Source organism: Streptomyces sp. NPDC005878 (genome assembly GCF_040629815.1).
Lineage (GTDB): Bacteria > Actinomycetota > Actinomycetes > Streptomycetales > Streptomycetaceae > Streptomyces.
Window position 1 is genome coordinate 277,340 of sequence record NZ_JBEXWK010000001.1, and the last position, 56,967, is coordinate 334,306.

Consider the following 56,967-nt stretch of genomic DNA (forward strand, 5'->3'; position numbering starts at 1 on the left):
GGTCCCGGACGGGCGGTCCCGGAGGGGCGGTCCCGGAGGGACGACGGAACCCGCGGGCGCCCCCACGGCCCTGGCGAGAATCCGTTGGAGGCTGGCACTTCCGCCACTTCTCCGGCGCCCGGGCACGTCATAACGTCGGCCGGGGCTTTCGTCCGGAAGCCCGCCCGCCCGTACGAAAGCGCTCCCCCGTGACGAAGTTCCTGCTCACCGTGCACATCCTGGCCGCGATCCTCGCCGTCGGACCGGTCGCCGTGGCCGCCAGCATGTTCCCGCCCACCGCCCGGCGGGCCCTCGCCGCGCCCGGCGACGCGCAGGCGCTGGCGTCGGTGCGGCTGCTGTACCGGATCTGCCGGGTCTACGCCGTCGTGGGCGTCGCGGTGCCCGTCTTCGGCTTCGCCACGGCCAGTGACATGCACATCCTCGGCGACACCTGGCTGATCGTCTCCATCGTCCTGACGACGCTCGCGGCGGGCGCGCTCATCGCGCTCGTCCTGCCCCGCCAGGACGCGATACTCACCGGGCTCGACACCGCCGCCGCCGAGGCGCGGACCGCGCCCGCGAGCACCGCCGAGGAGCGGCGCACCGTCCAACTGGCCATGTACACGGGGGTGTTCAACCTCCTGTGGGCGGCGGTGACCGTCCTCATGGTCCTGCGGCCCGGATCCACCACCGGAGGCTGACGGCCGCGCCGGGGCGCGAGGGACCGTTTCCGGCCGCCCCGGTGCGCCCCGACGGCACGCCCCCGTCCCGTGAGGCAGGCTGGAAGGCGACTCACCCTCGGCGAAGGAGGACCCAGTGGCTCTGAAACCCGGCGACGGCGGCGCGGTGGAGATCAGCCCGACCGGTTGGGTGGCCGAACAGGCCCGGCTGTACGAGGAGTCGGGCGGCACCAGGGGAACGACCCTGCACGGCGCCCCGTGCCTGCTCCTGGACTACGTCGGCCGGCGCACCGGCACCGTACGTCGCACCGTGCTGATCTACGGGCGCGACGGCGACGACTATCTGATCGTGGCCTCCAAGGGCGGGTCCGACGAGCACCCGCTCTGGTACCTCAACCTCCGGGAGGAGCCGGACGTCAGCGTCCGGATCGGCACCGAGCGGTTCCCCGCCCGCGCCGAGACCCTCTCCCCCGAGGACAAGGCACGGGTGTGGCCGCATCTGGTGGAGGTGTTCCCGCCGTACGCGGACTACCAGAAGAGGACCGAGCGGGACATCCCCGTCGTCCGTCTGCGCCACACCGGCCACTGACGACCGCGCGGACCAGGTGGTACGGCGCGGCGCCCCGTGCCGTACCCCGTACGCGGCGTCAGTCCTCCAGCGAGATGGCCTGCACCGGGCAGGCGCGGGCCGCCTCGCGGACCATGGGGTCGCCCCCGCCGTCCGCGCGCCCCGGCAGCAACGCGCTGAACCCGTCGTCGTCCTGGGTGAACACCCCCGGCGCCGTCAGGGCGCACTGCCCCGAGCCGATGCAGACGTCGTCCTTGATGCTGATCCTCATGAGCCCACTCCACTACCAAGTGACGGGGAGTTCCAGCATCCCCTGGAGGGTGTCGCCCGGTTTGAACGGGATCCGGCCGGCGGGCGCCGCCAGCCGCAGCCCCGGCAGCCGCGCGAGGAGGGCGCCCAGGGCGATCTCCATCTCGGCCCGTGCCAGGTTCTGCCCCAGGCACTGGTGGATGCCGAAGCCGAAGCCCACGTGGTGGCGGGCCGGGCGGTGCCAGTCGAGGGTGTCGGCGTCCGGGTAGACCGAGCCGTCCCGGTTGATCATGGAGGTGGCGAGCACGACGCCCTCGCCCGCGCGGATCACGCTCCCGGCCACCTCGATGTCCTCGGTGGCCACCCGCGGGATGCCGTCGGCGATGGAGAGGAACCGCATCAGCTCCTCGACCGCGGCCGGCATCAGCGAGGGGTCCGCCCTCAGCTCCGCCAGCCGCTCGGGGTGTTCGAGCAGCGTGAAGGTCCCCAGCGACAGCATGTTCGCGGTGGTCTCGTGCCCGGCGACGAGCAGCAGCACGGCCATCCTGACCAGTTCGGTGCGGTCCATGCCGCCGGTGCGCATCTGGTCCTCGACCAGCTCGTCGAGCAGCCCGTCACCCGGCTCGCGGACCTTCCGGTCGATCAGCTCGCCCAAGTAGGCGTCCAGCCGGTCGCGGGCGTCCTGGGTGTCGGCCGGGGCCGGACCACGCAGCAGCCGCCGGGACTGCTCCTCGAAGAAGTCGTGGTCGTCGTAGGGGACGCCGAGCAGCGCGCAGATCACCATGGACGGCACCGGCAGCGCGAACGCGGTGACCAGGTCGGCCGGCGGCCCCTTCTCGACCAGGGCGTCCAGGAGCCCGTCCACGGTCGCGCGGATCATCGGCCGCAGGGCGGCGGTGCGTTTGAGGGTGAAACCGGGGACGACCTTGCGGCGCTGGGTGTGGTGCTCGGGGTCGTCCACGCCGAGGAGTTCGGTACGGCGTTCGTTGAGCGCGGCGAACCGCTCGGTGGCGACGGGGAAGTCCGGGCGGAGCCGGTCGGAGGAGAGCCGCGGGTCGGCGAGCAGCGCCCTAGCCTCGGCGTGGCCGGTCACGAACCACGCGGCGCGGCCGTCGAAGAGCCGCACCCGGGAGAGCGGACCGGCCTGGCGCAGCGGCTCGTACGCGGTGGGCGGGTGGTAGGGGCAGGTGCGGTCCTGGGGGAAGGAGACGGTTCCGGTCATGGGTGAACCTCGCAAGCGAAGAGTCCGTCTTGCCGATCTCCACTACATGCCCAAGGCAGCTAAATGGTCTACGCGCAGTTCGGCCGAATCACCCGCCCACCGCGATCCGGCCGGTTTCCGCCCGGTCCGGCCCTCGCGCCCCGTGCTCACGTGAGAGTCTGGGCGGCACGAGCGCACACGGAAGAGGGGTCCCGTATGGCGGACACGGCCCGGGAACTGGTGGAGCGGATCACGGCGGAGCTCGCCCCCGCGAAGGACGCCAACCGGCTGGTGCCCCGGATCGCGGACGGCTCGGCCACGATCCACACGCTGGGCGCGCTGGCTCTGGAACAGCGCCATGTCATCGGCTCCGACCTGCGCGCCTTCACCTTCCTCGCCGAACGCTCGGCGGACGCGGACAACCCGGCGTGCGCGGAGTTCTTCGCCTCGCTCGCCACCGGCGAACGGATCGCCCTGGAACGGCTCGGCGCGTACGAGAGCGCCTGCGGGCTCGACGCGGACAGCGTCGCGCGGTACGAGCCGCTGGCCGGCTGCCAGGCGTATCCGGCTCAGGTGGCCTGGCTGGCGCTGAACGGTGAACCGCCCTCGGTCGCCCTGGCGCTGACCGCCAACTTCGCGGCGTGGGGCGGCTACTGTGCCACCGTGGCCGAGGCGCTGCGCGTCCGCTACGGCTTCTCCGACGAGGCGTGCGGTTTCTTCGACTTCTTCGCCGAGCCGGCGCCCGACCTGGAACGCCGGGCCCTGGCCGCGGTCGCCTCGGGGGTGCGCTCCGGGGCCGAGGCGGTGTCGGCGCGCCGCTACGGCCGTCTGCTCCAGACGTACGAGGCGATGTTCTGGAACACGCTGGCCGACCGGTGAGCGCGCGGAGCGCCGTCCGCGCCCGCTGAAGCGGTCCCGCGCGCGTCCGGCCCTCACCGGCTCCGGGCCCCGCCCTGCTCACCCCCTGAGCGTGACCCGCGCCACCGGTCCCACCTGCCGGAATGCCCTCCGGTACCGTTTGGTTGTGCCGTACACGGTCCGGCGGGAGGAGCCCGGCGGGCCCGTCGCGGAGAACGGGAACGATCCATGGGCGAGTTGATCCTCATCCGGCACGGCGAGACGGCGTGGACCCTGACGGGGCAGCACACCAGCCACACCGACCTGCCGCTCACCGAGCACGGCGAGGCCCAGGCCCGCGCGGTGGCGCCGCTGCTCGCCGGGCACCGGATCGGGCTCACCCTGGTCAGCCCGGCGGCCCGGGCCCGGCGCACCGCCGAACTCGCCGGCCTCACCGCCGCGCGGGTGCGGCCGGACCTGCGCGAGTGGGAGTACGGCGGGTACGAGGGCGTCACCACGCCCGAGATCCAGCGCGAGCGCCCGGACTGGAACCTGTGGACGGACGGGGTCGCCCCCGGGCCCGCCGCGCACCCGGGCGAGAGCGCCGAGCAGGTCGGCGAACGGGCCGACCGGGTGCTCGCGGAGGCCATGGCCGCCCTGGGGGACGCGGACAGCGGGAGCGATGTCGCCCTCGTCGCCCACTCGCACTTCCTGCGCGTCCTGACGGCCCGCTACCTCGGGCTGCCCGCCACCTCCGGGGCGCTGTTCCTGCTCGGCACCGGAGCCGTGTCGCGGCTGGGGACCGAGCACGGACGGCCGGTGCTCACGGCGTGGAACACGACTCCCCCGCGGCACGTGCCCGAGGCCTCGGGATGAGCCGTCCGCTCCCCGCCGCCAGGGCCAGCTCCGCGAGCGCCTCGGGGGCGCCGAGCTGACCCCGGATCCCGGGAAAGGCGTTGACGTCCACGATGAGCGGACCGCCGTCCGCGTCGACGATGTCGACCCCGTACACGTCCAGGTCGTACACCTCCCCCACCCGCAGCGCCAGCGCGGCCCAGCCCGGCGGCAGCGCGTCCAGCGGCAGCGGGCGGGTGGGGCCGCGGCCCCCGGGCGCGAGCTCGGAGCGGCGCAGCGCGGCGAAGACCCGGTCGCCGACCACCCACAGCTTGTGGTCCCAGCCGCTGTTGGCGGCGAACTCCTGCACCACCACCGGCTCCGCGCCCCACTCCTCGGCCAGCGCCCGCAGGCCCGCGCTGTCGTCGGCGCGGGCCACCAGGTCGTGGCGGCGGCTGTGCCGGCTCTTCACCACCAGCGGATAGCCGAGGTCCAAGTCGTCCGGCAGCGGGGCGAGCGCGGCGAAGGTGCGGGACGCGGCGAACGGCAGCCCGGCCCGGACGGCGCGGTCCGCCATCGCCGCGCGGTCCTGGACGAGGGCCGTCGCGGACGCGGAGTTCAGCATGGCGGCCCCGCGCGCCTCCAGCTCCCTGGCGAGCGCGAGGGCCCGGGGCGTACGGGACTTGAGCAGGTAGACGTCCGCGACGCGGTCCGGGGGCGCCGAGGCCGGGTCGACCGCCTCGACCACGTGCTCGCGGGCGAGCAGGGCGGTGGTGGCGGCGAGCAGCGGATGGCCGGGCTCGGGGGTGAGCAGACCGATCCTCATACGGCCGCCCCGGGCTGCTCGGGGATGACGGCGGCCGGGAAGACGTCCGGGGCGTCGGCGCGGCCGGTGCGGGCAAGTTCCAGCACGGCCCGCGCCACCCGCGCCGCCGCCTGGGGGACCTGGCGGAAGCTGGGGAAGTCGTTCACGTCGACCACCACCGGCCCGTCGGGGCCGAGGAGCACGTCCACGCCGTACAGGTCCAGGCCGTAGACCGCGCCGACCCGGGCGACGGTCGCGGCCACCTCGGCGGGGAGCGCCACCCGCCGCTCGCGGACCGCGTGGTCGGGGTGGAGCGGGGAGCGGCGCTCGGTGGCGTACAGCTCGCCGCCCACGCAGTACACCTTCAGGTCCACGCCCGCGTTGGGCACGTACGGCTGGGCCACCAGCATGCCCTGGCCCGCCAGTTCCTCCGTCATCGCGGCGAGCCGGTCCGGTGAGGGGACCAGGCACACTCCGCGCCCGGCGCTGCCGTCGGCGGGCTTGACCACCAGCGGGAACTCGGACTCGGGTATCTCCGCGAGGAGTCCGGGGACGGCCGCCGCGTACGTCGTCGGCATCGGCAGGCCCCGGCTGCGGCCGATCGCCGCCGCGAGCGCCTTGTCCCGCACGCCCCGGATCGACCGGGCGTCGTTGACGGTGGTCAGGCCCACCGCGGCGGCGGCCTCCAGGAGCGTGAGCCCCGGGCCGCCGGACACCGTCTTGAGCACCCAGGCGTCATGGCTGCCCGCGCTGACCGCCTCGGACATCCGCAGCAGGGAGCCGCCGGGACGCAGGACGTCCACCCGATGGCCCCAGGCGACGAGTTGGCGGATCACCTCCACCGGCATGCCGTCGTGGCGGTAGTGCTCCTCCACCAGAAAGCAGAGCCTCATCGACCTTCCCCTGTAACCCCCCGGACGTCCGCCGATCCCATCTGTCCGGCGAGCTGTGACGACACAGGATGTCATGAACGGGCAGGAACCTCGCTCCCCGCCCCGGAACGGGTTCCGGCGCAGGTCAGCGCGGTCCCCGGAGAAGGCGGCGCGCGCGCCCGCCGCTCACGCTCCCGTCACGGGCCGCGACGGGCGCCCGACCCCCCTCGTGGGCGCACTGGCTGACCGGCGGTCGCGCGCCGCCCGGCCGTGCGCCCCGGCCCGATCACCCTCGTCCCGGCGGAACTCGGCGTGTGGGGGCGGGTCACGGCCGTGCCGCCGGGCGCGGTCGCGCCGCGGTGCGCCGTCCTCGGAGGGGGCGCGGGAGCGCCCTGGGCGCCCTTTCCCCTCCGCATCGGTGCTGTACTGGTGGTTTGAGGCGCGCGCATCCGTGGTTCACCGGTTCGGCGGCGCGTGCGCTGATCGCCCACGGAAGGCCGCAGGCATATGCCAGAAGCACCACCGTATCGAGTGTTGCCAAATCCCTTACGGGGCCTCGCTCCCTGTGCAACAGTCGTTACCGGTCCATCCTTCCGACTTGCAGTGCCGCGCCTGTATCGGAGTACGTCATGCCGTCCCATCTGTTCGCGGACCGTCCCAGCCCGCAACCGCCGGAGCGGGAAACGGTCGACGCGCTGATCTCACAGACCCGCCGGCTCCGCGGCGGAGTGGACGCCGTACGGCGGGACGCGGTCGTGGACGACGACGCGCACGGCCGCTGGCAGCGCGCCCTGTGCGATCTGGCGGTCCACCACCTCGACGACCTCGGCACGCACTTGGACCAGCTGAAGGAGGGCCTGCCCGAGCCCGCGCCGGAGGAGGCCGTCGAGGAGGAGCCGGTGCCCGGCTCCGAACCCGACCCGCTGCCGGGCTCCCTGCTCAGCCGGGTGGGCAGCGCCGAGTGGAACCTGCTCACGGACGCGGTGGACTGGTCCGACGAGCTCTTCCAGATCTTCGGACGGGACCCCGGGAGCGGGGCGATGTCGCTCGACGAACTGCCGTCGATGGTCTTCGCCGAGGACCAGGCGCTGCTGACGGCCATGGTGACGGACTGCCTGGTCGACGGGAAGCCGATCGACGGCGAGTTCCGGATCGTGCGCACCGACGGACGGGTGCGCACCCTGCACATGATGGGCGAGCCGGTCCTCGACGCCGACGGCTGCACCGCGTCGATGTGGGCCGTGCTGCGCGACGTCAGCGAGCTGCGGCGCAGCCAGCGCGCCGTCCGGGAGTCGCGCGACTCGCTGGCCCGCGAGCGGCACATCGCCAGGACCGAGCACCGTCTCGCGGTCGAGCTCCAGGAAGCCGTCCTGCCGCCCTGGCGCGGCTCGCTGCGGCTGCCCCAGGGCAACCCGGCGGCGCTCGACGTCGCGGCGCACTATCTGCCGTCCGCCACCAGCGCGCTCATCGGCGGCGACTGGTACGACGCGCTGGAACTGCCCGACGGCAGGTCTTTACTGACCGTCGGAGACCTCACCGGCCACGGCGTGACCGCCACCGGCGCCATGGCGATGCTCCTCGGCGCGCTGCGCGGCATGGCGGTCGCGGGCATCCGCCCCGGCGACCTCATGGGCCACCTCAACCAGCTCCTCGACCACTCCGTCCAGCCGGCCCTGGGCAGCGCCGTCTGCTGCCAGTACGACCCGGCCACCCGCGTCCTCTCCTGGGCACAGGCAGGACACCCCGCCCCGCTGCTGTTCCGCGGCGGGACGGGGTGCGCGCTGACGTCCCCGGACGGGGTGCTCCTCGGAGCGACGTCAGGAGCCGGGTACGGACAGGCCGAGGTGCAGCTGAGGCCCGGCGATCTGCTGGTCCTGCACACCGACGGGCTGACCCGGCGGGGCACCTCGGACGAGCCGGGGTGCCGCAGGCTGCTGGAGCTCGCCCCCCGCCTCGACACGATCCGCACCGCGCAGGACGGGGTACGCATGGTGGTCGAGGAGTTCGGCGAGACGGACCGCGAGGACGACGCCTGCGTACTGGTGGCACGCATCGGGTCGTAACCGCCCCGGCGGCAGAGGTCGGTCGAGGGCGATACGGATCGAGTGGACGGTCGGTGGGACGAGGGCGGGTCCGGAGGTCCGGGCCCGCCCTTTACAGGTCCATGCTCCCGCTCCGGCGCGTCGGCGCCTTCGGCAGGGCCAGCTGGATCTCCTCGCGCAGGTCCTGGATCTTCTGGAATCCGGAGTACTGCCCGGTGAGCCGGTACATCTCGCGCAGCCGGTCCCAGGTGCGGTGGGAGGAGGTCTCCCCCATCGACACCAGGGCCAGCCGGGCGTAGCGGTCCGCCTGTTCGGGGTCGTCGGCGATGAAGCACGCCGAGGCGAGGGAGATGTAGTCGAAGATCTTCGAGCGCTGGCGCCCGTTGACCCGGAGTTCGAGCGCCTGTTTCGCATGGCGGGCGGCGATGTTCGCGGCACTCGGGTCGTGCTCGGCGAGCGTACGGAACGCCAGGGCCTGCATGCCGTGCATGTCCGCCTCGTCGAACATCTGCATCCAGCTGGGCGGGGGGACGTCGCCCCGGTCCGAGACGAAGAGCTCCTCGGCCTCGCCGAGGGTGCGCCGCATCGCCTGGCCCTGCCCCATCGACGCCTGCGCCCAGGCCTCGATGGTGTGCAGCATGGCCCGGGTGCGCGGCAGGGTCTCGTCGCCGGAACCGGATTTGGCGAGCTTCATGAGGTCGAGCGCGTCGTCGGGACGGCCCAGATGGACCATCTGACGGGCCGCGCGGGAGAGGGCTTCGCCGGCGCGCGGACGGTCGCCGCCCTCGCGGGCCGCGTGCGCGGCGATGACGAAGTACTTCTGGGCGGTGGGTTCGAGGCCGATGTCGTGGGACATCCAGCCGGCCAGGACGGCCAGGTTGGCGGCGACGCCCCACAGGCGCCGCTGGAGATGGTCGGGGTGACGGTAGGCGAGCATGCCGCCCACCTCGTTGAGCTGACCCACCACGGCCTTGCGCTGAAGTCCACCGCCCCGGGACGCGTCCCAGGCGCGGAAGACCTCCACCGAGCGCTCCAGCGCGCCGATCTCCTGCGACCCGATCGGGGCGGCCTCGTAGCGGTCGTACCCGGCGGGGTCGGCGTGCAGGGGATCGTCGAAACGGGGGGCGTCGGCCGCGAGTACGGGGTCGGTGTGCAGCCAGTCGTGCATGGCGCTGCTGAGTGTGGAGCCTGCGGCGAGCGCGGCTCCCGCACCCACCAGACCGCGTCGGTTGAGCATGAGGTCCATTCCCGTGAATTCGGTGAGGACCGCCGCCGTCCGTTCAGGCGCCCACGGAAGGCCGTCGGGGTTGTTCCTGGGTCCGACGTCCCGCCGCTTCCCGGTGCGCCCTTGCCGGTCGAAACCGAGGTCCTCGATGGTCACGACACGGCCGAGCCGCTCGGTGAACAGCGCCGCCAGCACCCTCGGCACCGGATCGCGCGGGGATTCCCCCATGTCGATCCACCGCCGCACCCGGGAGGTGTCGGTGGCCAGCTGGGGGTGGCCCATCGCCGCCGCCTGCCGGTTCACCAGCCTCGCGAGTTCGCCCTTGGACCAGCCGGCGAGGCCGAAGAGGTCGTTCAGGCGAGTGTTGGGTTGTCCGTTCACTTCAAGCCCCCAGGTTCTCGGCTGAGTTGACAGTAACCCCCTGTCAGATGCGGTGGGACTATTCGCCAGGGTTCGCCAGGGTGCGCCAGATGGTGTGCCACCCGCGGTCGGGTGTCAGGTAAGAAGGCGCCACCCCGCCCCGGCAGGCGGACCCCATTCCCCAGGGTGGGATCGGGCCACCGGGCCGGGCTGGCCAGCAACTCGTCGGCGCACGAAGGGATCTGTCTCGCCCATGTACACAGCATCGTCCTCCGTGTCAGCCCCGCCCCGGCCGCACCGCCACCTGGTGACGGGCGGCGGACCCTACCTCGACCCCACGCACGCCGCTCCGGCGGCGCTCGGCGCCGGCCGGACCGCGCGCCGCCCCGGGGCGGGCGTCCAAGCGCTCAGCGGGAGGATCGACTTGTCGGGCCCGCAGGGCGCGCAGCTGCGGATGGCCATCGCGTCCGTGCACCGCATCTGCCCGGAGTTCAACCCGGTGCAGGTCCTGCGGCGCAGCGGCCGGTCCGTGCTGCTGGTCGGCACCACCGGCCGGGCCACGGCGGTCGCCAAGTGTCTCCTGGACCACTCGCCCGCCTGGGCCGAGCGGTTCCGGCACGAAATAGCTGCTTACCGCGCGTTCGTCCGGCACCGCCCACCCGTGCGAGTGCCCCGACTGATCGCCGCGGACCCGGACAACTGCACCCTGGTCATCGAGCGGATGCCCGGCCGGGCGGCGGCCCTGGCCCGGCACCCGGTCGAGGCGCCGCCCCGGGCCGACATCCGGGCCGCCCTCGGGGCGATCCGCCGGGTCAACGACTGGCGGCCGCCGGCCGAGATGTTCACCCGGCCGCTGGAGTACGCGCCACGGATCGCCCGCTACCACGAGCTCGGGCTCTTCACCGACCGGGATCTGAGCGACCTCCAGAAGCTGCTGCACGGCCTGGCCCACGCCGGCCGCCCGGTCACCTGGCAGTTCGCGCACGGTGAGGCGCTGCTGACGAACATCCTGCTGTCGCCCGCGGGCCCGGTGCTCGTCGACTGGGAGCACGCCGGCTGGTATCTGCCGGGGTACGACCTGGCGACGCTGTGGGCGGTGCTCGGGGACGCTCCGGCGGCCCGGCGCCAGATCAGCCAGGCGGCGCAGGCCGCGGGCCCGGCCGCGCGGGACGCCTTCCTGGTGAACCTGATGCTCGTACTGACCCGGGAGATCCGGACGTACGAGACGGCCGTACAGCGCGCCATGCGCGATGCGACGCCCTCGGGCACCGCCTCGCCGCAGCAGCCGGGTGTGCCCTCGGCCGGAGAGCAGCAGCGGTTGCTGCTGCGCAGGCTGCACGACGACTGCGCGATGGCGCGTCGGGCCGTGCGTGCGGCGGTCGGGACCCGCTGACCGCCGCGTGAGGGACCCCTCCGGCGGCCTGCTCCGCCGGAGGGGTCCGGGAAAGGGGCGCGCCGCGCTCCCGGTGCCGACACACCGGGCGCGCGGCGCGTCGCCGTGTGCGAACGCCCTCCCTCAGCGCACCCGCACGACGTCCACGTCGGCGGCCCGCACCACGGCGACGCGGTGGCCGATCTGGACGGTGACGTACTTCGCCGTGCCGGGGAAGTACGTGTGGTCGTACGGGAGCGAGGAGTCGATCGTCGGCGCGTAGAAGTAGCCGCTGGGCGCCTCGCCGCCGCCGGGGTAGGACTGGCCCGCCTTGATGGTGTACGGGAGCGGGGCGCCCACGCGCGGGGCGGTGAAGCCGGCCGGGTAGTCGGCCCTGTCGGGGTAGGCAACGCCATACACCGGCACCTGTGCCACTCCGGGTTTGGGCCGGACGACCTGGCCGGCCGTCGGGGTGGTGGTGCGGGTGTGCCCGGGCGTCCGGAGCCAGGCCTTCTGGCCGTACCACCAGATCGCCGTCCAGCCGGGTCTGCGCTCGGCCACCACGGCCCGCTGGGTGGCGCTGATCTTGCTGCCCCAGTCGTTGACGCAGTTGGTGCCGGGCCGGCCGGGCGGATGCAGGCCGGGGTCCGGGAACAGGGGCGCGGTCGTGGACGGCTCGGTGTACAGGGGGACGGCGCTGCTGCCCTGGAGAGGCAGGTCGGTGTTCTTCTCGCAGTCGCGGAAGACCTGCTGGTTGGCGGTGAACGCGGGGCTGATGGTGACCAGTTGGCTGCCGGGGCGGGCGGTGGGATGGGTGGGGGCGCCGAGCACGGCCATGAAGCGGTTCCAGTCCCAGTACGGGCCCGGATCCCAGTGCATGTTCTTGGTGCCCGCGGCCGTGGTGGGCGGCACGTTCTCGTGGCCGATGATGTGCTGACGGTCGAGGGGGATGTCGTACTTGGCGGCGAGGTAGCGCACCAGCGCGGCCGTGGAGCGGTACATCTGCGGGGTGTACCAGGTGGCGCCCTCGACGGCGACGCCCTCCTGCTCGATGCCGATGGAGTGCGTGTTGACGTACCAGTTCCCGGCCTGCCAGGCGACGTCCTTGGTCTTCACCATCTGAGCCACATGGCCGTCCGAGGAGCGCACCACGTAGTGGGCGGAGACGGCCCGCCGGGGATCCTGGAAGATCCGGATCGTACCGGCGTAGTCCTCTTCGGTGTCGTGCAGGACGATGTACTTGACCGGGTTGGTGGACGGCCGGTCGGCGATGTCGTAGTTCCCGTACGCCTGTTTGTTGGCCGGGTCGCCGTTCTGCTGGTAGGCCGCCGGAACCCAGTCGCAGGACAGGACGCGCGGGCACTCGGTGGCGGGCTGCTTGGCTCCGGCGGGTGACGCGGGGGCGAGGAGGGCGAGGCCGAAGGCCCCGGTGGCGGTCAGTGCGAGCGCGAGCCTGGTCCTGTGAGGGGATGTCATGGCGGCCCTTCCTGCGGGGAGTTCACCTGGGGTGCGGTGCGCGCACACTGTGTGACCCCGGGTGAGGGCGCGTCAAGAGAGCTGCGGGAAGGGTGTGCCGTGTCAGTGGAGGAGACCAGTGGCAGGCCGCTGACCTGCCACTGGCGCCCTCAGCCCTGCTGGAAGAGCTCGGCCGGGAGCGGCTTGAGGAGTGCGTACAGGTCGTCGGTGATCGGCCGGTCCCAGCTGGCGATGGTGACGAGCACGTTGTCGCTGCGGTCGAACTGGACGCAGGAGACACGGCTCTCGGAGAGCTTGAGGCGCCGCACGATGAGCAGGTTGTCGCCCTGCATCACCGGGATGTCCTCGGAGTCGACGACCTCGACGGGCTCGTCGTTCTCCAGCGCCAGCAGGAGCTGGGCGACCTCGAAGGGCACCTGGCCCTCGTCGAGCTCCCGGGCCGGGGAGCCCTCGGGCAGGTTGCCGATGACCATCGCGGGGCCCCGGCCGCCGAACAGGTCGTAGCGCAGGAAGACGCCCTGGCAGCTTCCGTCGGGCGCGGGCAGCAGCCCGGCCCCGAGGTTTCCGGGCCAGTCGCCCGGGTCCATGGCCAGGACATCGAAGTCCGGGCCCGCGGGAGTGGCGGAGCTGCGGCGGCGGAGGAACGACATGCCGCCATGGTACGTGGCCGGGGCACCGCGACGGGCCCCGGCCCACGTGCGGCCGGTCAGTGCGGCGGAGTCCCGGGGCCCGGGTCCGTCCCGGTGTGCCGCAGGAGCTCCGGCAGTCCCGCCCGGTCGGTACCGAGCTTGCGGAAGACGCCCGAGAGCAGCAGTTCCACGCCCCGCTCCCGCAGGCCCAGCTCCTCGGCGATGCGGGTGTTGTCCCAGCCCCGCGCCGCCCGGTCGGCGGCCGTCTTCTCCTGGGCGGTCAGCGAGTCCGTGCCCACCGCACGCAGCCGCAGCGGGCGCAGCCCCGAGGCGGCCAGTTCGTCGCGGGCCCGGGCCGCCAGCGCGTCGGCGCCGCAGCTCGTCGCGTTCTCCATGCCCCGGACGAGCAGCTCCGAGGCGTCCTGGGGCAGGCCTGCGCGGCTGAGCGCGGTGCCGTGGTCGACCAGCGCGCGGGCCAGCTCGTACGCGGACGGCGAGCGCTCCAGGTACTGCACGGCTTCCGCGAGGAGCTTGAGGCTCTTCGCGCCGGTGGCGACCTTGGCGGCCGAGTGCAGGGCCCGGCCGATGGCGCCGGCCGTACCGAAGCGGCGGGCCAGCTCCACGCCCTCGTCGGCGATCTTCTGGGCCTCCGCCGGGTCCGCCTGGGCCAGGGCCTCGGCGAGCAGCGGGCGCCAGGGGCACCACGCCGGGTTCCGCATGCCCCTGCGGTCCAGGCGCCGGCCGACCGCGCGCAGCCGCTGCTCGGCGTCGCTGCGCAGACCCCGGGCGAGCAGCAGCTCGCTGTAGACGGTCTCGGAGTCGGGGTAGACCACGGCATTGGGGACGACCTGGCCGTAGTTGTAGCGGTCGGAGAGCTCCTGCGCCTCGTCCACCCGGCCCCTGGCCAGCAGGATCTCCATGAGGATGCCGAGGGCGAACCACTGGGCGGGGATGCGCTGGCCGACCCGGTCGGCGATCCGCAGGCCGCCGTGGACCAGGTCCTCGGCCTCGGCGAGCCGGCCGCGGCAGAACCGGATGTAGCCGAGCAGGGTGAGCCCGAAGGAGAGGTGGGCGCCGCGCCAGCCCCGGTTCTCGCACTCCGCGATGCCCCGGCTGAACAGTTCGTCCGCGCGGCCCGGCTGGTCGCAGTACATGAAGGTCAGCGCGACCATCACGGGGACCTCGAAGCCCCACTCCTCGTCGGTCCAGGAGAGCCCGTCGCCGAGCGCCTCCTCGGCGTAGGCCAGCGCGGTGGCGGCGGGCTCGCCGCGGACCATGGCGTCCCAGGCGCGCAGCCCCAGGATGTAGCGCTCGGCCATGCCCCGGGTGGTGAGGTGGTCGGCGAGGCGGGCGAGCCTGCGCGAGCGGGCGGCGGAGTCCTCCTCGTCGGCGCGGAAGGCGTTCCACTTGAAACCCTCGGCCTGCATGCGCAGCCGGGTGCGCGGGTTGCTGGAGTTCCTGGCCTCGACGGCGACCAGCTCGGCCGCCTCGCCCATCCGGTCGGTGTGGGCGAGCGCCTGGGCGAGGCGGCAGGTGATGGCCTCGCGCAGGGCGGGGTCGAGCTCCGGCTCCTCCAAAGCGGCCTGGAGGTGGTTGACGGTGGTGGCCGGTTCGTTCAGGAGGGCGGAGCAGCCGAGCTCGAACAGCACCTCGGCCCGGTCCTCCAGGGAGGGCGGTTCGCGCAGGGCGCGGGCCAGACAGCGCCGGGCGGCCTCGGGTGCGCCGGCCCGCATGCACTCGCGCGCCGCGGCCCTGAGCTGCTGCACCGCCCAGCGGTCGTCCTCCGGATGCATCTCCAGGAGGTGGCGGGCGGCCACCGTGGGTCCGAGGCCCGCCTCGGTGACGCGGACCGCGGCCTGGCCGTGCATCGCCACCCGCATCGCGGGCGGGATGGCGCGGTAGACGGCGGTGCCGACCAGCGGGTGGAAGAAGTCGAGCCGGTCGGTGTCGCCGGTGCGCTCGGCCAGGATGCGGGCCTCGCGCAGCCGCTGGATCGCGTCCACCGACTCCTCGGCGCCGAGGCCGCCCACGCTGCTCGCCATCTGCGGGTCGACGGAGGTGCCCAGGATGGCGACGGCCCAGGCCAGTCTGACCGGCGAGGGGCCGAGCCGCTCCAGGCGCTCGACGAGTCCGCTGCCGCGGGCGGAGGAGGCGAGTTCGCGCAGCTCGGCGGCGTTGGCGTAGTGCGGTTTGATGTTCCGCTCGTGGATCTTGGCGATGAGCTCGACGGCCTCGAAGGGGTTGCCTCCGGTGAGCGCCCAGCACTCGCGGGAGAAGAGGTCGTCGGCGCCGTTCTGCAGGACGTCGTGGACGAGCCTGCCCACGCCGTGCGGGGAGAGCGGGGCCAGGGTCACCGGCCGGGAGCCGTGCCGTTCGGCGAGCCTGCGGAACTCCACGGCCTGCGCGGGCAGTTCCTCGGGCCGGTACGCCGTCACGATCAGGATCGGCAGTTCGGCGGCGCGCAGGGCGAACGAGCTCAGCCAGCTCAGGGACTCGTCGTCCGCCCAGTGCGCGTCGTCGACGATGAGCACGACGGGCGTGTGCTGGACGGCGAACCGGGTGACCAGCCAGTCGAGGCCGTCGCGCACGCCCTGCGGGTCGGGCGAGCCGCCGCCCGGGACGGCGACCAGGCCGACCGCGGGCGCCACGATGTCGTACCAGGTCCCGAGTATCCGGCGGTGTTCACTCTCGCCGGTCGCGGCCAGTACGGGCTGCACCAGCTGGCGCACCACGTGGAAGGCCACGCCCTGCTCCTGTTCGCCGCCGCGGGCCGTCAGCAGGGTGCAGCCGCGTGCGACGGCCTCCCTGCGGATCTCGGCGATCAGACTCGTCTTGCCGAGTCCGGCCCCTCCCGCGATCGCGAGCAGCCCGCCGCTCGGCGCGGTCGTATCCCCTTCGGCTCCGGTGCCGCACAGGTCGTCCAGCATGCTTTCGAGAAGCAGGAGTTCGTTCTCCCGCTCGAACAGTCGCCTGCGCGCACCACTGGTCCGCCGGCCTTTCGAGTCCGCCACAACCGTCCCCTTTTGCCAGTAGGGCCGAGCCTACGCTTTCGGACACGCACCGTGACACCGATGTGACTGTCTTGCAAATCCGGCTTGACTAACTGGCTTGGATCTGCTGGGGCGTTGGCCCGCTTTCGGGGGCGCGAAGCACCGGCCCACACGCCGCTTGTGCGGTTCCGGCCACGGGCGCACTATGAGTTTTCCGGACAGCAGCTCCGCCCAAGGCTGCTCACTCCCTTCGGCGTTCAGGAGGCGGAGCGATGGCGTCCCCATCAGGCTCACAGCTGTCGGACGACCGCACGGGGCTGGTGGACATCCCGTTCCCCGCCCGCTGCCATCCGCGCCACGGGCTGGCGCGTCAGCACACGCTGGACTGGCTTCACCGGTTCGGGATGCTCTCGGGCCAGAAGGCCACGGACGAGTACGACGCGATGGGGCTCGAACGCCTGATGGCGTACTTCTATCCGGACGCCGACGACGCCGATCTCGCGCTGGCGACCGACCTCAACGCCTGGTTCTTCGTCTTCGACGACCAGTTCGACGGGCCGATCGGCCGGCAGCCCGACGCGGTGGCCCGGCAGATCGACATCATGCTGCGCACGATGAGCGAGCGGGGTCCCGCCCCGGGCGATCCCACCAGCCATCTCGCGGGCACGCTGGCGGAGTTGTGGAAGCGGCTGAGCGACGGCACCCCGTTGCTGTGGCAGAACCGCTTCCGCGAGCACTGGCGGGACTATCTGACGGCCTATCACTGGGAGGCCGTCAACCGCACCCGTACCGGGCTGCCGTCGCTGCCGGGGTTTCTGCGCGGGCGCCGGGACTCCATAGGCGTGCAGCCCTGTCTGGATCTCGTCGAGCGGTGCGGCCGCTACACGCTCCCCGACGAGCTGCACCGGGGCAGCCCGCTGGCCGAGATGCGCTGGATCACCGCCGATGTGGTGATCTTCGTCAACGACATCGTCTCCGCGGACAAGGAGCTGGCCGCCGGGGACGTCAACAACAGCGTGATCATCCTGCACCGGGGGTCCGGCCTCTCGGTGGACCGGGCCGCGCGCGAGGTCGCCCGGATGGCCAACTCCCGGGTGGAGCGCTTCCAGACGCTCGCGGCCGAGCTCTCGGACACCCTCGCGGGCACCGGCGTCTCGGACCAGCTGCGCGCCCAGGTCGACGACTATGTGGCGGGGATGCGGGCGCTGATGAGCGGCAACCTGGCGTGGTCGCGCACGACGGCCCGGTACAACAGAGCGGGCGTCGAGGCGGCGGGCCGGGGGCAGCGGCCCTGGGCGCACCTCTTCGAGGAGGCGGACGCGCTGGACGCCTGAGAGCCGTGCGGCCGTCGGTGCCCCCGGTGGCGGGCGTCCCGGGCGCGGGTGCCGCAGGACGGCCCGCGCCCACTGCTGGTTACGGGTGCTCCTTGAGGAAATGCCGCACACCGGGGCGGGGGCAGGCACGCGGCCCAGGGCGACCACGGGGGCGGCGGGACGGCTTCGCGGGTCCCTCGGCGGGCGCCGCTCCCGCCCGGCGCGTGGACCGGGCGGGAGCGCGGCGGGCCGCGACCGGGCCGGTGGCCCCGTCCGGCCGGTGCCTCAGGTGAGGTCGAACTCGCCGTCGCGCGCGTTGAGTACGAAGGCGCGCCACTCGGCCGGGCTGAAGATCAGCGAGGGGCTGCCGGGGCGGCCCCCGTTGCGCATCGCGATGAACCCCTCCACGAACGCGATCTGGACGTCTCCCGTCCCCTGGCTGCTCGACCTCCAGTCGGCCTTGCTGAGATCGAGATCCGGCTTGTCCCAGCCCACTAGGGTCTGCTGGGTGGTGCTCTCGGCCACGTCCTGCTCCTCCCGGTTCCCTGTCGTCCGGGCCAGACTAGCGAGCGCGTCCGGTCCCGGACAGGCCACGGAAGGAGTACCGCGCCCCGCCCGCGACGACGGGCCCGGGACGCCCCGGTGCACGGCAGGCCGCCCCTACCTGTCGGGCGGTTCGGAGCCGACCAGCCACATCGCGAAGAACTGCGAGCCGCCGCCGTAGGCGTGCCCGAGCGCCCGGCGCGCCCCCTCCACCTGGTGCTCACCGGCCCGGCCCCGCACCTGGAGGGCCGCCTCGGCGAAGCGGATCATGCCGGAGGCGCCGATGGGGTTGGTGGAGAGCACGCCGCCCGAGGGGTTGACCGGCAGGTCCCCGTCGAGTTCGGTGACGCCCGACTCGGTGAGCTTCCAGCCCTCCCCCTCGGCCGCGAAGCCCAAATTCTCCAGCCACATCGGCTCGTACCAGGAGAACGGCACGTACATCTCCACGGCGTCGATCTCGCGGCGCGGGTCGGAGATCCTGGCCTGCCGGTAGACGTCGGCGGCGCAGTCCTTGCCCGCGCGCGGGGAGACGAAGTCCTTGCCCGCGAAGAGCGTCGGCTCGCTGCGCATCGCCCCGCCGTGCACCCAGGCGGCCGGATGGGGTGAACGGGCCGCGCCCGCGCGGTCGGTGAGGACCATCGCGCACGCCCCGTCCGAGGAGGGGCAGGTCTCGGAGTAGCGGATGGGGTCCCAGAGCATCGGGGACGCCTGCACCTTCTCCAGGGTGATGTCCCGCTCGTGCAGATGCGCGTACGGGTTCAGGAGCGCGTTGCGCCGGTCCTTGTACGCGACGAGCGAGCCCACGGTGTCGGGGGCGCCGGAGCGCCGCATGTACGCGCGGACGTGCGGCGCGAAGAAACCGCCGGCCCCGGCGAGCAGCGGCTGCTGGAAGGGGACGGGCAGGGACAGGCCCCACATGGCGTTGGACTCGGACTGCTTCTCGAAGGCGAGGGTCAGGACGGTGCCGTGGACGCGCGCGGCCACCAGGTTCGCGGCGACCAGCGCGGTGGAGCCGCCGACCGAGCCGGCGGTGTGCACGCGCAGCAGGGGCTTGCCGACCGCGCCGAGCGCGTCGGCGAGGTACAGCTCCGGCATCATCACGCCCTCGAAGAAGTCCGGGGCCTTGCCGATGACGACCGCGTCGATGTCGGCCCACCCCATCTGCGCGTCGTCGAGGGCGCGCTGGGCCGCCTCGCGGACCAGGCCCGCGATCGAGACGTCGTGGCGGGCGGCGACGTGCTTGGTCTGGCCGATCCCGACAACGGCCACGGGTTCCCTGCTCACGACGGCTCCCCCTCCAGTACGGCGACGAGGTTCTGCTGGAGGCACGGCCCCGAGGTGGCGTGGGCCAGCGCCCGGTGGGACTCGCCCCGGTGGATCCCGGCGGCGGCCTCCCCGATCCGGATCAGTCCGGCGGCCATCACGGGGTTGGCGGCCAGCGCGCCCCCGGACGGGTTGACCCGTACGCCGTGGTCCAGCCGCAGCGCCTTGCGCAGGACGACCTCCTGCGAGCTGAAGGGCGCGTGCAGCTCTGCGGTGTCCACGGGCCGTTCGAAGGCTCCGGCGCGCTCGGCCGCGAGCCGGGCGGAGGGCGAGTCGGTGAGGTCGCGCACGCCCAGGGCGTGGGCCTCGACGCGGTGGTCCATGCCCCGGATCCAGGCGGGCCGTGCGCACAGCCGGCGTGCGAGGTCGCCCGCCGCGAGGATCACGGCGGCGGCCCCGTCCCCGACCGGCGGGCAGTCGCCGGTGCGCAGGGGCCGTACGAGGTAGTCGCCCTGCGGGCGTGCACCGCGCACCTGGGCGTGGGGGTTGGCGGTGGCGGATTCCCGGCTGCGGGTGGCGATCACGGCGAGGGCGCGCTCGTCGGTGTCGCCCGCGTCGATGAGGGCCTGGGCCTGGAGCGCGGCCAGCGCGACGGAGTCGGGCCACAGGGGCGCCAGGTAGTACGGGTCGAGCTGGCGGGTCAGGACGTCGCGGAGCTCGCCGGGCGAGGACTTGCCGTAGGAGTAGACGAGCGCGGTGTCGGCCTCGCCGGTGAGGATCTTCACCCAGGCCTCGTAGAGCGCCCAGGCGCCGTCCATCTCCACGTGCGACTCGGCGATGGGCGGCCAGGCGCCGACGCCGTCCAGGGCCATGGTGAAGGAGAACGCGCGCCCCGCGAGGTAGTCGCAGGAGCCGGAACAGGTGAAGCCGATGTCGCCGGTGCGCAGTCCGGTACTCGCCAGCACCTGATGCAGCACCGGCATCAGCATCTCGACCTCGGAGAGCTCGTCGGTGCGGCGCCGGTGGTCGCTCTGCGCGAAGGCGACGACGGCCACATCCCGTGCGGGGCCCATCAGATCAGCTCCTTGTAGGAGTCGTAGTCGGCGTCGGGTTCGCCGGTGGGGCGGTAGTGGTCGGGGTGGCGGCCGCCCTCGCTCCACACCGGTTCGACCCGCAGCCCCATCCGCACCTGGTCGTAGGGGATGCCGCCGATCCGGCCGTGCAGGGCGAGGTCGGCGCCGTCCAGGGCGATGTGCGCGTAGACGTAGGGCACCTCGATGTCGAGGTTCCGGGCCTTGATGTTGACGATGCAGTACGTGGTGACGGTGCCGGCCGGGCCCACCTCCACGCGCTCCTCGGTGGCGACCCCGCAGGTGGGGCAGGCTCCGCGCGGCGGCACGTACACCTTGCGGCAGGAGGGGCAGCGCTCGCCGACGGTCCTGCGCTCGGCCAGTGCCTCGATGTACGCGGTCTGGGCGCGGCCCGGGCTGTAGGTGTAGTCGAGCCGGGCCGGGGCGACGATCCCGGTGACCGGGTCCGCGAACCGCCCGTCGTGCGGGCGCGGCTCCCCCGTCGCCTCGCCGTCGTACGGTTCGAAGCACGCGATGTCCGTGATGGCGCCCGCGCGCTCCCCGGCCCACCGCACGCGGACCCGCATCCCGGTCCGCACGGCCTCGGGGCCCGGCGCGTCCAGGGCGTGCAGGAGGGCGGTGTCGGCGCCGTCGAGCCGAACCAGGACCCAGGCGAAGGGGTGGGACAGGGGCTGGCCCCGGCGCGGGGCGGGGTTCCAGGCCCAGGTGGTGACGGTGCCGGTGGGGGCGACTTCGACGAGGTCGCGCAGTTCCTCGGCGGTGACCGGGTCGTATTCGACGGGTGGCACGAGCGTCCTGCCGTCGGAGGTCGTCACCCCGAGGACGGTCCGCTCGCGCAGCCCGGTGAGGAAGGCGCTCTGTACGGGGCCCAGGGAGCGAGTGAACGGGAACTCGACCACCAGGGGGGCGCTGAGGACTTCGGGCATCGTCGGTCTCCTTCTCGGGCGCGCGGCACGGGTGCGCGCTCAGGCGCGCCGGTAGACGGGCGGACGCTTCTCGGCGAAGGCGCGGGCGCCCTCCTTGGCGTCGGCGGTGTCGAAGACCGGCCAGCCGCGCTTCAGTTCGGCGGCGAGGCCGTCGCTCTCGGTCATCTCGGCGCTCTCGTACACCGAGGCCTTGACGGCTTCGACGGCGAGCGGGCCGCAGGCGTTGATCTGCTCCGCGATCTCCAGGGCCCGGGCGAGGGCCGTGCCGTCCGGGACGACATGGCCGATCAGGCCGATGGCGGCGGCTTCGCGCGCGGCGTACGGGCGGCCGGTGAGCAGCATCTCCAGGGCGTGGGTGCGCGGGATCTGGCGCTGGAGGCGGACGGTCGAGCCGCCGATCGGAAACAGGCCGCGCCGGACCTCGAAGAGCCCGAAGGTGGCGCTCTCGCCCGCCACGCGGATGTCGGTGCCCTGGAGGATCTCGGTGCCGCCCGCCACACAGGGGCCCTCGACGGCCGCGATCACGGGTTTGCGGGGGCGGTGGTGGCGCAGCATCGCCTTCCAGTGCAGATCCGGGTCGGCCTTGAGGCGGTCGCGGTGCTCCTCGCCCTCCATCCCCTTGCCCGCGAGGGCCTTGAGGTCCATGCCCGCGCAGAACGCGCCGCCGGCGCCGGTGAGGACGACCGAGCGGATCGCGTCGTCGGCGTCGGCTTCCAGCCAGCCGTCGTGGAGGCCGACCAGCATCGACAGCGAGAGCGCGTTCCTGGCCTCGGGCCGGTTGAGCGTGAGTACGAGTGTGGCGCCCTCGCGCCGCACGGTGAGGTGTTCGGTGCCACCCATGGACCTGCCTCCCGTCGTCGGACTGGAACAGGTTGCAGGAGCCGGGGGCGCAGTTCAATAGTTTTCTGACAGGCAGTCAGATTCTTTCGCCGGGGCCCCTTCCCACTTGTGGCGGGCTCTGCTCTGATGACGGCCACACGGATGGCGCCGGCGTCAGGAGGAGCGGTGGAGTACAACCTTGCCGACCTGTTCGAGTCGGTCGTCGACGTGGTCCCCGACCGCGAGGCGCTGGTCCACCTCGACCACCCCGGCACGGGCGCCGAGCGCCGGCTGACCTACCGTCACCTGGACGCCGCCGCCAACCGGATCGCCCACCACCTCATCGACAGCGGCCTCCGGCCGGGCGAACACCTGGGCCTGCATCTGTACAACGGCGTCGAGTACCTCCAGACCGTACTCGGCTGCCTCAAGGCGCGAATCGTCCCGGTCAACGTCAACTACCGCTATGTCGAAGAGGAGTTGTCCTACCTCTACCGGGACGCGGATCTGGCGGCGCTGGTCTTCGACGCGGAGTTCACCGGGCGCGTGGCGGGCGCGCTGCCGCACGCCGGGAGGCTGCGCCATCTCGTACGGGTGGGGGAGCCGCCCGAGGGCGCGCCCGCGCTGGACGCGGTGCCGTTCACCGAGGCGGAGGCGGCCGGGTCAGAGGAGCGGGGGTTCGCGCCCCGCTCCCCCGACGACCTCTTCATCATCTACACCGGCGGCACCACCGGCATGCCCAAGGGCGTGATGTGGCGCCAGGAGGACCTGTTCTTCTCCGGGCTCGGCGGCGGCGCGCCGACGGGCGAGCCGGTCTCCCGCCCCGAGGAACTGGCCGAACGGGTCGCCGCGGGCGGTGAGGGCATCACCTTCTTCCCCACTCCCCCGCTGATGCACGGCACCTCCACCCTCACCGCGTTCATCGGCTTCCACTTCGGCCAGCGGGTGGTGATCCACCGCAAGTTCGTGGCCGAGGAGGTCCTGCGGACGATCGAGAAGGAGAGGGTCACCAGTGTGTCGCTGGTGGGGGACGCGATGCTGCGCCCGCTCATCGACGCGCTGAACGGCCCGCTGAAGGGCATCGACTGCTCGTCCCTGTTCAGCGTCTCGTCCTCCGGCGCGATCATGTCGGAGACGGTCCGCGCCCAGTTCAGCGCGCTGGTGCCGAACGCGATGCTGCTCAACAACTTCGGCTCCTCCGAATCCGGCTTCAACGGCACCGCCACCGACGACTCCGGCCCCGACAGGGGCTTCAGGCTGCGCGTCAACTCCCGTACGGCGGTGGTCGACCCGGCCACCCACGAGCCGGTGAAGCCCGCAGAGCCCGGCCGGCTCGCCCAGCGCGGCCATGTGCCGCTCGGCTACTACAACGACCCGGCGAAGACCGCCGAGACGTTCTTCCAGCGGGACGGGGAGCGCTGGGTGCTCCTCGGCGACATGGCCACGGTCGACGAGGACGGCATCGTCACGGTCCTCGGACGCGGCTCGCAGTGCATCAACACCGGCGGCGAGAAGGTGTATCCGGAGGAGGTCGAGCAGGCGCTCAAGTCCCATCCGGACGTGTACGACGCACTGGTGGCGGGCGTTCCGGACGCCACCTGGGGCAACCATGTCGCGGCGGTGGTGCAGGTGCGCGAAGGCGCCGAGGCGCCGACGCTCGACGCCATCCAGCGCCACTGCCGGACCCGGCTGGCCGGGTACAAGGTGCCGCGCCGGCTGGTCATCGCCCCGAGCATCCAGCGCTCGCCCAGCGGCAAGGCGGACTACCGGTGGGCGCGGGCGGTGGCGGCGGAGTCGGCGGGCTGACGCTCCGGGGCCGCCCGCCAGGAGCCGGCCGTCAGATGCCGAACTCCCGCAGTGCCGCCAGGAATGCGGCGGGCTGCCCGGCGTGGACCGAGTGGCCCGCCTCCAGAGTGACGAGCCGGGCACCGGGGATGAGGGCGGCCAGCTCGGCGATCGCCTTCTGGTCGATGTGGCTGTCCGGGCCGCCCGCGACGATCAGCGTCGGTGTGGCCAAGGACGCGCAACCCGCGCGCCAGGCCGGATCCGGCTCGTTGAGCTGGGCGTCCACGTCGGTGACGACCGGCCAGTCGAAGGAGAGCTCCCCGTCGGGCCGGTCCATGACCCCGCGCGGCGGATCGAGGGGGGTCAGTGGCGGGCACTCCTCCAGGACGAGCCGCCCGACCAGCTCGGGCGCCCCGATCGCGAGCAGGAGGGCCGCCGCGCCGCCCATGGAGTGGGCCACCACATCGGCGCCTGCCAGGCCGAGCGCGTCGACGAAGCCGCGCAGGTCGTCGCGGAACCCCTCGAACGAGTAGCGGCCGGGCCAGTCACTGAGGCCGTGGCCGCTCAGGTCGAGCGCGTACACCCGGCGCGTGGCGGCCAGGGCCTCGGCGATCCCGCTCCAGTCGGCGCCGGTGCCGCCCCGTCCGTGGACGAGGAGGACCGGCGGCGCGGACTCCTCGCCCAGGACCCGGTAGGCGAGACGGACGCCGGATGCCGTGCGCACGCTGCGCACCTCCGGCTCCAGGAAGGCCGCGAGCGTCCGTACGAAGTCGCCGGGCGCGTCCAGCCACGGGAAGTGCCCGGCGCCCGGCAGCACGGTGACCTCGCCCCGGGGAAAGAGGGCGGCGAACTCGGCGGCCCGCTCGGGGGTGGGGGTGGCGTCGTACGCCCCCGCGAGGACCAGCACGGGCGCGTCCACGGCGGCGAGCGCGGCGGTGGTGGCGGACGGGTCGAAGACCCCGTCCTGGTAGTAAAGGCCGGCCGCCGCGTGGTTGGTCCGGGTGTCCTCGGCCGCCGCGTGGGCGCGCGCGGCCTCGTCCCACCGCCCGTACATGAACGGCTGGACGGCGGTCCACACCTCGCGTGCGTCGCGCCCGCCCCGGATCTCCTCCAGTGCGGCGCGGCCCTCCTCGTACCAGCTCTCGCCCGCGCGCAGCGCCGCAGCGGCCTGCCAGTCGTCGGCCGTGATCTCCAGACCGACGGCCCGGACGCCGGGGGTGACCAGCACGAGTGAGCCGACGCGCCGCGGGTGGGCCGCCGCGTAGAGGGTGGCGAGGTTGCCGGAGGCCGAGTGGGCGAGGAGGTCGACGCGCTCCAGGCCGAGGTGCTCGCGCAGCGCCTCGACGTCGTCGGTCATCCGGTCGCAGCGGTACGAGGAGGGGTCGCGCGGCGCTGCCGAGTCGCCCGTTCCGCGCAGGTCGAGCAGCACCAGCCGCCGGTGGGCGGACAGGCCGCCCAGGTCCCCCAGACAGGCGGAGGCCCGTAGGGCGCCGCCGGGCAGACAGATCAGCGGCTGACCCGTCCCCACCAGGTGGTAGGCGAGCTCGGTTCCGTCGTACGCGGTGAACTTCGGCATGCGGGCGATCCTCACAGCCGGCGGCGAGCGGGCCAAGGCGGTTTCGCCCACAGCGCGAAAGGCGCGGTACGGGCGCGTTGTCCACAGGCCTTGACGGTGCGGTCCGGTGGCTGGATTACTGAACCCGAGCAGATCTACCGAATGATCGGTCGGCAGATTTGGCGGAGTGACGACCGGCTAGGACAGGAGCGGCCCATGGAACCCCTGCTGGACGCGGCGGAACGGCTGAGCCGGCCGGAGCTGGAGGCGCTCCAGCTCCACCGGCTGAGGGCGTCGCTGAGCCATGCGTACGAGAACGTGGGCTTCTACCGGGAGGCGTTCGACAAGGCGGGGATACGGCCCGAGGACTGCCGTTCGCTCGCCGACCTCGCCCGCTTCCCCTTCACCACCAAGGCGGACCTGCGCGACCACTACCCGTTCGGGATGTTCGCCGTCCCCGAGTCCGAGATCCGCCGCGTCCACGCCTCCAGCGGCACCACCGGCCGCCCGACCGTCGTCGGCTACACCGAGCGCGATCTGGACATCTGGGCGGACGTGGTGGCCCGCTCCATCCGCGCGGCGGGCGGACGCCCGGGCCACAAGGTGCATGTGGCGTACGGCTACGGGCTGTTCACGGGCGGCCTGGGCGCGCACTACGGGGCGGAGCGGCTCGGCTGCACGGTGATCCCCGCCTCCGGCGGTATGACGGCCCGCCAGGTCCAGCTGATCCAGGACTTCCGCCCCGAGATCATCATGGTCACCCCGTCGTACATGCTGACCCTCCTGGACGAGTTCGAACGGCAGGGCGTCGACCCCCGCACGACCTCGCTGAAGGTAGGGATCTTCGGCGCCGAGCCGTGGACGGAGGAGATGCGCCGCGAGATCGAGGAGCGCTTCGCCCTCGACGCGGTCGACATCTACGGGCTGTCGGAGGTGATGGGGCCCGGGGTGGCGCAGGAGTGCGTGGAGACCAAGGACGGGCCGCACATCTGGGAGGACCACTTCTATCCGGAGATCGTCGACCCGCTCACCGGCGAGGTGCTGCCCGAGGGCGAGCGCGGCGAGCTGGTCTTCACCTCGCTCACCAAGGAGGCCATGCCGGTGATCCGCTACCGGACGCGGGATCTGACCCGCCTGCTGCCGGGCTCGGCCCGGGTGTTCCGGCGGATGGAGAAGGTGACCGGCCGCAGCGACGACCTGGTGATCCTGCGCGGGGTGAACCTCTTCCCCACCCAGATCGAGGAGATCGTGCTGCGCACCCCCGGCCTCGCCCCGCACTTCCAGCTGCGGCTGACCAAGGAGGGCCGTCTGGACGCGCTGACGGTACGGGTGGAGGCGCGGGCCGGCACCGCGCCCGGGCAGCGCGAGGCGGCCGCGCGGTCGGTCGTGACGGCGGTGAAGGAGGGCATCGGGGTCTCGGTGGAGGTGGAGGTCGTCGACCCCGACACGATCGAGCGGTCGCTGGGCAAGTTCCGACGGATCGTGGATCTGCGCGGGGCCGGCGGGGCGGGCTGAGGCGGGGGGGTGCGGGGGGGGCTGGGGCCGGCCGGGCTGTTGACAGGCGTGCGCCGGGCTGACTGAGTGGCTGGCGGCACTTCGTGTGTCATGGGCAACCCCCCGTGTCACCCCCCGAGTTGGGAGGAACGTTGGCTCTCCGCGCCCGCACCGCCGCCCGTACCCATGCCCGCATCGCCGCACGCACCGACGACGGCGCCGACACCGGCCGAGGCACCACCCGTACGCGCACCCGCCCCTCCCGTCCAGGCACGCACACCCGCACCCGCACCCGGATCCGGCGCCTCGCGCTGGCCGGTGTCGCGCTGCTCACCGCCTCGGCCTCGCTGTCCCCGACCGCCTCGGCCGCGCCCGGCGACCGCGAGCACCACCCCTCCGGCGGCGGCCTGTCCGCCGTCATCCGCTATACCGAGTACGGCATCCCGCACATCCTCGCCGACGACTACGCGGGCCTCGGCTTCGGCACCGGCTACGCCCAGGCGGCCGACCAGGTGTGCACCCTCGCCGACGGGTTCGTCACGCTGCGCGGGGAGCGGTCGAAGTGGTTCGGCCCCGACGCGACCCCCGACGGCTCGCTCTCGGCCGCCACCAAGAACCTCTCCAGTGACCTGTACTTCACCTCTGTACGCGACTCCCGCACGGTCGAGAGACTGCTGGCCACGCCCGCGCCCGCCGGGCCGAGCCGGCGGTCGGTGGAGCTGATGCGCGGCTGGGCGGCGGGCTACAACGCCTGGCTGAAGCAGCACCGCGTCACCGACCCAGCGTGCGCGGGCGCGCCCTGGGTGCGCCCGGTGAGTGTCACCGAGGTGGCCGCGCGCGGCTTCGCGATATCCGTGCTGGGCGGCCAGGGACGCGTCACCAACGCCCTCACCGCCGCCCAGCCGCCCGCCGCCTCGCCCGCGTCCGCCGCGCCCGCGCCCGACCCCGGCGAGGCGGCGAAGGCCGCCCAGCGTCTGTTCGCCGCCGATCAGGCCGACATGGGCTCCAACGCCGTCGCCTTCAGCGGGGCCGCCACCGCCGACGGGCGCGGTCTGCTCCTGGGCAACCCGCACTATCCGTGGCACGGGGGCCGCCGGTTCTGGCAGATGCAGCAGACCATCCCCGGCGAGCTGAACGTGTCCGGCGCGGCGCTGCTGGGCACCGCGACCATGAGCATCGGCTTCAACGACCGGGTCGCCTGGAGCCACACCGTCGCCACCGGCGTCACCCTCAACCTCCACCAGCTCACCCTCGACCCGGCCGACCCCACCGCGTACCTCGTGGACGGCCGCTCCGAGCGCATGACCCGGCGGACCGTGACGGTCGCCGTCAAGGGCGGCGCCCCGGTCACGCGCACACAGTGGTGGACGCGGTACGGACCGGTGGTGACCGGCCTCGGTCCGACGGTGCCGCTGCCCTGGACCAGGGCCACGGCGTTCGCGCTGAACGACCCCAACTCCCTCAATCTGCGCGCCTCCGACACCGCGCTGGGCTTCTCCCGGGCGCGGAGCACGGACGACGTCCTCGCGTCGCTGCGCCACACCCAGGGCCTGCCCTGGGTGAACACGGTCGCCGCCGACGCGCACGGGCACTCCCTGTTCACCCAGTCGCAGGTGCTGCCCCGGATCACCGACGACCTGGCCGGGCGCTGCTCCACCCCGCTGGGCAAGGCCCTCTATCCGGCCTCGGGCGTCGCCGTCCTCGACGGTTCGCGCGGCGACTGCGCCCTCGGCTCGGACCCGGACGCGGTCCAGCCCGGGGTCTTCGGGCCCGCCCGGATGCCGGTGCTCAAGGACACCGCGTATGTGGAGAACTCCAACGACAGCGCCTGGCTGACCAACGCCGGTCATCCGCTGACCGGTTACGAGCGGATCTTCGGCAACGTCGCCACCCCGCGTTCGCTGCGCACCCGTGGGGCCGTCGAGGACGTCGCGGCCATGGCCGCCAAGGGGCGGCTGACCGTCGCCGACCTCCAGCGGCAGCAGTTCGCCGACCGGGCGCCCGCCGGGACCCTGGCGGCGGCCGACACCGCCAAGGCGTGCGCCGCGCTGCCCGGCGGGACCGCGACGGACAGCGCCGGCCGGAGCGTCGACGTGTCCGGGGCGTGTGCGGTGCTGGCCCGCTGGGACCGTACGGTCGACGCCCGCAGCCGGGGCGCGCTGCTCTTCGACCGCTACTGGCGCGGACTGACGGCCACGGTGCCGGCGGCCCAACTGTGGAAGGTGCCGTTCTCCGCCGCCGACCCGGTGCACACGCCGAACACCCTCGACACCGCCTCGCCCGGTGTCGCCCGGGCGCTCGCCGACGCGGTCGGTGAACTGCGCGCGGCGGGCATCCCGCTCGACTCGGCGCTGGGCGACCGCCAGTACGTGGTACGGAACGGCGAGCGGCTTCCCGTCCCGGGCGGGACGGAGGCGCTCGGTGTCTGGAACAAGGTCGAGGGCGTGTGGGACCCGGCGCGCGGCTACACCGAGGTGTCGACCGGGTCGAGCCACATCCAGGCGGTCGGCTGGGACGGCGGGCGCTGCCCCGTCGCCCGCACCCTGCTGACGTACTCCCAGTCGGAGAACGTCCGCTCGCCCCACTACAGCGACCAGACGCGGCTCTACTCGCGCCAGCGCTGGGTCACCTCGCGCTACTGCGAGCGCGACATCCTCTCCTCGCCCGCCCTGCGGGTCGTCCGGGTGCGCGAGCACCGCTGACGGCCGCGCGGCCCGCCCCGTCACGGGCGGGCCGCGCCGGAAGGTCAGGCCGGGACGTGGCCGAGCTTGTCGGGGTTGAGCACGACGTAGATCCCGTGGACCCGGCCGTCGCGGAGGTCGAGCGAGGTGAGCTGGGAGCGGTCGCCGAGCGAGGTGAACAGGGCGGGGGCGCCGTTGACGTCGACCAGGCGGGTGGCGCTGACGGTGTAGCGCTTCAGCAGACCCGACACGAAGGCCAGCACCTTGGCGCGGCCGATGACGGGGCGCAGGGCGGCGCGCACCCTTCCGCCGCCGTCGTTCCAGGCCACGACGTCCTCGCTGAGCAGGTCGGCCAGCCCTTCGAGGTCGCCCTGCCGGGCCGCCTCCAGGAACCGCGTGAAGAGCCGCACATGGTCCTCCTCGGCCGACCGGAAGCGCTCGCGCCCGTCCGCCAGGTGCTGTCCGCTCCGGTGGAAGAGCTGGCGGCAGTAGGCGGCGCTCAGCCCGAGGATGTCGGCGATCTCGTCGTACGGCAGCTCGAACGCCTCGCGCAGCACGAACACGGCCCGCTCGGGCGGGGACAGCCGCTCCATCAGGTGGACGGTGGCGAAGGCGACCGTGTCGCGCAGCTCGGCGGAGTCCATCGGCCCGAGCGCGTCGGTGGCGACCGCTTCGGGCAGCCAGGGCCCGGTGTAGGACTCACGGGTCACCCGTGCCGAGCGCAGCTGGTCGAGGGCGAGCCGCGAGACCATCGTCACCAGGAAGGCGCGCGGCACCCTGATCCCGTCGCGGTCGGTGCCCAACCAGCGCACACAGGCGTCCTGGACGACGTCCTCGGCGTCCCACATGGAGCCGAGGAAGCGGTAGGCGAGCCCGAGCAGCATCGGCCGGTGCCGTTCGAACTCGGCCGCGCCGCTCCCTTCCACCGCCGCCGCGTCCTGGTGTCCGGCGTGTTCCCGGTGTTCCCCCGGTGCTGCCATACCGTCGCCCTCTTCCCCGTTCGCGCTGTTCACGGCCGTGTGCGTCACTTCACCGCGGCCGGGGCGCCATTCAACTCGACCGCCATGCCGGTCCGCCACGAGGTGTGGCGCGGTCGCCAGTCCAGGGCGAGGCGGGCGCGCGCGTTGTCGGCGCCGCGCAGCCGGGTCAGGTACGCCACGCCCCAGCCGCCGACGGCGAGGCGGGCCAGGAAGGCGGGCAGCCGCCTCGGCGCCGGGGCGCCCAGGATCCGCGCGACCTCCGGCACCCACTCGCTCATCGGGGCCGGGTCGTTGTCGACGATGTTCAGGAGGCCGGTGGCGTTCTTGTCCAGGGCCGCGACCACGGCGGTGGCCGCGTCGTGGACGTGGGTGAAGGAGAAGGTGGCGGAGCCGCCGCCCACCAGCGGCAGCCGCCGGTCCCGGATGTCGCGGACGAACTGCCCGTCGGTGTCGAACGCCGTGCCGGGGCCGTACAGATGGCCGAAGCGCAGCACGAGTCCGCGCGCCTCGCCGGTCCGCCGCTCCAGCTCCCGCAGGGCGTCGAGGGAGTGGCGGAACGGCTTGGGCGGATTGCGCCACAGCGGGGTGTCCTCTCCCGCGAGGCCGTCGCCGTCCGGGTCGTAGGCGAAGGCGACGCCCTGGCTGATGATGCGGCGCGCGCCCGCGCGCTGGGCCGCCTCGATCAGGTTGCGGGTGCCCTCCGCGCGCAGCCGGTCGGTGAGGGCGAACTGGCGCGCCATACGGCGGGGATCGAGCCGGGGCGGAATGGCGGTGAGCAGGTGCACGACCGCGTCCGGGGCCGCCTCGCGCACGGCCCGGTCCAGGGCCGCCGCGTCGAGGGCGTCGGCCAGGACGGTCCGCGCGCCCGTCCCCTCCAGGACGGCGGACCGCCCGGCCGAGCGGGACAGGGCGGTCACGTCGTGGCCCACCGAGGTGAGCAGCGGGACCAGGGCCCGGCCGATGACTCCGGTGGCGCCGGCGACGAGTACACGCATGGGGGTCCCTCCCGATGTCGGTCCCGTGGCACCGGTCCTCGGCCCCACGGGAGTTTCGGCATCAGGACGGGTGAGCCCTGGCGCGCGTGACAGTCGCCGGATATGACGTGGGCCATACGCGGCCTCGGGGCGGGCCCTCCCGGTCCCGTCGGCCCCGGACCCGCCGCGGACGGACGCGCCGGCCCCGCGCCCCGGGCACCGCGCGGGTCACATCGCCCGTTCGTGCCCCTCCCAGTACGGTTCGCGCAGCCGCCGTTTGTAGAGCTTGCCGTTGGGGTCGCGCGGCATGGCCGCGATGAAGTCGACGGACCTCGGGCGTTTGTAGCCCGCGAGCCGCTCCCCGCAGTGGGCGAGGATGTCGGCGGCGAGGGCGTCCCCCGGCCCGTGGCCCGGGGCGGCCTCCACGACGGCCTTGACCTCCTCGCCCCAGTCCGTGTGCGGGATGCCGAACACGGCGGCGTCGGCGACGGCGGGGTGGGTGAGGAGCGCGGCCTCGATCTCGGCCGGGTAGATGTTGACCCCGCCCGAGATGATCATGTCGATCTTTCGGTCGCGCAGGAACAGATAACCGTCCTCGTCGAGGTAGCCGAGGTCGCCCACGGTGAAGAAGTCCCCGACGCGGTTCTTCCGCGTCTTGTTCTCGTCCTTGTGGTAGCTGAAGCCGCCCGTCGACATCTTCATGTAGACGGTGCCCAGCTGGCCCGGGGGCAGCCGCTCGCCGTCGTCGTCGAAGACCGCGAGTTCGCTGATGGGCCACGCCCTGCCGACCGTGCCCGGCTTCTTCAGCCAGTCCCCGGCGGTGGCGAACGCCCCGCCGCCCTCGCTCGCCGCGTAGTACTCCTCCACGCAGCTCCCCCACCACTCGATCATCGCCCGCTTCACGTGGTCGGGGCAGGGGGCCGCGCCGTGGATGGCGTGCCGCAGCGAGCTCACGTCGTACCGCGCCCTGACCTCCTCGGGCAGCGCGAGCAGCCGGTGGAACTGGGTCGGCACCATGTGGGTGTGCGTGCAGCGGTACGTGTCGATCAGGCGCAGCATCTCCTCGGGCGTCCACTTGTCCATCAGGACCAGCGGATGCCCGATGTGCAGGGACGCGCCCGCGAACTGGAGCACGGCCGTGTGGTAGAGCGGCGAGCAGACCAGGTGGACGTTGCCGTCGAACGGTTTGATGCCGAAGATGCCGAGGAAGCCGCCCAGATGGGACTCCTCGGGGAGCTTGCCGGAGAGCGGGCGCCGGATGCCGCGCGGGCGGCCGGTGGTGCCCGAGGTGTAGTTCATGACCCAGCCCAGGGTGCGGCCCTCGGGCGCGGACGCGCTCTGTCCGTCGAGGAGGTCGGCGTACGGGCGGAATCCGGCCACCTCGCCTACCGCGTACCGGTGGGCGGCGGGCAGCTTCGCCTCGTCGGCGGCGGAGGTCGCCGCGTCCGCGAACCGCTCGTGGGCGACGAGCACCTTGGCGCCGGAGTCCGCGACGATCCAGGCGATCTCGGGGCCGACCAGGTGGTGGTTGACGGGGACGAGGTAGAACCCGGCCTGGGAGGCGGCCAGATACGCGGTGAGGAACTCGACCCCGTTGGGCAGCACCACGGCGAACGCGTCGCCCTGTTCGAGTCCGGCCGCGCGCAGCCCGTGCACCAGTTGGTTGGCGGCGGCGTGCAGCCGCCCCGCCGTCCAGCGCTCACCGTCGGGAGCCGTGAGCACCACCCGGCCGGGGTCGGCCGCGGCCTGCGCCCAGAACCCGTTGGGCGGCTGCCGGGAGTCGGTCATGCCCCGCTCCTTCCCGCGATGCGGCTGATACGGTCCACGGCCTGCTCGAAGCCGCGGGTGAGGTCGTCGAAGACCTCCTGGACGCTGCGTTCGGAGGTCATCCGGCCGACGATCTGGCCGACCGGGGTGCCGAGCAGGGGGACGGCCTCGTACTTCTGGATCCGCGACAGTGCCTCGGCGACCAGCAGCCCCTGGAGGGGCATGGGCAGGGTGCCGGGGCCGCTCGGGTCGTCCCAGGCGTCGGTCCACTCGGTGCGCAGCTGGCGGGCGGGCTTGCCGGTGAGGGCGCGCGAGCGGACGGTGTCGCCGGAGCCCGCCGCGAGGAGTTTGCGGGTGAGGGCGCGCGAGTGCAGATCGGCCTCGGTGGTGGTGAGCCAGAGGGAGCCCAGCCAGACGCCCTTGGCGCCCAGCGCCAGCCCGGCGGCCACCTGGGCGCCGCTGCCGATGCCTCCGGCGGCGAGAACGGGCAACGGGCCGACCGCCTCGACGACTTCGGGCACGAGCACCATCGAGGCGATCTCGCCGGTGTGGCCGCCCGCTTCGTAGCCCTGGGCGACGACGATGTCGATGCCCGCCTCGGCGTGGTGGCGGGCGTGCTTGGCGCTGCCGGCGAGCGCGGCGACCGGGACGCCGCCCGCGTGGGCCCGCTCCACCACGTCGGCGGGCGGGGAGCCGAGCGCGTTGGCGAGCAGCTTGATCGGGTAGTCGAAGGCGACGTCGAGCTGGTCGCGGGCGACCTGCTCCATCCATCCGGTGATGCGCCAGCCGGACGCCTCGCCGTCGGCGAGTTCGGGGACGCCGTGCTTGGCGAGCGTCTCGCGCACGAACTGCCGGTGGCCTTCGGGGATCATGGCCTCGACGTCGGCCTCGGTGACCCCTTCCACCTTCCGCGCGGGCATCACGACGTCGAGGCCGTAGGGCAGTCCTCCGGTGTGCTCCTGCATCCAGTCGAGGTCGCGCGCGAGGTCGTCGGGGGCGGTGTAGCGGACCGCGCCGAGCACGCCGAACCCGCCCGCCCGGGTGATGGCGGCGGCCACCGCCGGGAACGGGGTGAAGCCGAAGATGGCGTGCTCCACTCCCAGTCTTCTGCTCAGCTCCGTCTGCATGGGGCGCAGGATGCCGCAGCCCGGACGGAGAGGGAAGAGATTTTCTGATGCTGCGTCAGTTTCTTTGCCGGGCGTGGTCGCACGGGCTCCGGCCGGCGCCCGGCCCGGGGTGATCGCGTCCTGACGCGGCTACCGCCCGAGGACCGCCATCGCCGCGTTGTGGCCCGGGATGCCGCTGACCCCGCCGCCCCTGACCGCGCCCGCCCCGCACAGCAGGACGTTGGGGTGCGCGCTCTCCACGCCCCAGCGCCCGGCGGACTCCTCCGCGTACGGGAAGGCGAGCGGGCGGTGGAAGATGTGGCCGCCGGGCAGCCGCAGCTCGCGCTCCAGGTCCAGCGGGGTCTTCGCCTCGATGCAGGGCCGCCCCTCGGCGTCGGTGGCCAGGCAGTCGGCGAGCGGCTCGGCCAGGTGCGCGTCCACCTGGGCGAGCGTCGCCTCCAGCAGCGCCTCGCGCGCCTTGTCGTTCTCCCGCGCGAACAGCCGCGCCGGGGTGTGCAGTCCGAACAGCGTCAGCGTGTGGTGGCCGCGCGCCGCGAGGTCGGGGCCGAGGATGGAGGGGTCGGTGAGCGAGTGGCAGTAGATCTCGCTGGGCGGTGCGGCGGGCAACTCACCGGCCGCCGCCTGGGCGTACGCGGCGGCCAGGGCCCCGTACCCCTCGCCGATGTGGAAGGTGCCGGCGAACGCCTCGCGCGGGTCGACCGTCGTGTCCTTGAGCCGGGGCAGCCGGGTGAGCAGCATGTTCACCTTGAGCTGGGCGCCCTCGGCGGGCTCCGGGGCCGGGCCGCCGGTCAGCGCGGCCAGGGCGGCGGGAGAGGCGTTGACCAGGACGTGCCGGGCCGCGACCGTGCCCTCGCCGGCTTCCGTACGGAAGTCGACCTCGGCGTCGCGGCCGTCGGTGCGCAGCGCGGTCGCCTCGTGCCCGGTGACGATCTCCGCGCCGGCCGCCCGCGCGGCACCCGCGAGCGCGTCGGTGAACGCGCCCATCCCGCCCACCGGTACGTCCCAGTCGCCGGTGCCGCCGCCGATGACGTGGTAGAGGAAGCAGCGGTTCTGGGCGAGGGAGAGGTCGTGGGCGTCGGCGAAGGTGCCGATCAGGGCGTCCGTGAGGACCACGCCGCGTACCAGGTCGTCGCGGAACCGCTCCTCCACGGCGACACCGATCGGCTCCTCGAAGAGCACCCGCCACGCCGTGTCGTCCCCCAGCCGCTCGCGCAGGGCGGCGCGGGTGGGCAGCGGCTCGGTCAGCGTGGGGAAGATCCGCCCGGCGGCCCGCCGGGTCATCCCGTAGAACTCCTCCCACGCCCTGAACTCGGCGTCGGAGCCGGTCAGCCGGTGGAAGGAGGCGCGGGTGCGCTCCTGGCCACCGCCGACGAGCAGCCCGGTGGGACGGCCCTGGCGTACCGCGGGCGTGTACGAGGAGACGCTCCGCCTGCGGACGGCGAAGCGCAGCCCCAGATCGTCCACGATCTTCCGGGGCAGCAGCGAGACGAGGTAGGAGTAGCGGGAGAGGCGGGCGTCGACGCCCGCGAAGGGGCGGGTCGAGACGGCCGCGCCACCGGTGCGGCCGAGGCGCTCCAGGACCAGGACCGACTTCCCGGCGCGGGCGAGGTAGGCGGCGGCGACCAGGCCGTTGTGGCCCCCGCCGACGATCACGGTGTCGTAGACCTGGTGTGCGGGCATGGCCCTTCCTAGCACGCGGCGCTCACCGGCGGCCAGGGTGGCGCCGGTGCGCGGCCCGCACCCGCGCGCGCCCTCCTGCCCGCCCCGCGCGCCCTACTGCCCGTCCCGCCCGCTCTCCTGCCGCAGGCCCGCGACGCGCCGTCTGAGGTCCGCCGCCTCGGCGCCGCGGCCCAGCCGCTCCAGGCAGTGCGCCTCCTCGGTCCGGGCGGCCAGGGTGTCGGGGTGGCCGGCGCCCAGGGCGCGCTCGCGGGCGTCGGCGACCTGCCGGTAGACCGTCAGGGCCGCCGACCAGCGCCCGAGCCAGCCGAGCCCGACGGCCGTCTCGCGCCGGCTGACCAGGGTGTCGGGATGGTCGGGACCCAGGACGCGCTCGCGCAGCGCGCCCACCTCGCGGGCCTCGGCCAGGGCCTCCTCCCAGCGGCCCAGGCGGCCGAGGTTGACGCCGAGGCCGTGGCGGGCGCGAAGGGTCTCGGGATCCTCGGGCCCGCCGACGCGGGTGCGGTCGTCGACGAGTACGCGGTACAGCTGGAGCGCCTCGGCGCTGCGGCCCAGACGGCCCAGGGCGATACCGACCTCGTACCGGGTGGCGAGCGTGTCGGGATGGTCGGCCCCGAGCACGGTCGCGCGCGCCGATGCGACCTCGCGGTAGAGCTGGAGCGCCTCGACCCACCGCCCCGACTGGCCGAGCACATAGGCGACTTCGTAGCGGGACACCAGGGTGTCGGGATGGTCGGCGCCCAGCACCCGCGCACGGTCGGCGGCGGCCTCCCGCGCCATGCGGTGGGCGTCCTCCAGCCGGCCGAGGCGGCTCAGGTTGAAGGCGAGGTTGTGGCGGCAGCGCAGGGTGGCCGGATGGTCGGCGCCCAGGGCGCGCTCGCGGGCGGCGAGCACCGAGGCGTACATCTGGTGGGCCTCGAAGTGGCGTCCGAGACAGCCCAGGACGTACGCGGTCTCCTGGCGGGCGTCGAGGGTGGCCGGGTCGTCGGGGCCGAGGGTGCGGGCGCGGGCCTGGGCGACCAGGCCGAACTCGCGCAGCGCGTCGGCCTCTCGCCCGGTCCGGCTCAGGGCGAAGGCCACCTCGTACTGGCTGACCAGGGTGTCGGGGTGGTCGGGACCCAGCGCCTGGGCGCGTTCGGCCGCGACCGCGCGGTGCACCTCGCCCGCCTCCGCCCAGCGGCCGGTTCGCCCCAGGGCCAGGCCCTCGCGGTGGCGGTCCTCCAGGGTGGCGAGCAGTTCGGCCGGGGGCGGCGGCGGGGGGCCGGGGACGGGCGGAGCGGGCGGCAGGGCACTCGTCCAGGCGCCGGTGAGGCTGCCGTCGGGGTCGGGCGGGGCGAGATCCGGCCGGGTGGCGCCGGTCGCCTTGTGGCCGGTGGTCATCCCGCGCGCCCAGGACGGCAGTCCGCGCGGGCGCGGGGGCGGCGGCGCCGCGGCGTAGGAGACGGGTGGGGCGGACGGGAGCCCGCGCCCGGCGGCCAGCCGCCGCACCAGCGCACGGGCGTCCGGAGGCCGCGAGCCGGGCTCCTTGGCGAGCAGGTCGAGCACGGCCTCCTCGAAGAACACCGGCAGTTCGGCGCGCCGGGCGCGCGGCGGCTCGGGCGCGGTGTCGCGGTGGCCGACGAGGATCGCCCAGGCGTCGTCGAGGTCGAACGGCGGCGCCCCGGTGGCCAGTTCGTACAGCACGCAGCCCAGCGAGTACAGGTCGCTGCGGTGGTCGACGACGGCGCCGCCGATCTGCTCGGGCGACATGTAGTGCGGGGTGCCCATGGCGATGCCGGTGCCGGTGAGCCGGGAGGTGAAGCCGATGTCGGCGCCGAGGCGGGCGATGCCGAAGTCGAGGATCTTCACGGTGCCGTCCGACAGCCGCATGATGTTGGCGGGCTTCAGGTCCCGGTGCACGATGCCCTGCTGGTGGGTGTAGGCGAGGGCGGAGGACACCTGCTCGGCGATGTCCACGACGTCCGGCACCGGCAGCGGCTGCCCCTTGCCGTCCTGGAGGAGCTGGCTCAGGTTGCGGCCGTCGAGCAGCTCCATGACCAGGTACAGCCCGCCCTCGAACTCCCCGAAGTCATGGACGACCGTGACGCCCCGGTGCTGGAGCGCCGCCGCCACCCGCGCCTCGCGCCGGAAGCGCTCGCGCAGCACCCGCGCGAACGACTGCTCGGGCTGCGGCCCCAGCGGCTTGAGGCACTTGACGGCCACCCGCCGCCCCAGCGACTCGTCGCGGGCCGCCCACACCTCGCCCATGCCGCCGCGCCCGATCAGCTCCAGCAACCGGTACCGGCCGTGGATCAGCCTGGTGTCCGCCATCGCGCGATGTCGCCCCCGTCACTGTGCTGCCGCTGCGCCCTCCCCGGCCCCGTCCAGTATGGACGCCTGTCTGCGGAGTTTGTACGGGGCGGGCCGCGTTCCGGGACCGAGCCGGGCCACCGCCCGCAGGATGTGCTTCGGCGGGAGCTGCCAGCGCAGGGTGTCGGGGACGCCCCGCAGCAGCCGCGCGGTCGCCGTGAGCCGGCGGGTCACCTCGTGCGGCGCGGGCGCGGGCCGCCCGTACAGCTCGTGGGCGTACGGGGGCAGCGCGTCGTAGGCGAGCCGGGCCACCGGCCGCCACACCAGCGCGCGCGCCGGGGCCAGCAGCGGGTGGACGGGCGGGCGCCGCAGGAAGGCGTCCACCTCGCGCGCGTCGGCGCCGGCCGTCAGCTCGGGCCGTATCTCCGCGAAGTAGGCGGCGAGCCGGGCGGTGGACGCCGGGACGCGGTCGGGGTCGAGGCCGATGAGCCGCGCGGCCTCGCGCTGCTCGTCCACGTACCGGTCGGCCTGCGCGTCACTGAGGACGAATCCCGAGCGCCGCGCCACCTGCAGATAGCTGTCGACCTCGGCGCAGTGCACCCACAGCAGCAGGGCCGGGTCGTCGATCCCGAACCGCTCGCCGGTCACCGGGTCGTCGGCCTTCAGAAGGCCGTGGATGCGCCGCACGCGCGCGCCCGCTCGCTCGGCGTCCTCCTTCGTCCCGTACGTGAGCGTGCCCACGAAGCGGGCGGTGCGCAGCAGCCGCCCCCAGGGGTCCTCGCGGATGTCGCCGTTCTGCAGGACCCCGCGCACCGCGCGCGGGTGCAGGGCCTGGAGGTACAGCGCCCGCACCCCGGCGATCCACATGACGGGGTCGGCGTGCATCTGCCAGGTCACCGAGCCGGGCCCGAAGTACCCGGGGTCGGCCCCGCCGTATCCGCTCCTGCCCTCACCCATCTGCCGCCACCTCCTGTACCGGCCAGGCTAACGGCGGACGCGCGGCATCCCCAGACCGATCCAGGAGATGATTTCGCGCTGGATCTCGTTGTTGCCGCCGCCGAAGGTGAAGATCACCGCCGAGCGGTAACCGCGCTCCAGTTCGCCGTGGAGCACCGCCCCGGCCGAGCCCTCCTTCAGGGGGCCGGCCGCGCCGGCGACCTCCATGAGCCAGGCGTACGCGTCCCGGCGCGCCTCCGAGCCGTACACCTTGACGGCGGAGGCGTCCTGCGGCGTGAGGGTGCCCTCCTGGACGGCGTTGACCATCTGCCAGTTGAGGAGCTTCATCGCGTCGAGCCGGGTGTGGGTGCGGGCGAGGCGGCCGCGCACCCAGCCGAGGTCGATGACGCGGCGGCCGTCGGCGAGCTTGGTGTCGGCGGCCCAGCGCTGGACGTCGTGCAGGGCGCGGATCGCCATGGTGCCGTGCGCGGCGAGGGTGACGCGTTCGTGGTTGAGCTGGTTGGTGATCAGCCGCCAGCCGTGGTTCTCCTCGCCGACGCGGCGGGAGACGGGGACGCGGATGTTCTCGTAGTAGCTCGCGGTGGTGTCGTGCGAGGCGAGGGTGTTGATGACGGTGCAGGAGTACCCGGGGTCGGAGGTCGGCACCAGGAGCATGGAGATCCCCTTGTGCGGGGGCGCGGCGGGGTCGGTGCGCACCGCCAGCCAGACCCAGTCCGCGGTGTCGCCGTTGGTGGTCCAGATCTTCTGCCCGTTGACGACGTACGTGTCCCCCTCGCGCACCGCCCGCGTCTTCAGGGCGGCGAGGTCGGTGCCCGCGTCGGGCTCGCTGTAGCCGATCGCGAAGTCGATCTCACCGGAGAGGATCTTGGGCAGGAAGTACGCCTTCTGCTCGTCCGTGCCGAACCGCATCAGGGTCGGGCCGACGGTGTTGAGCGCCATCAGCGGCAGCGGGACCCCGGCCTGGGCGGCTTCGTCGAAGAAGATGAACTGCTCCATCGGGCTCAGCCCGCGCCCGCCGTACTCCTCGGGCCAGCCCACCCCCAGCCATCCGTCCCTGCCGAGGCGGCGCACGGTGGCGCGGTAGAAGCGTTTGCGCTCGGCGGCGCCGGTGACGGGCGTGCCGCCCCCGCCCCGGGTGCCGCCCCCGCCGTCGGAGCCCTGGGAGCGGGCGCTGCCGGGAGCGGGCATCAGCTCGGCGAAGTAGGCGCGCAGCTCGGCGCGGAGCCGCTGCTGCTCGGGCGTGTATTCGAGGTGCACGGGGCCCTCCCAGGCGGGTCACGGTCCGTGGCGGGGCGCGTCACGGTGTGTCGCTGTACATCGCCGCACGTGACCACGAGCGGCCATGCGGACGCGCGCGCCGGCGCCACGTGGTGCGGGCGGGCACACAGTAGAACGTGTTCCAGCAATCTGGAAGGGCGAGGAACTCGGAAGGGGCGGCGCGGGCCTGGTGGGCGCCCGGGCGTGCTCGGTCACCCGTTCGTCCCTCTGCGGTCGCCGGGCGCCCGGGGCGCGGCCAGCATGACGAGGGCGTACCCCACCGTCCCGGAGGCCCCCATGCCCACCGCCCGCGATCTGATGACCGTCGACGTCCGCTGCATCCCGGCGGACGAGACCCTCGACCGTGCCGCCCGGCTGATGCGGGACCACGGGATCGGCGCGCTGCCGGTGCGGAGCGACGACGGCACGCTGACCGGCATCGTCACGGACCGCGACATCGTGGTGAAGGTGCTCGCGGCCGGAAAGGAGGCGGCCGAGGTGACCGCCGGCGATCTCGCCGACGGCGGGCCGCGCACGGTCCCCGCCGACGCGGACGCGGCGGAGGCGGTACGGGTGATGAGCGACGCGCGCATCCGCCGCCTCGTCGTCGTGGACGACGGTGAGCCGGTCGGCGTGATCACCGAGGCGGACCTGGCCCGGCACCTCCCTGCGGACCAGTTCGCCTCGTTCGCGAGCAGCGTCTACGCGAGGGGCTGAGCCGGGAGGAGCCGGGCCCCCGCGGTCGGGTCAGGGCAGCAGTTTGTCGATCGCCCGGGTGCCGTCCTGCTCCAGACGGCGCTCCGCCCACTCCAGGCTCTTGGGCGTGATGTCGCGCCCCGAAGCCAGTACCAGGTCCTCCGCGGTGATGTCACCGCCCGCCCCGGTGTGCAGCAGTGCGTCCGGGGTGATCCCCTCCCGCTTCGGCGCGGGCTCGGACTGAGCGTTCATACCGCCTCCTCATTAGTCCGGCGTGGCTCCATTCTGGTACCCGGCCCCGCAGAACGCATCCGCCCCGCGATCGTCACCCGTTCCGGTGGTCCCGGGGCGCCTGCCGGGCCCTGGGCCCGCCCGGCGAAAGTCGTCGCCACGACACGCCGGGGACGGGAACCGGCCACCGCGCCCATCGCGTTCTCCCCACGACGGCACAGCGCGGCGCGGCGGCGGACGGCGGCGGGCCCCGGGGACAGGTGGTGGCGATGAGCGAGCTGGTTCCCGGGGGCAACCAGTCCCTTCCGGACGGCGTGCTGACGATCGGCGTCCCGGGACCCTTCGACCTGTCGGTGCTGATCACCGATGACACGGGGAAAGTGGGCGGCGACACCGATTTCGTCTTCTACAACCAGCCGTCCGCCCCCGGCACCCGGCTCGGCGACGAGGTGATCACGGTCGACCCCGGCCGGCTGCGGGCCGGGGCGAGCCGGCTGACCGTGGTCGTCAGCCCCGCGGACCCGGGCGTTCCGCTCGGCCGCCTTCCGGTGCCGAGCCTGCGCCTCACCGGCCCGGGCGGCGAGGTCCTGGCCCGGTTCACCCCGCCGAGGCCGGAGCGGGAGACGGTGCTGCTGCTGGCCGAGATCTACCGCCGGGGCACCGGCTGGAAGGTCCGCGCGCTGGGGCAGGGGTACGCGGACGGTCTCGCGGGGGTGGCCCGGGACTTCGGCGTGGACGTGGCCGACGACGACCCACCGCACGCCCCCACCGTGCAGTTGCCCGCGGCGGTCCCGGGCGCACGGCGGCCCCGGCCGAGCGGGTCGCAACGGGCCGACGGCTTCGGCGCGTTGGTCAACGCCGAGCGGGCCCGGGCCGGGGTCCCGGCGGTGGCCGTCGACGGACGGCTGGCCTCGGCCGCCGAGGCGCATGCCGAAACCATGGCCGCCCAGGGCCGCCTCAGCGTGGAGAGCCCGGACGGGGTGTCGGTCTTCCAGCGGGTGACCACGCGGGGTTACGCGTATCTGGGCATCGCCGAGCACCTGGTCTCGGGTCCGCGCACCCCGGCCGAGTTCCTGGCGTACTGCGAGGAGGACGCCCACACCCGAGGCCCGCTGCGGGACGCGTCCTTCACCGAGGCGGGTATCGGCAGCGCCACGGACGGGCGCACGGGCGAGGTGTACTGGACGGCGCTGTGGGCGAGGCCGTTCAGCGAGGACGGGCTGCACCGGACGGTGTCGGAGGTGGTCGCGCTCACCAACGGCCGCCGTGTCACGGCCGGGTTGCGTCCGCTGGCGGACGACACCCGCCTCGCGTCGGCGGCCCGGGCGTACTGCGCGGACATGGCGGCCCGCGGTTTCTACTCGCACACCTCTCCGGAGGGCCTGGAGCCGTGGGACCGTGCCAGGGCGGCCGGGGCCGGACACCGGGGCATCGGCGAGAACATCGCGTGCGGGCAGCGCACGGCGGCCGAGGTGGTGGAGGGCTGGATGAACAGCCCGGGTCACCGCGCCAACATCCTCAAGCCCGACTTCACCCACATCGGCGTCGGCTTCGCGGGCGGCGGGCGCGCGGGCACGTACTGGACGCAACTCTTCGGCCTCGCCTGACGGATGCCGCGCGCGGGCCCACCACGCTCGAACCATGAGGTGGTTTGTCATGCACGGCTCATCTCACACCCCGTCACCTCCCGTACGCGGGGCGCGAAACCGGCCAGGTTTCTCACGTGAGGGCCGCCACATCTCCCCCATCCCGACAACAAAATCTTCACGGGATCGACAGATCTACTGAAGGATCTCCACTTTCGGCAGGCCGGATGGCCCCGGACAGCAAGATCATTTCCGTTCAACCTTGCACTTCGTATCTGGACATGTCCGCATTGAGCCCAACCCTTCGAGTGACGCTTTGCCATTTCGTTGCCGGGCTGTAGGCATTTGCCAGGACGGTTTGCCGGACGTCCGGCCCTGACCAGCCGGACGACAGTCCGTCAACGACCCGTCAAGCGCGTCGGCCGGGCGGCGACTTCACCTTTCCGCGCCCCCGACGCCGCTGGACCACTACCGAGCACTGCCCGACCACAGGGGGTTACCCATGTCCCGACTCACCCGCCGCAGCGCGCTGGGCCTCACCGCGAGCGCGGTGGCCGGCCTCGGCCTGGCCGGCACCGCGTACGCCGCGACCGCCAGCGAGTCCGCGAACGGCGTCGTCCCGGCCGCGGGCGACAGCCACACCGGCCACACGGCCACCACGGACCACACGGGGCACGACGTTCCCGCCCCGTTCGACGAGGTCTACCAGGGCCGCCGCATACAGGGCGAGCCCGTGCACGGCGGCGGCCACGCCGGTCACCACGGGGGCTACGCGGTGCGAATAGACGGCCAGGAGCTGCACGTGATGCGGAATGCCGACGGCACCTGGATCAGCGTGGTCAACCACTACGAGACGTTCGCGAACCCGCGCGCCGTGGCCCGTGCGGCCGTGGTGGAGCTCCAGGGCGCGACCCTCGTCCCGCTCGCCTGATCCCGTCCCGTCACCGCACCCGCAGCACCACCATCTGGAGCACTTCCATGACCGTACGCAAGAACCAGGCGACCCTCACCGCGGACGAGAAGCGGCGCTTCGTCAACGCGATCCTGACGCTGAAGCGCAACGGGACGTACGACACGTTCGTCACCACGCACAACGCCTTCATCATGAGCGACAACGACGACACCGACCGCGTCGGCCACCGCTCGCCGTCGTTCCTGCCGTGGCACCGCAGATTCCTCCTGGAGTTCGAACAGGCCCTCCAGGCGGTGGACTCCACCGTCGCCCTGCCCTACTGGGACTGGACGGCCGACCGCACCACGGCCTCCTCGCTCTGGGCCGCCGACTTCCTCGGCGGCACCGGCCGCAGCCGTGACGGCCAGGTGATGGACGGCCCGTTCGCCTCCAGCGGCGGCAGGTGGACCATCAACGTCCGGGTCGACGGCCGCAACTACCTGCGCCGCGCGCTCGGCGCGAGCGTGCCGCAGCTGCCCACCAAGGCCGAGGTCGACAGCGTCCTGGCCATGACCACGTACGACATGGCGCCCTGGAACAGCGCCTCGGACGGGTTCCGCAACCACCTGGAGGGGTGGCGCGGGGTCAACCTGCACAACCGGGTGCACGTCTGGGTCGGCGGCCAGATGGCCACCGGTGTCTCCCCCAACGACCCGGTGTTCTGGCTGCACCACGCGTTCATCGACAAGCTCTGGGCGCAGTGGCAGGAGCGCCACCCCTCCTCGCCCTACCTCCCGGCCGCCGGGACGGCGAACGTGGTGGACCTGCGCGACACCATGCGCCCGTGGAACAACGTGACGCCGGCGGACATGCTGGACCACAAGAAGTTCTACACGTTCGACGTGTAGGCGCACGGCCGGTGACCCGTGTGCCCGGCCGCGCACCGTACGCGGCCGGGCACGCCGGTCCCCCCGCCCCGGGCGCCTCGTAAGCTCGCCGGCATGGACGTTCACGAATCAGTGCTCGAACTCGTCGGCGGCACCCCGCTGGTACGGCTGCGCACGCCCGGCGGCGAGGGGACCGCCGCGCTCTACGCCAAGCTCGAATACCTCAGCGCGGGCGGCAGCGTGAAGGACCGCATCGGTCTGCACATGATCGAGCAGGCCGAGCGGGAGGGGCTACTGCGCCCCGGCGGCACGGTCGTCGAGGCGACCTCCGGCAACACGGGGGCCGGGCTCGCGATGGTGGCGGCGGCGAAGGGGTACCACGCCGTCCTGGTGGTCCCCGACAAGACGAGCGCCGAGAAGATCGCCACGCTGCGCGGGTACGGCGCTGAGGTGGTCGTGCGGCGCAGCGGGCTGCCCGCCGAGGACCCGGAGAACGTCTTCAACACGGCGGTTCGGATCGCCGGGGAGCGGCCGGGCAGCTGGCTCGCCGCGCAGTACGACAACCCGGCCAACCCGGCGGCGCACTACGCCACCACGGGCCCGGAGATCTGGCGCCAGACGGACGGCCGGGTCACGCATCTGGTGGCCTGCGTCGGCACCGGCGGCACGATCAGCGGCACCGGCCGCTACCTCAAGGAGGTCAGCGGGGGTGCCGTGCGGGTGACCGGGGCCGATCCGGCGGCGTCGGTCTACTCGGGCGGCGACGGCCGTCCGTACTTCGTCGAGGCGACCGGGCACGTGCGCCACCCCGAGACGGTGGAGGACGTCTGGCCCGCCTCCTACCAGCAGGACGTGGTGGACGAACTGATCCCGGTGGGCGACCGCGAGGCGATCCTGACGGTGCGTCAACTGGCCCGGCAGCAGGGCCTGATGGTCGGCGGCTCGGCCGGTCTCGCGGTCGCGGCCGCCCAGCGCGTGGCGGCCGGTCTCGGCCCGGATGCGCTGGTCGTGGTGATCCTGCCGGACTCGGGGCGCCAATACCTCTCGAAGTACTTCGACGACGCGTGGCTGCTGCGGCTGGGCTTCCTCGACGGCGAGGAGGGCACGGCGAGGGTCGGGGACGCGGTACGGGCCGAGCCGCTGCCGTATGTGAACCGGCTCAGCACGGCCGCCGAGGCGCTGGCGGTGCTGCGGACCCTGCGCGAGCGGGGCCTGCCCGCGCTCGCCCCGGCCGGGCCGTGCCCGGTGGGCCCGGACCGCGCGCCGACCGTCCCGGAGCTTGCGGGCTCCCTGCGTCTGGACGCGCTGGCCGCCGCCATGGAGGACGGTTCCCTCAAGCCGCACGACCCGGTACGCGACCATCTCGCCGTACCGCTGCCCCACTTCGGGGTGGGCGAGGGGGCGCGGTCCGTGCTCGCCGAGCTGGAGGAGCGCGGCGAGGAGGTGGCCGTGGCGGTGCGGGACGGGCACGCGGTGGGGCTGGTGGACCGCTCCGCGCTGCGGGCCCTGCTCTGAGGCGGGCGGGCGGCGCCGGTCCGCTCTGGCGCCGCCCGTCCCCGGGGGTGGTGCGCGATGCCCAGGACCGGGCCCTCTGCTGCCCCCTTCAGCCTCCTGCCACCCCCAGGGCCGCCGCCATCACGCTGAGCTGGGGGTTCACCTCGGGGCAGCCCGGCAGCAGCGACGCGTCGGCGACCAGGACGCCCTCGACGCCGCGCAGACGGCCCCGCCCGTCCGCCGGGAAGCGGGCCGGGTCGCCGCCCCCGGCGACCGTACCGGTGGGATGGAAGGCGGAGAGGTGGAGCTGACGTGCCGTCACTCCGGCCAGCGCCGTGTCGAGTTCCCGTGGGTCCCGCGCCCTCGGCGCCCTCGGGATGCCGGTCAGCACCTCCGTGGCGCCCGCCGCGAACAGGAGCCGGCCCATCGCCCGCACCGCCGTCAGCAGCCTCGTTGCGTCACGGGGGGCGAGGTCGTAGCGGATCAGGGTGCGGTCGCGGCCGTGGACGCTGCCCGAGGGGCGGTCGGCGATCATCGCGCCGAGGGTGGCCAGGTGGCCGGCGCCGTCCAGTTCGCGGCGCAGCTCGCGGCCCACGCCCGGCAGGACGAAGCTGCCCATGCCCGGCGGGGTCGCCGTCGCCTCGATGAGGACGCCTTGGCCGTGCAGTTCCTCCACCCCGACGCTCTGGAGCACTCCCTCCCACGCGGTGACCGGCTCGGGGAAGCGGCCCGCCACGCTCGTCGCCGGGTGGACGCTGAGGTTGCGGCCGACGCCCGGGTGGGAGCCGAGGCCCGAGCGGCGCAGCAGCGGCGGGGACTGGAGGGCGCCGGCCGCGACCACCACCAGCGGGCTGAGGATCTCCAGCTCGCTGCCGTCCGCGCGCCGCACCCGCACCCCGGCGGCCCTCGGCCCGCCGGGCCGGTCGGCGTCGACCAGGACGCGCCGCACCCGGGCGCCCGTCACGATCCTGGCCCCCGCCGCGCACGCGTCCGGCAGCACCGAGAGCTGCACGCTCTGCTTGGCGCCGGACGGGCAGCCCACCACGCACTGGCAGGAGCCCTTGCAGCCGGGGGCGTTGCGGCGCAGGGGCGCGGCCCGCCAGCCGAGCCGGCGCGCGCCGGTGAGCGCCAGCAGACCGTTGTCGCCCAGGACGTCGAGGGGCTGGGTGGCGACCCGCAGGGTCCGCTCGACCTCGTCGAGGCGCTGCGGCATGCCCTCCGCGAGGCCGAAGCCGAACGTGGTGCGCCAGCGGTCGAGGACGTGGTCCGGAGTGCGGTAGCAGGTACCGGAGTTGACCAGGGTGGTGCCGCCGACGGCCCGGCCGGTCGGCAGCAGCAGGGGCGGGCGGCCCGCCGCGACGGTCGCCCCGCCGTCGCGGTAGAGCTCGGCGAACCGGTCGAGCGGGGCGCGGCGGCCGACGGAGGCGGTGGTGTGGTGGTGGCCCTCCTCCAGGACGACCGTGCGCAGCCCGGCCCGCGCGAGGGTCCGCGCGGCCATCGCTCCCCCGGCGCCGGAGCCGATCACCACGGCGTCGGCCGTGCTGCGCGCGGGCCACTCCTCGGCCGGGACGCAGTCGAGCGGCGGATCCTCCGGCGGCGCGGGCACGGGACCGCGCGCCCCCTCGTACAGCATCCGCTCGGTCCCGGCGGCGAGCAGCACCGGCACCTTCAGCAGGTCGAGGACCGGGGCGAGGGCGGGGCGGGCGCCGAGCGCCGCCATGAGGTGCTCGCGCTCCCCGGGTCCCAGCGCCGCCAGCCGTCGCCCCGTCCGGACGAAGGCGTAGGCGTCGACGGCCGCCGCCGCGCCCCGCAGTCCCGCCCGGGCGGGGGCGGGCATCGAGGCGAGGACGGTGTCGAGCCTGCGTGCCGCCGTCGCCGCCCAGGGCCGGGTGCCGTCGTCGGCGAGCAGCGCGCCCACGAGCCCGGTCGCGGCCCGGCCGGCGTGGTCGCTCATCGGCCGCCCACCTCCGCGTGGGCGGTGCCCTCCAGCGTCCAGCGGGCCTCCGGGCGCCACCGGCCCCACCAGCGCTCCACATGGACGGCCGCGTCCGCCGCCTCGCTGTTGCGGCAGACGGCGGCCCCTCCGTCGGGGTCGGTGTAGTCGAGGGTGAGGGTGCGCTCCTCCGGCTGGGTCACCTCGACGCGGATGCGGCGCAGACCGGAGCGGCCGGTCACCGTCCACACCGGCAGCCCGAGTTCGGCCCGGAAGCGGCCCGCGCCCGCCCAGCCCAGGGCCGTCCGCCCGGGCCGCCGGGGCCAGGTGCGGCCGCCCCGGCGCAGCCGCAGGAAGACCAGCGGCGGCAGCGCGCGCAGCACGGGCCGTGCCGGGACGGCCGCCACGACCTCCAGGACGTCCCCGCCGCCGAGGTCCGCGTGCAGCCAGGACCAGCGGTGGGCGTTGCCGTGTCCGTATATACGGGCGGACGCGCCGGGAACGCCCTTCAGCGTCAGGGTCCGCCCGTCGCGGGTGACCGTGCCGTCGTACGTGGCGCGGGCGGCCGGGAGGATCTGCGCGGCGGGCAGCAGCGGGCGGCGCCAGGACCAGCGCGGGAAGGTGAACAGCGGGGTGTCCTCGGCGCGTTCGGCGAGGTCCCAGGTGAACGCGCCCGCCCGGCCGGTGAGCCGGCCCGGCCGGGCCGCGACGCCGTCGGTGCCGAAGCCGTCCGCGCCGCCCTGCCAGCGGCCCGGCCCGAAGCGGGCGTGTTCGACCGGTCCGTCCTGGGGGAACACCGCGATCCAGCCGTGGGCGCGGGCGGCCGAGCCGTCCGTGGGCGCGACCAGTTCGTGGTGGAGCCAGAGGCCGTCTCCGGTGACCGGGTCGGTCGCGGTGGTGTACCAGACCTCGGTCCGTCCGGGCTCCCCCCTCCAGCGCGGGGCGGCCAGGGCGTCGGCGTCCTCGCGGCGCGGGAAGCGGAAGCTCGCCAGGAACGGGACCAGGCCCGTGCCCAGGCGGAAACGGAGGGTGCCCACGCCGACCCGCTCGCCCTCCGCGTACAGGGTGCAGGGGAGGACCGTCATCGAGCGGACCGGGTGCAGCGGGGTGACGGACTTCCAGCCGTCCAGGGTGAGCCGGCGCCCGTCGGCGGTGAAGGCGACGCGGTAGCGGATGCGGCGGCGTGCCAGCGGGGAGATCTCCAGCTCCCCCGTCGCGTGCGGGTCGTCGGCCCGGCCCTCGACGCGGACGCGCCCGGTGAGGCGGGCGCTCGTCGTACCGGCCGGGCGCGGGACGGTGTCCGCGGCGACCCGCAGGTCGAGGCGGGCCGCGCGCGTGCGGCCCTCGCCGTCGAACCGGAACGTGCCGAGCAGCGTCTCCCGGAATTCGGTGCCCCGCCCGCTCACGCCAGGTCCTCCAGCATGATCCGCTCGGTGGCGGTCAGATAGGCGTCCGCCGCCGCGTGGGCCGCCTCGCGGTCGCCCGCCTCCACCGCGGCGACGACCGGGGCAAGCCGCGCGTACGCCGCCTCCGGGTCGGTGAACGGCCCCGCCAGGGCGGCCCGTACGGGGAGGTAGGCGTTGAAGAGGGTGTTGGTGAGCAGGACGTAGACCCGGTTGCCGGTGGCCCGGGCGAGCGCCCGGTGCACCTCGGCGTCGGCCAGCTGCACCGCGTCGCCGCCCTCCGCCTCCCGTACGGCGTCGAGGAGCCGGCGCAGCTCGGTGGCGGCGCGGCTGTCGTGGCGGGCCGCCGCGCGCTCGGCGATCAGCGCGCCGACGCTGCGCCGCACCTCGAAGATCTCCTCGATCCAGTCGGGGCTGTGGCGCACCAGCATCGGCAGCAGGTCGGCGCCGCCCAGGCGCGCGTAGTCGCGGACGCGGGTGCCGACGCCGTGGCGGGTCTCCAGGAGCCCGGCCTGCACCAACCGGCCGAAGGCGTGCTTGAGGGTGGTCCGGGTGACGCCGTAGCCGTCGGCGAGGCTGCGTTCGGGGGGCAGATAGCTGCCCGCCGGATGGCGGCCGGTGAGGATGTCCTCGCGCAGCCGGTTCTCCAGGACGTCGACGATGGTCTCGCGGGGCAGCGTCTCCACGAAGTCCCTCCCCAGGGGTCGTGATGCGGCGGTTCCGCAGTGGATCAGTGGCTGAGCCACTGAACCAGTGCGCTTCCGGTGCGGTCAAGGGGTCGGCGCGCGCGAGGTGATACGCCCCAAGTGGCCGGTAGAGACCCGTTGCGACCCCGAACGCACGCCCGCGCCGGATACGCCACCGTCCGTAACGGATCAAGAGCGTTCCGAAGAGGGCAAGGTCACAGCCTTTCCCTCTGCTGCGCCTTTGGGCGGCTGCCCTAGCATCTGAGCATGACGGTCCTGCCTGACGACGGGCTTTCGCTGGCCGCCGAGTTCCCTGATGCAACCCATGAGCAGTGGCAGCGCCTCGTGGAAGGCGTGCTGCGCAAATCGGGTAAAGATGTCTCGGGCACGGCTGCCGAGGAGGCACTGTCCACCCCGGTCGAGGACGGGCTCACCACCCGGCCCCTGTACACCGCGCGAGACTCCGCGCCCGATGCCGGATATCCGGGCTTCGCCCCCTTTGTCCGGGGAAGCCGGGCCGAGGGCAACGTGGCCGACGGCTGGGGCGTGCGACAGCGCCACGCCGGAAGCGACCCCGCCCGGGTCAACGAGGCGGTGCTCGCCGATCTGGAGAACGGCGTCACCTCCCTCTGGCTGACCGTGGGCCGGGGCGGCGTCCCGGTCTCCTCGCTCGCCCGCGCCCTGGACGGCGTCTACCTCGACCTCGCACCCGTCGTCCTGGACGCGGGCGCCGAAACCGAGGCGGCCGCCCGGGCGTTGCTGAGCCTGTACGAGGAGCGCGGTGTCCCCGACGGCTCCGCGCGCGGCAACCTCGGCGCCGACCCGCTCGGCCACGAGGCCCGTACCGGAGAGGCGCTGGACCCGGCCGCCGCGGCCGGCCTCGCCCGGCTCTGCGACGAGCGGTTCACGCACCTGCGCGCGCTCACCGTGGACGCCCTGCCCTACCACGAGGCCGGCGGCTCGGCCGCCGAGGAGCTCGGCGCCTCGCTGGCGACCGCGGTCGCCTATCTGCGCGCGCTGACCGGGGCGGGCCTGTCCGTCGAGGCCGCCTGCGGCCAGCTGGAGTTCCGCTACGCGGCCACCGCCGACCAGTTCCTCACCATCGCCAAGCTGCGCGCCGCGCGGCGGCTGTGGGCGCGGGTCGCCGAGGCGAGCGGGGCCCCCGCCGCCGGGGCGCAGCGCCAGCACGCGGTGACCTCGCCGGTGATGATGACGCGCCGCGACCCGTGGGTGAACATGCTGCGCACCACGGTGGCCTGTCTGGGCGCCGGCGTCGGTGGCGCGGACGCCGTCACGGTGCTCCCCTTCGACCACTCCCTCGGTCTGCCGGACGCCTTCGCCCGCCGGATCGCGCGCAACACCTCCTCCATCCTGCTGGAGGAGTCGCATCTGGCCCGGGTGATCGACCCGGCGGGCGGCTCCTGGTACGTGGAGCGGCTCACCGACGAACTCGCCCACAGCGCGTGGGAGTTCTTCCGGACCATCGAGCGCGCGGGCGGCCAGGCGGCCGCGCTGCGCTCCGGTCTGGTCCGCGAGCGGCTCGCCGCCACCTGGGCGGCGCGCAGCGCCCGCCTCGCGCGGCGGCGCGAACCGGTCACCGGCGTCAGCGAGTTCCCCTCGCTCGCTGAGCGTCCCGTCGAGCGCGAGGCGGCCCCCGCCGAGCCCTCGGGCGGACTGCCGAAGGTCCGCCGCGACGAGGCGTTCGAGGAGCTGCGCGCCCGCTCGGACGCCCACCTGGCCGCGACCGGCGCCCGCCCGCGCGTCTTCCTCGCCGCGCTCGGCCCGGCCGCCGCGCACACGGCACGGGCGACCTTCGCCTCCAACCTGTTCCAGGCGGGCGGCATCGAGCCCGTGCACGACCCGGTGTCGGTCGACGCGAAGACGGCCGCCGAGGCGTTCGCCGCCAGCGGCGCCACCGTCGCGTGCCTGTGCTCCAGCGACGCGCTCTACGCCGAGCAGGCCGAAGCGGTCGCCGCCGCCCTGCGCTCGGCCGGCGCGCGGCATGTCCAGCTCGCCGGCCGCGGCGACTACGCCGGAGTGGACGAGTACGTCTTCGCCGGCTGCGACGCGGTGGCCGTGCTCTCCTCCGCCCTCGACCGCATGGGAGTGGCGTCATGACGATCCCCGACTTCTCGGAGCTGCCGCTGGCTCCGGGCACCGGCGCCGGCGGCTCCGAAGACCAGTGGCGTACCGCCGTGAAGGAGCCCACCGGGAAGGCCGACGGCGATCTGCTGTGGGAGACCCCGGAGGGCATCGCGGTCAAGCCGCTCTACACCGCGCGCGACCTGGAGGGCCTGGACTTCCTCCGGACGTACCCGGGCGTGGCGCCGTATCTGCGCGGCCCCTACCCGACGATGTACGTCAACCAGCCCTGGACCATCCGGCAGTACGCCGGGTTCTCCACGGCCGAGGAGTCCAACGCCTTCTACCGGCGCAACCTCGCCGCCGGGCAGAAGGGCCTGTCGGTCGCCTTCGACCTGCCGACCCACCGCGGGTACGACAGCGACCACCCGCGCGTGACCGGTGACGTCGGCATGGCGGGCGTGGCCATCGACTCCATCTACGACATGCGCCAGCTGTTCGACGGCATCCCGCTGGACAAAATGACGGTGTCGATGACGATGAACGGCGCGGTACTGCCCGTCCTCGCGCTCTACATCGTGGCCGCCGAGGAGCAGGGCGTACCGCCCGAGAAGCTGGCCGGGACCATCCAGAACGACATCCTCAAGGAGTTCATGGTCCGCAACACCTACATCTACCCGCCCAAGCCCTCGATGCGGATCATCTCCGACATCTTCGCGTACACCTCGCAGAAGATGCCGCGCTACAACTCGATCTCCATCTCGGGCTACCACATCCAGGAAGCGGGTGCGACGGCCGACCTGGAGCTGGCCTACACCCTCGCGGACGGTGTGGAGTACCTGCGGGCAGGGATCGACGTGGGCCTGGACGTCGACGCGTTCGCGCCCCGGCTCTCCTTCTTCTGGGCGATCGGCATGAACTTCTTCATGGAGATCGCGAAGATGCGGGCGGCGCGGCTGCTGTGGGCGCGGCTGGTCAAGCAGTTCGACCCGAAGAACACCAAGTCCCTGTCGCTGCGCACCCATTCGCAGACCTCGGGCTGGTCGCTGACCGCGCAGGACGTCTTCAACAACGTCACGCGCACCTGTGTGGAGGCGATGGCCGCCACCCAGGGGCACACCCAGTCGCTGCACACCAACGCGCTCGACGAGGCGCTCGCCCTGCCGACCGACTTCTCGGCGCGCATCGCCCGCAACACCCAGCTCCTCATCCAGCAGGAGTCGGGCACCACCCGGGTCATCGACCCCTGGGGCGGCAGCGCGTACGTGGAGAAGCTCACCTACGACCTGGCGCGCCGGGCCTGGCAGCACATCCAGGAGGTCGAGGCGGCCGGCGGTATGGCACAGGCCATCGACGCGGGCATCCCGAAGCTGCGCGTCGAGGAGGCCGCCGCCCGTACCCAGGCGCGGATCGACTCCGGGCGCCAGCCGGTGATCGGCGTCAACAAGTACCGCGTGGAGACCGATGAGCAGATCGACGTCCTCAAGGTCGACAACTCCTCGGTGCGTGCCCAGCAGATCGCCAAGCTGCGGCGGCTGCGCGAGGAGCGCGACGAGGCGGTGTGCCAGGACGCGCTGCGTGCGCTGACGAACGCCGCCGCCTCCGGCTCCGGCAACCTCCTGGAGCTGGCCGTGAACGCGGCCCGCGCCATGTCGACGGTCGGGGAGATCTCGGACGCCCTGGAGAAGGTGTACGGACGCCACGCGGCGCAGACCCGTACGATCTCCGGCGTGTACCGCAACGAGGCAGGGCAGTCGCCCTCGGTGGAGCGCACCCGCGCGCTGGTCGACCGCTTCGATGAGGCGGAGGGCCGGCGTCCGCGCATCCTGGTCGCCAAGATGGGCCAGGACGGCCACGACCGCGGCCAGAAGGTGATCGCCACGGCCTTCGCCGACCTCGGCTTCGACGTCGACGTCGGCCCGCTCTTCCAGACGCCGGGCGAGGTGGCCCGGCAGGCGGTCGAGGCGGACGTGCACATCGTCGGTGTGTCCTCGCTCGCCGCCGGCCACCTCACCCTCGTGCCGGCGCTCCGCGAGGAGCTGGCGGCCGAGGGCCGGGAGGACATCATGGTCGTCGTCGGCGGGGTCATCCCGCCGCAGGACGTCCCGACCCTGCTGGAGATGGGCGCCACGGCGGTCTTCCCGCCGGGCACGGTCATCCCGGACGCGGCGTACGACCTGGTGACGCGGCTCGGCGCGGCGCTGGGCCACGACGAGCTGTAGCCGCCCGTGCGCATCGATCTCGACAGTTACGTCAAGGGCGTGCTCGACGGGAAGCGGTCCTTCGTGGCCCGGGCGATCACGCTCGTCGAGTCCACCCGGCCCGACCACCGCACGCTGGCGCAGCAGCTCCTCACCGAGCTGCTGCCGCACGCCGGGAAGGCCCGGCGGATCGGTATCAGCGGGGTGCCGGGGGTGGGCAAGTCCACCTTCATCGACGCCTTCGGCACGATGCTGACGGGGCTCGGCCACCGGGTCGCGGTGCTCGCCGTCGACCCGTCCTCCACCCGTACCGGCGGCTCCATCCTCGGCGACAAGACGCGGATGGAGCGGCTCGCGGTGGACCCGGCGGCGTTCGTGCGGCCCTCGCCGAGCGCGGGCACGCTGGGCGGCGTCGCCAAGGCGACCCGTGAGTCGATGGTGGTCATGGAGGCGGCCGGGTACGACGTGGTGCTGGTGGAGACCGTCGGCGTCGGCCAGTCCGAGACGACGGTCGCCGACATGGTCGACTCGTTTCTGCTGCTCACCCTGGCGCGCACCGGCGACCAGCTCCAGGGCATCAAGAAGGGCGTCCTTGAGCTGGCGGACGTGATCGCCGTGAACAAGGCGGACGGCCCGCACGAGCGCGACGCGAAGTCGGCGGCGCGCGAACTGGCGGGCGCCCTGCGCCTGATGCACCCGGCGGACGCGGCCTGGACCCCGCCGGTGCTGTGTTGCAGCGCCCGCGAGTCCAGCGGCCTCGACACCGTCTGGGAGCGTCTGGACCAGCACCGTTCGCTGCTCGACTCCACCGGACGGCTGGCGGCCAAGCGCCGCGACCAGCAGGTCGACTGGACCTGGACGATGGTCCAGGACGAGCTGCTGGGCCGGCTGCGCGCGCATCCGCGGGTGCGCGAGCTCGCTCCGGCGCTGGAACAGCGGGTCCGCGACGGCGAGCTGACGGCCACGCTGGCGGCGGAGCGGATCCTGAGCGCGTTCCAGGGCGGCCCGGACGCCACGGCCGGGGAGTGAGCCCGCCGCGCGGCGCGGTGTGTACGGAGGCGAGGCCCGGACCGGTGACGGTCCGGGCCTCGTCCGTGCTCAGGCCGGGACGCCCACGGGCTCCTCGCGCTCGGCCGCGCGCAGCCGCTCGACGAGCGCGGCGCGGGCGCGTGCCACCCGGGAGCGCACGGTTCCCACCGGGCAGTTGCTGACGTGGGCCGCGTCCGCGTAGGGCAGCCCGAGGAGCTGGGTGAGGACGAAGGCCTCGCGGCGCTCGTCCGGGAGCGCCGCCAGCAGATCGGCGAGGGCCACCCCGTCGTCGAAGCCCGGCAGCCCCCGGGGCTGGGCCCGCTCGGCGGCCGACTGCCAGTCGTGGGTGTCGGACACGCGCGGGCGCGCGGCGGCGTACCGCAGATGGTCGACGACCGTGCGGCGGGCGATCGACAGCAGCCAGGTGCGGGCCGAGGAGCGGCCCTCGAAACGGTGCAGGCTGCCGAGGGCGCGCAGGAAGGTCTCCTGGGCGAGATCGTCGGCGGCCTGCGGATCGGCGCCGAGGTAGCTGACGTAACGGCGTACGTCGAGGTGGAGTGCGCGGACGAAGTGCTCGACGGCTTCGGGGTCGCCGGCGCGGGCGGCGAGCGCCCACGCCGTTATCGCCTGGTCCGTCGATGCCTCGCGCGAGCGGGGCAGGGCAGGAGTGATCACCTGGTGTCCTTCTCGGGAATCCGGGATCCGGACCGGCCGAAGAGGCGGCGGGTCCGGTGAAGGGGTACGGCGGCACCGAGGGGTGCCGCCGATGCCCGGGGCGCCGGAGAGGCTCCGGGGACGCCGCGGGGAACCGGCTGTCGTCAGACGACAGCGGTCCCCGCGGGCGGGCCCCGTGAGGTGATCGCGTGGACGAGGAGGAGCCGCCGGAGCCGGCGGGTCGTACGCTCCGGGCGCGCACGCGGGCGCGCGGGCCGCGGCGGCGCGACCGTGAGGACCAGCCGCAGCGGGGCGAACAACCAGCCGGTGAAGGACCGCAGGATCCGGAAGGCCGCGCGCTCGCCGTGCGCGAGCCACAGCCCGCAGAACAGCGCGGCCAGGAGGTGGGCGGCGAGCATGCCGGTGGAGGACATCCCCAGGGGCATGCCCGTCATGCCGTGCCCCAGGGAATCCATCGGGCCCAGGGAATCCATATGCCCCATGGGACCCATCCGGCCCATGCCGTCCATGGGTGCCATGTGCCCCATGTGGTCCATATGGTCCATGTGGTCCATG

Annotated in this window: 46 protein-coding genes (1 of these 46 running past the window's edge); 18 read left to right on the plus strand and 28 right to left on the minus strand. The window is 73.9% G+C overall.

Annotated elements, in window-relative coordinates; genetic code table 11:
- Window positions 1-188 precede the first annotated feature (188 nt).
- On the plus strand, window positions 189-680 hold the full coding sequence (locus ABZ404_RS01365; RefSeq protein ID WP_358836674.1) for a DUF2269 family protein: 492 nt from the start codon (window positions 189-191) through the stop codon (window positions 678-680).
- A gap of 115 nt (window positions 681-795) precedes the next feature.
- Window positions 796-1,248, plus strand: a complete 453-nt coding sequence (locus ABZ404_RS01370) for a nitroreductase family deazaflavin-dependent oxidoreductase (RefSeq protein ID WP_358836673.1) — start codon at window positions 796-798, stop codon at window positions 1,246-1,248.
- Between the two features lie 58 nt (window positions 1,249-1,306).
- On the opposite strand, the gene ABZ404_RS01375 is transcribed toward ABZ404_RS01370, so the two are convergent.
- The gene (locus tag ABZ404_RS01375) at window positions 1,307-1,498 is read right to left on the minus strand and encodes a ferredoxin (protein WP_358836672.1); all 192 of its coding nucleotides are present in this window, start codon (window positions 1,496-1,498) and stop codon (window positions 1,307-1,309) included.
- 12 nt (window positions 1,499-1,510) lie between these two features.
- Window positions 1,511-2,698: a cytochrome P450 gene (locus ABZ404_RS01380; protein WP_358836671.1), complete on the minus strand. Its 1,188-nt coding sequence runs from the start codon at window positions 2,696-2,698 to the stop codon at window positions 1,511-1,513.
- A gap of 195 nt (window positions 2,699-2,893) precedes the next feature.
- Here ABZ404_RS01380 and ABZ404_RS01385 point away from each other — a divergent pair, with 195 nt between their 5' ends.
- Complete coding sequence (locus ABZ404_RS01385) at window positions 2,894-3,556, plus strand: transcriptional regulator (RefSeq protein WP_358836670.1); 663 nt, start codon at window positions 2,894-2,896, stop codon at window positions 3,554-3,556.
- Window positions 3,557-3,763: 207 nt separating this feature from the next.
- Window positions 3,764-4,390, plus strand: a complete 627-nt coding sequence (locus ABZ404_RS01390; RefSeq protein ID WP_358836669.1) for a histidine phosphatase family protein — start codon at window positions 3,764-3,766, stop codon at window positions 4,388-4,390.
- Here ABZ404_RS01390 and ABZ404_RS01395 read toward each other — a convergent pair.
- Together ABZ404_RS01395 and ABZ404_RS01400 are read right to left on the minus strand one after the other, a co-directional pair.
- Window positions 4,338-5,174 (minus strand): alpha-L-glutamate ligase, encoded by an 837-nt coding sequence (locus ABZ404_RS01395; RefSeq protein WP_358989989.1) that lies wholly within the window; start codon window positions 5,172-5,174, stop codon window positions 4,338-4,340. The genes ABZ404_RS01390 and ABZ404_RS01395 overlap by 53 nt on opposite strands.
- Entirely contained in the window at window positions 5,171-6,046 is an 876-nt protein-coding gene (locus tag ABZ404_RS01400; protein WP_358837114.1) for a hypothetical protein, read from the minus strand. Before ABZ404_RS01400 ends, ABZ404_RS01395 begins: the two co-directional genes overlap by 4 nt.
- Before the next feature lie 608 nt (window positions 6,047-6,654).
- Between ABZ404_RS01400 and ABZ404_RS01405 the strand changes: the two genes are divergently transcribed.
- Window positions 6,655-8,088: a SpoIIE family protein phosphatase gene (locus ABZ404_RS01405; RefSeq protein ID WP_358837113.1), complete on the plus strand. Its 1,434-nt coding sequence runs from the start codon at window positions 6,655-6,657 to the stop codon at window positions 8,086-8,088.
- A 91-nt stretch (window positions 8,089-8,179) separates the two neighbouring features.
- On the opposite strand, the gene ABZ404_RS01410 is transcribed toward ABZ404_RS01405, so the two are convergent.
- Window positions 8,180-9,673 (minus strand): hypothetical protein, encoded by a 1,494-nt coding sequence (locus ABZ404_RS01410; protein WP_358837112.1) that lies wholly within the window; start codon window positions 9,671-9,673, stop codon window positions 8,180-8,182.
- Between the two features lie 232 nt (window positions 9,674-9,905).
- Here ABZ404_RS01410 and ABZ404_RS01415 point away from each other — a divergent pair, with 232 nt between their 5' ends.
- A complete protein-coding gene (locus ABZ404_RS01415; RefSeq protein ID WP_358837111.1) occupies window positions 9,906-11,045 on the plus strand; it encodes an aminoglycoside phosphotransferase family protein in 1,140 nt (379 codons plus the stop codon).
- 123 nt (window positions 11,046-11,168) lie between these two features.
- Here ABZ404_RS01415 and ABZ404_RS01420 read toward each other — a convergent pair whose 3' ends face one another.
- From ABZ404_RS01420 to ABZ404_RS01430, 3 genes are all read right to left on the minus strand, one after another.
- Window positions 11,169-12,500 (minus strand): peptidoglycan recognition family protein, encoded by a 1,332-nt coding sequence (locus tag ABZ404_RS01420; protein WP_358833953.1) that lies wholly within the window; start codon window positions 12,498-12,500, stop codon window positions 11,169-11,171.
- Between the two features lie 149 nt (window positions 12,501-12,649).
- Window positions 12,650-13,150: a hypothetical protein gene (locus ABZ404_RS01425; protein ID WP_101392197.1), complete on the minus strand. Its 501-nt coding sequence runs from the start codon at window positions 13,148-13,150 to the stop codon at window positions 12,650-12,652.
- 56 nt (window positions 13,151-13,206) lie between these two features.
- Window positions 13,207-16,056: an AAA family ATPase gene (locus ABZ404_RS01430; protein ID WP_358833955.1), complete on the minus strand. Its 2,850-nt coding sequence runs from the start codon at window positions 16,054-16,056 to the stop codon at window positions 13,207-13,209.
- Between the two features lie 335 nt (window positions 16,057-16,391).
- On the opposite strand from ABZ404_RS01430, the gene ABZ404_RS01435 reads away from it, so the two are divergent.
- The gene (locus tag ABZ404_RS01435) at window positions 16,392-17,453 is read left to right on the plus strand and encodes an isoafricanol synthase (protein WP_358833952.1); all 1,062 of its coding nucleotides are present in this window, start codon (window positions 16,392-16,394) and stop codon (window positions 17,451-17,453) included.
- A gap of 264 nt (window positions 17,454-17,717) precedes the next feature.
- Here ABZ404_RS01435 and ABZ404_RS01440 read toward each other — a convergent pair whose 3' ends face one another.
- The 5 genes from ABZ404_RS01440 to ABZ404_RS01460 form a co-directional block, all read right to left on the minus strand.
- The gene (locus tag ABZ404_RS01440) at window positions 17,718-17,957 is read right to left on the minus strand and encodes a DUF397 domain-containing protein (protein ID WP_101386816.1); all 240 of its coding nucleotides are present in this window, start codon (window positions 17,955-17,957) and stop codon (window positions 17,718-17,720) included.
- Between the two features lie 135 nt (window positions 17,958-18,092).
- Window positions 18,093-19,259, minus strand: coding sequence for a thiolase domain-containing protein (locus tag ABZ404_RS01445; RefSeq protein WP_358833951.1), 1,167 nt, complete (start codon window positions 19,257-19,259; stop codon window positions 18,093-18,095).
- Window positions 19,256-20,311, minus strand: a complete 1,056-nt coding sequence (locus tag ABZ404_RS01450; protein ID WP_358833950.1) for a thiolase domain-containing protein — start codon at window positions 20,309-20,311, stop codon at window positions 19,256-19,258. The genes ABZ404_RS01445 and ABZ404_RS01450 overlap by 4 nt, the downstream gene beginning before the upstream one ends.
- Window positions 20,311-21,255: an OB-fold domain-containing protein gene (locus tag ABZ404_RS01455; protein ID WP_358833949.1), complete on the minus strand. Its 945-nt coding sequence runs from the start codon at window positions 21,253-21,255 to the stop codon at window positions 20,311-20,313. The genes ABZ404_RS01450 and ABZ404_RS01455 overlap by 1 nt, the downstream gene beginning before the upstream one ends.
- Window positions 21,256-21,294: 39 nt before the next feature.
- Complete coding sequence (locus ABZ404_RS01460) at window positions 21,295-22,095, minus strand: crotonase/enoyl-CoA hydratase family protein (protein ID WP_358833948.1); 801 nt, start codon at window positions 22,093-22,095, stop codon at window positions 21,295-21,297.
- 165 nt (window positions 22,096-22,260) lie between these two features.
- On the opposite strand from ABZ404_RS01460, the gene ABZ404_RS01465 reads away from it, so the two are divergent.
- Window positions 22,261-23,880 (plus strand): acyl-CoA synthetase, encoded by a 1,620-nt coding sequence (locus ABZ404_RS01465; RefSeq protein ID WP_358833947.1) that lies wholly within the window; start codon window positions 22,261-22,263, stop codon window positions 23,878-23,880.
- Between the two features lie 31 nt (window positions 23,881-23,911).
- Here the strand turns inward: ABZ404_RS01465 and ABZ404_RS01470 are convergent, their stop codons facing one another.
- Window positions 23,912-25,435, minus strand: a complete 1,524-nt coding sequence (locus ABZ404_RS01470) for an alpha/beta fold hydrolase (protein WP_358833946.1) — start codon at window positions 25,433-25,435, stop codon at window positions 23,912-23,914.
- 195 nt (window positions 25,436-25,630) lie between these two features.
- On the opposite strand from ABZ404_RS01470, the gene paaK reads away from it, so the two are divergent.
- Window positions 25,631-26,929, plus strand: coding sequence for a phenylacetate--CoA ligase PaaK (paaK, locus tag ABZ404_RS01475; RefSeq protein WP_358833945.1), 1,299 nt, complete (start codon window positions 25,631-25,633; stop codon window positions 26,927-26,929).
- Window positions 26,930-27,204: 275 nt separating this feature from the next.
- Entirely contained in the window at window positions 27,205-29,610 is a 2,406-nt protein-coding gene (locus tag ABZ404_RS01480; RefSeq protein WP_358833954.1) for a penicillin acylase family protein, read from the plus strand.
- A 44-nt stretch (window positions 29,611-29,654) separates the two neighbouring features.
- On the opposite strand, the gene sigJ is transcribed toward ABZ404_RS01480, so the two are convergent.
- The 8 genes from sigJ to ABZ404_RS01520 all read right to left on the minus strand — a co-directional run bounded on the left by sigJ (window position 29,655) and on the right by ABZ404_RS01520 (window position 40,617).
- Window positions 29,655-30,569 (minus strand): RNA polymerase sigma factor SigJ, encoded by a 915-nt coding sequence (gene sigJ, locus ABZ404_RS01485; RefSeq protein WP_358833944.1) that lies wholly within the window; start codon window positions 30,567-30,569, stop codon window positions 29,655-29,657.
- Between the two features lie 44 nt (window positions 30,570-30,613).
- Entirely contained in the window at window positions 30,614-31,564 is a 951-nt protein-coding gene (locus ABZ404_RS01490; RefSeq protein WP_358833943.1) for an NAD(P)-dependent oxidoreductase, read from the minus strand.
- A gap of 207 nt (window positions 31,565-31,771) precedes the next feature.
- On the minus strand, window positions 31,772-33,331 hold the full coding sequence (locus ABZ404_RS01495) for an acyl-CoA synthetase (protein WP_358833942.1): 1,560 nt from the start codon (window positions 33,329-33,331) through the stop codon (window positions 31,772-31,774).
- Window positions 33,328-34,437 carry a nitronate monooxygenase family protein gene (locus ABZ404_RS01500; RefSeq protein ID WP_358833941.1) on the minus strand — a complete coding sequence of 370 codons (1,110 nt, stop codon included), beginning with the start codon at window positions 34,435-34,437 and terminating at the stop codon, window positions 33,328-33,330. The genes ABZ404_RS01495 and ABZ404_RS01500 overlap by 4 nt, the downstream gene beginning before the upstream one ends.
- A gap of 129 nt (window positions 34,438-34,566) precedes the next feature.
- Window positions 34,567-36,117 carry an NAD(P)/FAD-dependent oxidoreductase gene (locus ABZ404_RS01505; RefSeq protein ID WP_358833940.1) on the minus strand — a complete coding sequence of 517 codons (1,551 nt, stop codon included), beginning with the start codon at window positions 36,115-36,117 and terminating at the stop codon, window positions 34,567-34,569.
- Window positions 36,118-36,210: 93 nt separating this feature from the next.
- Window positions 36,211-38,424, minus strand: coding sequence for a serine/threonine-protein kinase (locus ABZ404_RS01510; RefSeq protein WP_358989992.1), 2,214 nt, complete (start codon window positions 38,422-38,424; stop codon window positions 36,211-36,213).
- Between the two features lie 18 nt (window positions 38,425-38,442).
- Entirely contained in the window at window positions 38,443-39,360 is a 918-nt protein-coding gene (locus tag ABZ404_RS01515) for an oxygenase MpaB family protein (RefSeq protein ID WP_358836207.1), read from the minus strand.
- A 27-nt stretch (window positions 39,361-39,387) separates the two neighbouring features.
- On the minus strand, window positions 39,388-40,617 hold the full coding sequence (locus tag ABZ404_RS01520) for an acyl-CoA dehydrogenase family protein (protein WP_358836208.1): 1,230 nt from the start codon (window positions 40,615-40,617) through the stop codon (window positions 39,388-39,390).
- Between the two features lie 297 nt (window positions 40,618-40,914).
- On the opposite strand from ABZ404_RS01520, the gene ABZ404_RS01525 reads away from it, so the two are divergent.
- Entirely contained in the window at window positions 40,915-41,334 is a 420-nt protein-coding gene (locus ABZ404_RS01525) for a CBS domain-containing protein (protein ID WP_358836209.1), read from the plus strand.
- Between the two features lie 30 nt (window positions 41,335-41,364).
- Here the strand turns inward: ABZ404_RS01525 and ABZ404_RS01530 are convergent, their stop codons facing one another.
- Entirely contained in the window at window positions 41,365-41,565 is a 201-nt protein-coding gene (locus tag ABZ404_RS01530; protein WP_358836210.1) for a hypothetical protein, read from the minus strand.
- A 248-nt stretch (window positions 41,566-41,813) separates the two neighbouring features.
- Between ABZ404_RS01530 and ABZ404_RS01535 the strand changes: the two genes are divergently transcribed.
- The 4 genes from ABZ404_RS01535 (at window position 41,814) to ABZ404_RS01550 (ending at window position 46,424) form a co-directional block, all read left to right on the plus strand.
- A complete protein-coding gene (locus tag ABZ404_RS01535) occupies window positions 41,814-43,151 on the plus strand; it encodes a CAP domain-containing protein (protein WP_358836211.1) in 1,338 nt (445 codons plus the stop codon).
- 481 nt (window positions 43,152-43,632) lie between these two features.
- Window positions 43,633-44,061, plus strand: coding sequence for a tyrosinase cofactor (locus tag ABZ404_RS01540; protein WP_358836212.1), 429 nt, complete (start codon window positions 43,633-43,635; stop codon window positions 44,059-44,061).
- A 47-nt stretch (window positions 44,062-44,108) separates the two neighbouring features.
- Entirely contained in the window at window positions 44,109-44,930 is an 822-nt protein-coding gene (locus ABZ404_RS01545; RefSeq protein ID WP_358836213.1) for a tyrosinase family protein, read from the plus strand.
- Between the two features lie 93 nt (window positions 44,931-45,023).
- The gene (locus ABZ404_RS01550; RefSeq protein ID WP_358836214.1) at window positions 45,024-46,424 is read left to right on the plus strand and encodes a pyridoxal-phosphate dependent enzyme; all 1,401 of its coding nucleotides are present in this window, start codon (window positions 45,024-45,026) and stop codon (window positions 46,422-46,424) included.
- 88 nt (window positions 46,425-46,512) lie between these two features.
- Here ABZ404_RS01550 and ABZ404_RS01555 read toward each other — a convergent pair whose 3' ends face one another.
- Genes ABZ404_RS01555 through ABZ404_RS01565 form a run of 3 tightly spaced genes read right to left on the minus strand, consistent with a single transcriptional unit; the run spans window position 46,513 to window position 50,425 of the window.
- Complete coding sequence (locus tag ABZ404_RS01555) at window positions 46,513-48,357, minus strand: GMC family oxidoreductase (protein ID WP_358989995.1); 1,845 nt, start codon at window positions 48,355-48,357, stop codon at window positions 46,513-46,515.
- A complete protein-coding gene (locus ABZ404_RS01560) occupies window positions 48,354-49,742 on the minus strand; it encodes a hypothetical protein (RefSeq protein WP_358835593.1) in 1,389 nt (462 codons plus the stop codon). The genes ABZ404_RS01555 and ABZ404_RS01560 overlap by 4 nt, the downstream gene beginning before the upstream one ends.
- The gene (locus tag ABZ404_RS01565) at window positions 49,739-50,425 is read right to left on the minus strand and encodes a GntR family transcriptional regulator (RefSeq protein WP_358835594.1); all 687 of its coding nucleotides are present in this window, start codon (window positions 50,423-50,425) and stop codon (window positions 49,739-49,741) included. Before ABZ404_RS01565 ends, ABZ404_RS01560 begins: the two co-directional genes overlap by 4 nt.
- A gap of 267 nt (window positions 50,426-50,692) precedes the next feature.
- On the opposite strand from ABZ404_RS01565, the gene ABZ404_RS01570 reads away from it, so the two are divergent.
- The 3 genes from ABZ404_RS01570 to meaB are packed head-to-tail and all read left to right on the plus strand — an operon-like array spanning window position 50,693 to window position 55,737.
- Window positions 50,693-52,543 carry a methylmalonyl-CoA mutase family protein gene (locus ABZ404_RS01570; RefSeq protein ID WP_358835595.1) on the plus strand — a complete coding sequence of 617 codons (1,851 nt, stop codon included), beginning with the start codon at window positions 50,693-50,695 and terminating at the stop codon, window positions 52,541-52,543.
- Entirely contained in the window at window positions 52,540-54,729 is a 2,190-nt protein-coding gene (gene scpA, locus ABZ404_RS01575; protein WP_358835596.1) for a methylmalonyl-CoA mutase, read from the plus strand. The genes ABZ404_RS01570 and scpA overlap by 4 nt, the downstream gene beginning before the upstream one ends.
- Before the next feature lie 6 nt (window positions 54,730-54,735).
- Window positions 54,736-55,737: a methylmalonyl Co-A mutase-associated GTPase MeaB gene (meaB, locus tag ABZ404_RS01580; protein ID WP_358989998.1), complete on the plus strand. Its 1,002-nt coding sequence runs from the start codon at window positions 54,736-54,738 to the stop codon at window positions 55,735-55,737.
- Between the two features lie 69 nt (window positions 55,738-55,806).
- Here meaB and ABZ404_RS01585 read toward each other — a convergent pair whose 3' ends face one another.
- Both ABZ404_RS01585 and ABZ404_RS01590 read right to left on the minus strand, forming a co-directional pair.
- Window positions 55,807-56,412 carry a sigma-70 family RNA polymerase sigma factor gene (locus tag ABZ404_RS01585; RefSeq protein ID WP_358835598.1) on the minus strand — a complete coding sequence of 202 codons (606 nt, stop codon included), beginning with the start codon at window positions 56,410-56,412 and terminating at the stop codon, window positions 55,807-55,809.
- A gap of 143 nt (window positions 56,413-56,555) precedes the next feature.
- Window positions 56,556-56,967 carry the 3' portion of a hypothetical protein gene (locus ABZ404_RS01590; protein ID WP_358835599.1) on the minus strand. It continues 317 nt past the right edge of the window, so only the last 412 of its 729 coding nucleotides appear in the window; its start codon lies beyond the right edge, outside the window; its stop codon occupies window positions 56,556-56,558.

Bases quoted from the DNA above. Each gene is read 5' to 3' on its own strand.
- ABZ404_RS01400 (WP_358837114.1), bottom strand. From the start codon at position 6,046: ATGAGGCTCTGCTTTCTGGTGGAGGAGCACTACCGCCACGACGGCATG.
- ABZ404_RS01470 (WP_358833946.1), bottom strand. From the start codon at position 25,435: ATGCCGAAGTTCACCGCGTACGACGGAACCGAGCTCGCCTACCACCTG.
- ABZ404_RS01535 (WP_358836211.1), top strand. From the start codon at position 41,814: ATGAGCGAGCTGGTTCCCGGGGGCAACCAGTCCCTTCCGGACGGCGTG.
- ABZ404_RS01405 (WP_358837113.1), top strand. From the start codon at position 6,655: ATGCCGTCCCATCTGTTCGCGGACCGTCCCAGCCCGCAACCGCCGGAG.
- paaK (WP_358833945.1), top strand. From the start codon at position 25,631: ATGGAACCCCTGCTGGACGCGGCGGAACGGCTGAGCCGGCCGGAGCTG.
- ABZ404_RS01385 (WP_358836670.1), top strand. From the start codon at position 2,894: ATGGCGGACACGGCCCGGGAACTGGTGGAGCGGATCACGGCGGAGCTC.
- ABZ404_RS01395 (WP_358989989.1), bottom strand. From the start codon at position 5,174: ATGAGGATCGGTCTGCTCACCCCCGAGCCCGGCCATCCGCTGCTCGCC.
- ABZ404_RS01455 (WP_358833949.1), bottom strand. From the start codon at position 21,255: ATGCCCGAAGTCCTCAGCGCCCCCCTGGTGGTCGAGTTCCCGTTCACT.
- ABZ404_RS01380 (WP_358836671.1), bottom strand. From the start codon at position 2,698: ATGACCGGAACCGTCTCCTTCCCCCAGGACCGCACCTGCCCCTACCAC.
- sigJ (WP_358833944.1), bottom strand. From the start codon at position 30,569: ATGGCAGCACCGGGGGAACACCGGGAACACGCCGGACACCAGGACGCG.
- ABZ404_RS01545 (WP_358836213.1), top strand. From the start codon at position 44,109: ATGACCGTACGCAAGAACCAGGCGACCCTCACCGCGGACGAGAAGCGG.
- scpA (WP_358835596.1), top strand. From the start codon at position 52,540: ATGACGATCCCCGACTTCTCGGAGCTGCCGCTGGCTCCGGGCACCGGC.
- ABZ404_RS01530 (WP_358836210.1), bottom strand. From the start codon at position 41,565: ATGAACGCTCAGTCCGAGCCCGCGCCGAAGCGGGAGGGGATCACCCCG.
- ABZ404_RS01415 (WP_358837111.1), top strand. From the start codon at position 9,906: ATGTACACAGCATCGTCCTCCGTGTCAGCCCCGCCCCGGCCGCACCGC.
- ABZ404_RS01525 (WP_358836209.1), top strand. From the start codon at position 40,915: ATGCCCACCGCCCGCGATCTGATGACCGTCGACGTCCGCTGCATCCCG.
- ABZ404_RS01435 (WP_358833952.1), top strand. From the start codon at position 16,392: ATGGCGTCCCCATCAGGCTCACAGCTGTCGGACGACCGCACGGGGCTG.
- ABZ404_RS01425 (WP_101392197.1), bottom strand. From the start codon at position 13,150: ATGTCGTTCCTCCGCCGCCGCAGCTCCGCCACTCCCGCGGGCCCGGAC.
- ABZ404_RS01540 (WP_358836212.1), top strand. From the start codon at position 43,633: ATGTCCCGACTCACCCGCCGCAGCGCGCTGGGCCTCACCGCGAGCGCG.
- ABZ404_RS01420 (WP_358833953.1), bottom strand. From the start codon at position 12,500: ATGACATCCCCTCACAGGACCAGGCTCGCGCTCGCACTGACCGCCACC.
- ABZ404_RS01555 (WP_358989995.1), bottom strand. From the start codon at position 48,357: ATGAGCGACCACGCCGGCCGGGCCGCGACCGGGCTCGTGGGCGCGCTG.
- ABZ404_RS01450 (WP_358833950.1), bottom strand. From the start codon at position 20,311: ATGGGCCCCGCACGGGATGTGGCCGTCGTCGCCTTCGCGCAGAGCGAC.
- ABZ404_RS01550 (WP_358836214.1), top strand. From the start codon at position 45,024: ATGGACGTTCACGAATCAGTGCTCGAACTCGTCGGCGGCACCCCGCTG.
- ABZ404_RS01460 (WP_358833948.1), bottom strand. From the start codon at position 22,095: ATGGGTGGCACCGAACACCTCACCGTGCGGCGCGAGGGCGCCACACTC.
- ABZ404_RS01510 (WP_358989992.1), bottom strand. From the start codon at position 38,424: ATGGCGGACACCAGGCTGATCCACGGCCGGTACCGGTTGCTGGAGCTG.
- ABZ404_RS01570 (WP_358835595.1), top strand. From the start codon at position 50,693: ATGACGGTCCTGCCTGACGACGGGCTTTCGCTGGCCGCCGAGTTCCCT.
- ABZ404_RS01495 (WP_358833942.1), bottom strand. From the start codon at position 33,331: ATGACCGACTCCCGGCAGCCGCCCAACGGGTTCTGGGCGCAGGCCGCG.
- ABZ404_RS01500 (WP_358833941.1), bottom strand. From the start codon at position 34,437: ATGCAGACGGAGCTGAGCAGAAGACTGGGAGTGGAGCACGCCATCTTC.
- ABZ404_RS01515 (WP_358836207.1), bottom strand. From the start codon at position 39,360: ATGGGTGAGGGCAGGAGCGGATACGGCGGGGCCGACCCCGGGTACTTC.
- ABZ404_RS01375 (WP_358836672.1), bottom strand. From the start codon at position 1,498: ATGAGGATCAGCATCAAGGACGACGTCTGCATCGGCTCGGGGCAGTGC.
- ABZ404_RS01390 (WP_358836669.1), top strand. From the start codon at position 3,764: ATGGGCGAGTTGATCCTCATCCGGCACGGCGAGACGGCGTGGACCCTG.
- ABZ404_RS01490 (WP_358833943.1), bottom strand. From the start codon at position 31,564: ATGCGTGTACTCGTCGCCGGCGCCACCGGAGTCATCGGCCGGGCCCTG.
- ABZ404_RS01430 (WP_358833955.1), bottom strand. From the start codon at position 16,056: ATGCTGGACGACCTGTGCGGCACCGGAGCCGAAGGGGATACGACCGCG.
- ABZ404_RS01505 (WP_358833940.1), bottom strand. From the start codon at position 36,117: ATGCCCGCACACCAGGTCTACGACACCGTGATCGTCGGCGGGGGCCAC.